46 protein-coding genes and 6 pseudogenes (1 of these 52 running past the window's edge) are annotated in these 57671 nt (G+C 55.0%); 26 read left to right on the top strand and 26 right to left on the bottom strand.

Annotation, left to right across the window (positions count from 1 at the left end):
* The first annotated feature begins 25 nt into the window (after positions 1-25).
* From KORM41_RS11355 to KORM41_RS11365, 3 genes and pseudogenes are all read left to right on the top strand, one after another.
* Entirely contained in the window at positions 26-235 is a 210-nt protein-coding gene (locus KORM41_RS11355) for a hypothetical protein (protein WP_068147979.1), read from the top strand.
* 59 nt (positions 236-294) lie between these two features.
* Positions 295-507: a hypothetical protein gene (locus KORM41_RS11360; protein WP_068147794.1), complete on the top strand. Its 213-nt coding sequence runs from the start codon at positions 295-297 to the stop codon at positions 505-507.
* Positions 508-810: 303 nt separating this feature from the next.
* Positions 811-1581, top strand: a pseudogene (locus KORM41_RS11365) (Fic family protein); the annotation flags it as partial.
* Between the two features lie 67 nt (positions 1582-1648).
* On the opposite strand, the gene KORM41_RS11370 reads toward KORM41_RS11365, so the two are convergent.
* The 12 genes from KORM41_RS11370 to ytfE form a co-directional block, all read right to left on the bottom strand.
* On the bottom strand, positions 1649-4630 hold the full coding sequence (locus tag KORM41_RS11370) for a Tn3 family transposase (protein ID WP_068147798.1): 2982 nt from the start codon (positions 4628-4630) through the stop codon (positions 1649-1651).
* Between the two features lie 210 nt (positions 4631-4840).
* Positions 4841-5173 carry a hypothetical protein gene (locus KORM41_RS11375; RefSeq protein WP_156431956.1) on the bottom strand — a complete coding sequence of 111 codons (333 nt, stop codon included), beginning with the start codon at positions 5171-5173 and terminating at the stop codon, positions 4841-4843.
* 38 nt (positions 5174-5211) lie between these two features.
* Positions 5212-5484, bottom strand: coding sequence for a hypothetical protein (locus KORM41_RS11380; protein ID WP_068147804.1), 273 nt, complete (start codon positions 5482-5484; stop codon positions 5212-5214).
* Entirely contained in the window at positions 5471-6646 is a 1176-nt protein-coding gene (locus tag KORM41_RS11385) for a tellurite resistance/C4-dicarboxylate transporter family protein (RefSeq protein ID WP_197421074.1), read from the bottom strand. The genes KORM41_RS11380 and KORM41_RS11385 overlap by 14 nt, the downstream gene beginning before the upstream one ends.
* A gap of 110 nt (positions 6647-6756) precedes the next feature.
* A complete protein-coding gene (locus KORM41_RS11390; protein WP_068147806.1) occupies positions 6757-7386 on the bottom strand; it encodes a response regulator in 630 nt (209 codons plus the stop codon).
* Between the two features lie 24 nt (positions 7387-7410).
* Complete coding sequence (locus tag KORM41_RS11395; protein WP_082719874.1) at positions 7411-8271, bottom strand: formate/nitrite transporter family protein; 861 nt, start codon at positions 8269-8271, stop codon at positions 7411-7413.
* A 175-nt stretch (positions 8272-8446) separates the two neighbouring features.
* Positions 8447-10237, bottom strand: a complete 1791-nt coding sequence (locus KORM41_RS11400; RefSeq protein WP_068147809.1) for an ATP-binding protein — start codon at positions 10235-10237, stop codon at positions 8447-8449.
* A 241-nt stretch (positions 10238-10478) separates the two neighbouring features.
* The gene (locus tag KORM41_RS11405; RefSeq protein WP_068147812.1) at positions 10479-11315 is read right to left on the bottom strand and encodes an MBL fold metallo-hydrolase; all 837 of its coding nucleotides are present in this window, start codon (positions 11313-11315) and stop codon (positions 10479-10481) included.
* On the bottom strand, positions 11312-12730 hold the full coding sequence (locus KORM41_RS11410; protein WP_068147815.1) for a B12-binding domain-containing radical SAM protein: 1419 nt from the start codon (positions 12728-12730) through the stop codon (positions 11312-11314). The genes KORM41_RS11405 and KORM41_RS11410 overlap by 4 nt, the downstream gene beginning before the upstream one ends.
* On the bottom strand, positions 12727-13755 hold the full coding sequence (locus KORM41_RS11415) for an NAD-dependent epimerase/dehydratase family protein (protein WP_068147817.1): 1029 nt from the start codon (positions 13753-13755) through the stop codon (positions 12727-12729). Before KORM41_RS11415 ends, KORM41_RS11410 begins: the two co-directional genes overlap by 4 nt.
* Before the next feature lie 177 nt (positions 13756-13932).
* Positions 13933-16320 carry a nitric-oxide reductase large subunit gene (locus KORM41_RS11420; protein WP_082719875.1) on the bottom strand — a complete coding sequence of 796 codons (2388 nt, stop codon included), beginning with the start codon at positions 16318-16320 and terminating at the stop codon, positions 13933-13935.
* On the bottom strand, positions 16313-16987 hold the full coding sequence (gene ytfE, locus KORM41_RS11425; RefSeq protein WP_068147820.1) for an iron-sulfur cluster repair protein YtfE: 675 nt from the start codon (positions 16985-16987) through the stop codon (positions 16313-16315). Before ytfE ends, KORM41_RS11420 begins: the two co-directional genes overlap by 8 nt.
* Before the next feature lie 244 nt (positions 16988-17231).
* On the opposite strand from ytfE, the gene KORM41_RS11430 reads away from it, so the two are divergent.
* Positions 17232-17681, top strand: a complete 450-nt coding sequence (locus KORM41_RS11430) for an Rrf2 family transcriptional regulator (RefSeq protein ID WP_068147822.1) — start codon at positions 17232-17234, stop codon at positions 17679-17681.
* Between the two features lie 277 nt (positions 17682-17958).
* Here KORM41_RS11430 and KORM41_RS11435 read toward each other — a convergent pair whose 3' ends face one another.
* Positions 17959-19704 (bottom strand): calcium-binding protein, encoded by a 1746-nt coding sequence (locus KORM41_RS11435; RefSeq protein WP_231727245.1) that lies wholly within the window; start codon positions 19702-19704, stop codon positions 17959-17961.
* Between the two features lie 404 nt (positions 19705-20108).
* Here KORM41_RS11435 and KORM41_RS22500 point away from each other — a divergent pair.
* A pseudogene (locus KORM41_RS22500) lies at positions 20109-20273 on the top strand (recombinase family protein); the annotation flags it as partial.
* A pseudogene (locus tag KORM41_RS22505) lies at positions 20269-20379 on the top strand (hypothetical protein); the annotation flags it as partial. The pseudogenes KORM41_RS22500 and KORM41_RS22505, both read left to right, overlap by 5 nt.
* A gap of 248 nt (positions 20380-20627) precedes the next feature.
* On the opposite strand, the gene KORM41_RS11440 reads toward KORM41_RS22505, so the two are convergent.
* A complete protein-coding gene (locus KORM41_RS11440; RefSeq protein ID WP_068147827.1) occupies positions 20628-21182 on the bottom strand; it encodes a recombinase family protein in 555 nt (184 codons plus the stop codon).
* A gap of 176 nt (positions 21183-21358) precedes the next feature.
* Between KORM41_RS11440 and KORM41_RS11445 the strand changes: the two genes are divergently transcribed.
* The 3 genes and pseudogenes from KORM41_RS11445 to KORM41_RS11455 all read left to right on the top strand — a co-directional run.
* Entirely contained in the window at positions 21359-21619 is a 261-nt protein-coding gene (locus KORM41_RS11445; protein WP_068147830.1) for a type II toxin-antitoxin system Phd/YefM family antitoxin, read from the top strand.
* The gene (locus tag KORM41_RS11450; protein ID WP_156431961.1) at positions 21619-21927 is read left to right on the top strand and encodes a type II toxin-antitoxin system RelE/ParE family toxin; all 309 of its coding nucleotides are present in this window, start codon (positions 21619-21621) and stop codon (positions 21925-21927) included. The genes KORM41_RS11445 and KORM41_RS11450 overlap by 1 nt, the downstream gene beginning before the upstream one ends.
* A 63-nt stretch (positions 21928-21990) precedes the next feature.
* Positions 21991-22389: pseudogene (locus tag KORM41_RS11455) on the top strand (Fic family protein); the annotation flags it as partial.
* Positions 22390-22403: 14 nt separating this feature from the next.
* Here KORM41_RS11455 and KORM41_RS11460 read toward each other — a convergent pair.
* Together KORM41_RS11460 and istB are read right to left on the bottom strand one after the other, a co-directional pair.
* A complete protein-coding gene (locus KORM41_RS11460) occupies positions 22404-27719 on the bottom strand; it encodes a tyrosine-type recombinase/integrase (protein ID WP_068147840.1) in 5316 nt (1771 codons plus the stop codon).
* A 984-nt stretch (positions 27720-28703) separates the two neighbouring features.
* A pseudogene (gene istB / locus KORM41_RS11470) lies at positions 28704-29321 on the bottom strand (IS21-like element helper ATPase IstB); the annotation flags it as partial.
* Between the two features lie 76 nt (positions 29322-29397).
* On the opposite strand from istB, the gene KORM41_RS11475 reads away from it, so the two are divergent.
* The 12 genes and pseudogenes from KORM41_RS11475 (at position 29398) to KORM41_RS11530 (ending at position 44638) form a co-directional block, all read left to right on the top strand.
* Positions 29398-30411: an IS110 family RNA-guided transposase gene (locus KORM41_RS11475; protein WP_068147846.1), complete on the top strand. Its 1014-nt coding sequence runs from the start codon at positions 29398-29400 to the stop codon at positions 30409-30411.
* 336 nt (positions 30412-30747) lie between these two features.
* Positions 30748-31026: pseudogene (locus KORM41_RS11480) on the top strand (transposase); the annotation flags it as partial.
* A 333-nt stretch (positions 31027-31359) separates the two neighbouring features.
* Positions 31360-32010 (top strand): hypothetical protein, encoded by a 651-nt coding sequence (locus KORM41_RS11485; RefSeq protein WP_068147848.1) that lies wholly within the window; start codon positions 31360-31362, stop codon positions 32008-32010.
* Positions 32011-32346: 336 nt separating this feature from the next.
* Entirely contained in the window at positions 32347-33423 is a 1077-nt protein-coding gene (locus tag KORM41_RS11490; protein WP_068147851.1) for an NAD(P)-dependent alcohol dehydrogenase, read from the top strand.
* Positions 33424-33516: 93 nt separating this feature from the next.
* Positions 33517-34458 carry a universal stress protein gene (locus tag KORM41_RS11495; protein ID WP_068147854.1) on the top strand — a complete coding sequence of 314 codons (942 nt, stop codon included), beginning with the start codon at positions 33517-33519 and terminating at the stop codon, positions 34456-34458.
* 15 nt (positions 34459-34473) lie between these two features.
* Positions 34474-37206 carry a cation-transporting P-type ATPase gene (locus tag KORM41_RS11500; protein ID WP_068147857.1) on the top strand — a complete coding sequence of 911 codons (2733 nt, stop codon included), beginning with the start codon at positions 34474-34476 and terminating at the stop codon, positions 37204-37206.
* Complete coding sequence (locus KORM41_RS11505; RefSeq protein WP_068147963.1) at positions 37193-38899, top strand: cation:proton antiporter; 1707 nt, start codon at positions 37193-37195, stop codon at positions 38897-38899. The genes KORM41_RS11500 and KORM41_RS11505 overlap by 14 nt, the downstream gene beginning before the upstream one ends.
* A 531-nt stretch (positions 38900-39430) precedes the next feature.
* Entirely contained in the window at positions 39431-41215 is a 1785-nt protein-coding gene (gene acsA / locus KORM41_RS11510; RefSeq protein ID WP_082719877.1) for an acetate--CoA ligase, read from the top strand.
* Positions 41212-42207 carry a pyruvate dehydrogenase (acetyl-transferring) E1 component subunit alpha gene (gene pdhA / locus KORM41_RS11515; protein ID WP_068147859.1) on the top strand — a complete coding sequence of 332 codons (996 nt, stop codon included), beginning with the start codon at positions 41212-41214 and terminating at the stop codon, positions 42205-42207. Before acsA ends, pdhA begins: the two co-directional genes overlap by 4 nt.
* On the top strand, positions 42204-43181 hold the full coding sequence (locus KORM41_RS11520) for an alpha-ketoacid dehydrogenase subunit beta (RefSeq protein ID WP_068147862.1): 978 nt from the start codon (positions 42204-42206) through the stop codon (positions 43179-43181). The genes pdhA and KORM41_RS11520 overlap by 4 nt, the downstream gene beginning before the upstream one ends.
* A 9-nt stretch (positions 43182-43190) precedes the next feature.
* Positions 43191-44387, top strand: coding sequence for a dihydrolipoamide acetyltransferase family protein (locus tag KORM41_RS11525; protein WP_068147866.1), 1197 nt, complete (start codon positions 43191-43193; stop codon positions 44385-44387).
* Positions 44384-44638, top strand: a complete 255-nt coding sequence (locus KORM41_RS11530) for an acyl carrier protein (protein WP_197421082.1) — start codon at positions 44384-44386, stop codon at positions 44636-44638. Before KORM41_RS11525 ends, KORM41_RS11530 begins: the two co-directional genes overlap by 4 nt.
* 39 nt (positions 44639-44677) lie before the next feature.
* Here the strand turns inward: KORM41_RS11530 and KORM41_RS11535 are convergent, their stop codons facing one another.
* On the bottom strand, positions 44678-45028 hold the full coding sequence (locus KORM41_RS11535; RefSeq protein WP_068147869.1) for a hypothetical protein: 351 nt from the start codon (positions 45026-45028) through the stop codon (positions 44678-44680).
* Positions 45029-45226: 198 nt separating this feature from the next.
* On the opposite strand from KORM41_RS11535, the gene KORM41_RS11540 reads away from it, so the two are divergent.
* The 3 genes from KORM41_RS11540 (at position 45227) to KORM41_RS11550 (ending at position 46871) form a co-directional block, all read left to right on the top strand.
* Complete coding sequence (locus KORM41_RS11540; protein ID WP_068147872.1) at positions 45227-45694, top strand: YbhB/YbcL family Raf kinase inhibitor-like protein; 468 nt, start codon at positions 45227-45229, stop codon at positions 45692-45694.
* Between the two features lie 390 nt (positions 45695-46084).
* Positions 46085-46381, top strand: a complete 297-nt coding sequence (locus KORM41_RS11545) for a hypothetical protein (protein WP_068147875.1) — start codon at positions 46085-46087, stop codon at positions 46379-46381.
* A gap of 46 nt (positions 46382-46427) precedes the next feature.
* Positions 46428-46871, top strand: a complete 444-nt coding sequence (locus tag KORM41_RS11550; RefSeq protein ID WP_082719878.1) for a c-type cytochrome — start codon at positions 46428-46430, stop codon at positions 46869-46871.
* Positions 46872-46995: 124 nt separating this feature from the next.
* On the opposite strand, the gene KORM41_RS11555 is transcribed toward KORM41_RS11550, so the two are convergent.
* The 9 genes from KORM41_RS11555 to KORM41_RS11595 all read right to left on the bottom strand — a co-directional run bounded on the left by KORM41_RS11555 (position 46996) and on the right by KORM41_RS11595 (position 56166).
* A complete protein-coding gene (locus tag KORM41_RS11555) occupies positions 46996-47982 on the bottom strand; it encodes a zinc-dependent alcohol dehydrogenase family protein (RefSeq protein ID WP_068147974.1) in 987 nt (328 codons plus the stop codon).
* 86 nt (positions 47983-48068) lie between these two features.
* Entirely contained in the window at positions 48069-50615 is a 2547-nt protein-coding gene (gene glgP, locus KORM41_RS11560) for an alpha-glucan family phosphorylase (protein WP_068147877.1), read from the bottom strand.
* 5 nt (positions 50616-50620) lie between these two features.
* On the bottom strand, positions 50621-50866 hold the full coding sequence (locus tag KORM41_RS11565; protein WP_068147881.1) for a DUF2934 domain-containing protein: 246 nt from the start codon (positions 50864-50866) through the stop codon (positions 50621-50623).
* Positions 50867-50887: 21 nt separating this feature from the next.
* A complete protein-coding gene (gene glgC, locus KORM41_RS11570) occupies positions 50888-52291 on the bottom strand; it encodes a glucose-1-phosphate adenylyltransferase (RefSeq protein WP_082719879.1) in 1404 nt (467 codons plus the stop codon).
* Between the two features lie 132 nt (positions 52292-52423).
* A complete protein-coding gene (locus KORM41_RS11575; RefSeq protein ID WP_068147886.1) occupies positions 52424-52963 on the bottom strand; it encodes a CBS domain-containing protein in 540 nt (179 codons plus the stop codon).
* On the bottom strand, positions 52938-54278 hold the full coding sequence (locus tag KORM41_RS11580) for an erythromycin esterase family protein (protein ID WP_068147889.1): 1341 nt from the start codon (positions 54276-54278) through the stop codon (positions 52938-52940). The genes KORM41_RS11575 and KORM41_RS11580 overlap by 26 nt, the downstream gene beginning before the upstream one ends.
* A 3-nt stretch (positions 54279-54281) precedes the next feature.
* Positions 54282-54938 carry a phosphoribosyltransferase gene (locus KORM41_RS11585; RefSeq protein ID WP_068147892.1) on the bottom strand — a complete coding sequence of 219 codons (657 nt, stop codon included), beginning with the start codon at positions 54936-54938 and terminating at the stop codon, positions 54282-54284.
* Positions 54925-55620, bottom strand: coding sequence for a dienelactone hydrolase family protein (locus tag KORM41_RS11590; protein ID WP_068147895.1), 696 nt, complete (start codon positions 55618-55620; stop codon positions 54925-54927). The genes KORM41_RS11585 and KORM41_RS11590 overlap by 14 nt, the downstream gene beginning before the upstream one ends.
* 36 nt (positions 55621-55656) lie before the next feature.
* On the bottom strand, positions 55657-56166 hold the full coding sequence (locus tag KORM41_RS11595; protein ID WP_068147899.1) for a host attachment protein: 510 nt from the start codon (positions 56164-56166) through the stop codon (positions 55657-55659).
* Positions 56167-56305: 139 nt separating this feature from the next.
* On the opposite strand from KORM41_RS11595, the gene KORM41_RS11600 reads away from it, so the two are divergent.
* Complete coding sequence (locus KORM41_RS11600; RefSeq protein WP_068147903.1) at positions 56306-57055, top strand: response regulator; 750 nt, start codon at positions 56306-56308, stop codon at positions 57053-57055.
* A 107-nt stretch (positions 57056-57162) separates the two neighbouring features.
* On the top strand, positions 57163-57671 hold the beginning of the coding sequence (locus KORM41_RS11605; protein ID WP_156431958.1) for a PAS domain S-box protein. The gene runs 1066 nt beyond the window's last position; only the first 509 of its 1575 coding nucleotides appear in the window; the start codon lies at positions 57163-57165; its stop codon lies beyond the right edge, outside the window.

A 57671-nucleotide genomic window follows, 5' to 3' on the forward strand; every position in this document is an offset into this window, starting at 1 on the left:
CCCAAAGGATAATAGGAGGCCTGACATGGTACGCATTGATATGAAGTTTAACGGTAAACGCATTACAAGCTCGCAGCAGCTTGAACGCGAAATGAAACGATCGTTTGAAAAAACGATTGAGCAGGGAATCCGTAGGGCTGCGGGTCCGGGCGTTAGAATGAAGAAAACCCGGAATGGCTTTGACGCTGAAGGCTCTCCCGAACAGATCGAACGGATGAAACGGCGCTTGCGTTAGGTCGGGCGTGTGATCAATTCACTTAACTGATAGAAAGCCAAATAGCAGGAGAAGTCAAAATGACAAAAATTGTTGGCAAAAATGACGGCCCTGGAGGTCGTAATGAACACTATGATATTGGTGCACGAAAAGATGTACCGCGCAGGAATGTTGTCGCTGAAATCAAACGCGGCGAACATCCAGATGCACATGTTGTCAAAATCAACGGCCGTGAGTATGCGCGCGACAATCCGGATCGTTCCACCAAGGATAATGTAAACAGGCGGCGTTAAACCGCCTGTTTACTAAATCGCTCTTTTTGATGTGGGTGTTCTTGTCAACCATCCTCACCGGCTGTCTGTTTTCATGGCATAATGTAGCTAGGGATCTCTCGTCCTTTGGGCGATGCTAAAAGCATAGAGCTGTCTTATAATTCATAGGCCAATAAAGTGGCCAATTTTTCTGACATAAACGCCTATCTAAAAATATAACATAATGATATATATGTACTTATTGCTCATTTGAAACCGGACAGATAAGCGGCCAAAAATATGGACAAGGAAAATCCAGCAGATCGAGGTGAAGCTGTTACAAGCATGGAGCCGATGCTTGTGCCTGAAAGCTCCAAACACAGAGGGGAATTGGCTGATCTCGCTTTGGAACTGACCGCTAAATCGACAGGCCTGCGGCGGAGCCTACCCGACGGCGTGGTTACCGCCTTGTCCGATCTCGTACGCGCGATGAACTGCTATTACAGCAATCTGATTGAGGGACATGATACGCACCCGATCGATATCGAACGCGCAATGAACAAAGATTATAGCGCCGACCCTCAACAGCGTGATTTGCAGCTTGAGGCGGAAGCCCACATTGCTGTGCAGAAATGGATTGATGAAGGTGGCCTTAAGGGCAAGGCGACTTCAGCTGCAGGCATTTTGGAAATCCATCGTCGCTTCTGTGAATTGCTCCCGAAGGAACTGTTGTGGGTGGAAGACCCAGTCACTAAAGGTAAGATTGAGGTCGTGCCGGGGCAAATTCGTGATCGAGATGTAGAGGTCGGACGGCATATCCCAATCAGCCCAGGGGCCCTGCCTCGTTTCATGAAGCGTTTTGAGGCTTCATACGAAAAACTGGGTAGGTTGGATTCCATCATTGCCGCTGCTGCCGCACACCATCGGCTTGCTTGGCTTCACCCGTTCTTGGATGGTAACGGACGTGTATCACGTTTGATGTCCTATGCCATGCTGCGTGATGCGCTCGATACAGGCGGCATCTGGTCAATTGCGCGCGGACTTGCCCGCAACGTAGAAACCTACAAGGCGCATCTGGCAGCTTGCGATCAACCCCGACGCAATGACCTAGATGGGGCCACGACAAGAATAGTGCCAATCTGTACGCTAAATTGGACAAATCGTGAACATTGGGATTTATAGATCACGCAGCCCAGTTTATTCCTGACGTTGCTTTCCTTAATTCCCGGAACAGGCCTGGTTCCGGATAGTCATCCCGCCATGTATATATACCCGTCAGGTTGATATGTTCCCAGGATATCGGCGATACGTGCTTCAGGAGTTCGTCGGGAATATCTACACCATCCATCCTGAGCTGTGTCACGCACCGCGCCAGATAGACTGTGTTCCAATACACGATGGCGCTCACCACAAGATTCAGGCCAGACGCCCTGAAGGCCTGGCTGTCGAATGAGCGGTCCCGGATTTCTCCGCGTTCATGGAAGAAGACGGCCCGTTTAAGTTTATGAGCCGCTTCTCCCTTGTTCAATCCACCCTGGCACCGGCGCCGCAGCGCGGGGTCACTGTACCATTCGATCATGAACAGGGTGCGTTCCAATCTCCCCAGGTCTCTGAGCGCTCGCGCCAGTTGGCTTGCCCTCGGAGATGCCGACAGCTTTTTGAGGATACTGGACGGTGCGACGACCCTCTCGTTCAACGACGCCGCCAGATGCAGGAGATCGCTCCAGTTGTCCCTGATCAGCGGGATATTGACCCTGTGTCCGATATGGTGCCTGAGGTACGGATAGCCGCCCGCATCTTCGATAGTGTGAAACTTCCTGCCCTTCAAATCTCTCAAACGTGGTGCAAACCGCTTGTCCGGCAGCAGGCAGAACAGACCAAAAACATGGTCGCTGGCGCCGCCCGTATCCGTATAATGCTCACCGATCTGCAAATTGGTTTCATGATCCAACAGGCCATCCAGCACATAGGGCGCTTCGCTTTCGGCGGGGCTGATTGGCAGGATGCTATAGTAGCCATACTGATCGGATAAATGGCTGTAGAATTTTCCTCCAGGTTCCCTGCCATAATGCATATTCACATCGCTGCGCAGGCGGGCCCGATCTCCCGCCCGGTAAAACTGACCGTCCGAAGAGGAGGTCGTACCGGTACCCCATACGCGGCTGTGAGGGTGGGCCGCATGCGCATTGGTGATAACGGCTTGTGCGCTCCGGTAGGTTTCCGGTCGCATATGAAACAGTCTGGCCCATGCAATCTGGCGCTCGGTGACGTTGGAGGACGCGCCGGCCATGCGAAGCATGCCCATGTTGGTGGCGTCTGCCAGCACGGCGGCCTGTATCGCGGGCGTTTGCCTGACGGGTTGTTGCGTCCGCAGATGGGTAAAAGCATCTGAAAACCGCACCCAGCCATTAACTTCGGCAAGCAAGTCTGTGATATGGATACGAGGCAGCATCTGGTTGAGCCGCCATTTGAGTTCATCTGCCGCCGCCGGTACATCGCTGGTAAGCGGGGAGACAATCAGTTCACCGCCCGCCAAGCGCACACCTTCCAATTTATTGCTACGCGCCCTGTAGGCGAGGCGTTTCAGCCGGAAATCCAGCACCCGCCTGGTTTCGCCATACCATGCTTCAAAATCTGTTGGCACACCGAGCTGTAAACTACCCGTTTCTTTTTTCGTGTCAAACTCGGGCTTGGGTATGAAATCATCCCCAACGGGCCGAAACTGTGTGCTGCCATTGACCCATATATCGCCGGAACGCAAGCGATCCCGGAGGGCCGAAAGCGTAGCGATTTCATACAGGTGCCTATCCCGCTTGTCAGTTGCCATGATCAGCGCGCGTTCTTTCCTACCGAGATGATTCAGGGGAAAAAACTCAGGCAAGTATCTGCGGCCCTTTCGGTTTAACTGCTTCAGGAGGTTAATGGCGCTCAAGAGCGGGTCGCGGGAACGGCCGGATCGGAAGGTGAAGGTCTCCAGAAACTGGGGCCCATACTTCCTCATGGTATAATATCGCTCTGCGGCGATGACGAGGGCAGGCTGTTCCGCTTCCGTCACCATGGCATCCAGACTTGGCTTGGCGCTGACCAGCCGTTGCCAGCCCACTGTTTCTTCCAGAACTGTAAAAGCATCGAGTTTGTGTTCGCTCGCTGCAATGAGGGCATTCAACGTATCCCGGAAAAGCAGGAGGGTCTGGTTCGTTTCCTTGCGCTTGTCGATATGACGCTGCCGGCCTTTGGCGACCGCACGAGAGAATAATCGTCCGATCAGTTTGGTAAACATGCTGACGGCTTCGTCGGTGAGCGTTTCAGAAAGAGAGATGATTTGTGCTGCTATTGTGGCTCGTCTCCGGTTGGCATTAAAATCCGCCGCGAGCCAACTGGGGGTCACCTTGCCTTCGAGCACGATCTGTTTCCAGCGATCTGGATGGATGCGCGCCTTGCATGACATATCGATCTCAAGCGACCGCACAAAATCAAGCCGCTCCAGGAGCGCGACAAGATTGTCGGCTCCCGATGCTTCCGGGTGGGACCTGAGCCAGCCGAACCGTGTCTGCCGGATTTGCGGATCGTAATCCAAAAGCCTGTCGACCCTGAGTAATTGGGCTTCATTCAACCCTTCCAACACGGCCGCATTGGTACGAGCCCTCGCAATAGCACGGGCTGCACGGCCCAGGCGATCGAGCTTTCGAAAGCTTGGCAGCAAAACCGACTGTTCCCGGAGAGCCTGAACCATTGCTTGAGCAATTGCCGAACCATTGTCCGATTTCTCCGCGGCGGCAAGTCCGGCCACAAGGGCAATGCGTTGATTGGTGCGGGTTGCCGGAGACAGTTTAAGGTATTCCTGAATCTGTACGGCGTGCTCTCTGCGTGTTTCATCACGGCGGGCATAGTTCGCGAATGCTGCTGGATCGATACCAAGCTGGCTTGCGATGAACGCGACGGTTTCTCTTGGGGGTTTCTCACCCGATTGCAAAGCCCTGCCAGGAAAACGCATCAGACATAGCTGCACAGCAAAACCAAGCTGGTTTTCTGGCCGACGTTTTGAATTGATGCGCTCAATATCCACCATGTCGAGCAGATAATGCTGGATCAGGCTTTCCTCGTCTACCGGCACCCCCATCAACTGATGCCATTCGTCTTCTTTTAACAAAGGTCGATGCGCCATGTTCCTTCCTCCCGCAGAATGCCGCCCTAGCCAACGTCAAACGGCCAACTGTCTGTCCATGGCCTCCTGACTTAAACCAATTCTTCGTTAGCGGGTTACTTTCCTCAAGGGGCCTTATCTGGTCTATCAGCAAGCTTCGATAAATATTGGCATCTGCGAACATTTAGCTGTGGCTTGAAGCCCACTCACCCTGAGATTGGTTAGCCAGCTTCACAAAATATTGTGGTCATCGGCTGCATTTGATTCGATAGCCCCGTTCAGGTATTTAACGACGCCGATCAGCCATACGACGACACCTATACCGACAACACCAAGGCTTTCCTTGATGAATACTGGCTCTATCTGGGCGGCCTCGGCCGAAAACCCAGCCATGCTATAAAGTATCAGTCCGATAACGGCGATGCCGAATCCTGCGAACACCAGCCTTTGTCCGGTGCGCATGCGAATATTGTCCAGAGGCATTTCATTGCTCCTTTCCTGACCTGTCGTATCCGACAGTGTCCCTGTTGTTGGCGTTAGGGGTTTGGGTGTTGGTTTGCTCATATCTATCCCCTCACGGTTTGCCTGCATGACGTTGTGTTTCAGAGAGAATCATCGGTGTATCCAGCCTCGATTGCAGCCTTCAGATACTGTGCGGCACCCAGCCCGAACACTAGGCATCCCAAACTGCCAGCGATCAGCCCTTCCGCCAAAAAGCCGGTACTCTCGCCACCTGGCTCTACCATTCCGAAAGTGATTGTGGTCGAGCAGAAGAGGATGCCCACAATGAGCGCCAGTGTGCCGATGATCATATCCAGAATACCCTGTCTGATCCGGTCATCTGCCCTTAAAGGCCTGTCTTTAACTTTGCGCATTTTCTCTGTCTCCTTCGTTTAATTGAGTATCAGGAAAAATGGTGGTATCCCGCGATCTTGTTCTCACCATGAGCAACACCGCGTAAAGCGGCCTTTTGATCATGCTCAGAAACGTCAGGAGCCATGCGATCAGGGCCACCACAATGAAGACCCGCGCCACCAGCAAAAACATGGGGAGGTTGAAAACGACACCCAGCTTCAACGTGCACACCGCATACATGCCAAGCGGGAACACCAGCCCCCAATAAAGCGGGTCGTAGGTCAGCTTGAAGCGGCGTATGCCGTGGCGCCAGACACCGAGCACCAGCAACATGGGTATCCACCAAGTCGCCGTCGCCCAGTACATGGTCGTCATCCCCTTGATGAAAGGCAGCATGCTGTGGATCGCGGGCGTGCTCTCGAAAGCCCGGATCAGTTCGGCACCGGTCAAGGTGGTGATGGCGACGGCCCCCATGTTGATCCAATAAGGCGGGATCAGGTCCGACGGCTCGAACCGGAAAAACATATAGCGGTAGAAGATGAGCGAGATGAGCCAGATATAAAGCATCCCACCGAACAGCCAGAAGGAAAGCAACAGAACCGCGGAAAAATCGCCGCTCCCGAGAATGCTGGGTTTGACCAGCGCACCGAGCACGCTGACCGACTGGGTCGCAACCACGGCGATCAGCCAGCCGCCGTTGATTCCCTCTTCGATCGGCGGCTTTTGCTTTTGCACCGCCAAAAGGACAAAAATACTGTAAGTGCACAAGAGCCACAGGATAAAGCCTGCCCACCAGAATATCTCCGCGGCTGCCACATTGTCTTGCAGGAGGAAAAACTGCGAGCCGAGCACATTGGTGGCGGCCACGACGGTGAAGAAGCCGAAGCCGCGTTTGTGCGACAACCAGTCCGCCATGAACCGGGACGGAAACAGCCAGGCGCGGGCGCCATAAACCAGCCACAGGATGGCATAGGCGGGCACGTTGACCCAGAAGAGCAAGGTCGCCACCTCTTCCAGCCCCATCGCCTTGCAACCGATCGACACGATTCCCGTCGCCATCACCAGGGCAAAATACGCAGGATGGAGTGCCGCGAGGCTTTGCTTCATATAGGCGAGGGAAAGGATACGACCGTCTGCTGCGGGTATCGCGCTCAGATCAGTTTCTCGGGTTATGCGGGACATCGTGCTCATACCCTTGAATATGCCTGGCGCGACCAGGCACGGGTATCGGGCGGACCCCCTCTATTCTATAGGAGAAGCGCTGTTTTTTATGTCGGGGTTTGTCCGACAGGCTATGTCACCAGTCCGTGCTGCATAGCATAGCGCATCAGTTCGGCATTGGATCCCACATCCATTTTTTCAAGAATGCGGGTACGATAGGTGCTGATCGTCTTCACACTCAGGCACAACTCTTTTGCAATATCCGAGACGGATTGTCCGGCTGCGATCCTCAGAAAGACCTCATGCTCCCGGGCGGAAAGGGTCTGATGGGGGAACTCCGAACTGCCGACGGCAAGATAGTCTGCCAGATGGGCGGCAACGGACGCGCTGACATACCGGCGGCCACCGAGGATGGTGCGGATGGCGCGGATCAGCTCCTCCGGGGCATGCTCCTTGGTCAAATACCCCGAGACGCCAGCGCGCAAGGCCTGCACGATAAACTGCTTGTCGTCATACATGCTGAGCAGCAGCACCGGCAAATCAGGACAGGCATCCCTGATGGCCGGCAGAATATGCAGGCTGTTCTCCTTGCCCATGGCGATGTCGAGAATAAGCAAATCCATCCTTTGCCGGGCCACTTGCGCCAGCGTTTCATCGCAGGACGCGGCCTCTGCGATGATGGCATCGGGAAAGTCGTCTTCCAGGATGCGGCGCAGGCCGGACCGGAACATATGATGATCGTCGGCAAGCAGAATTCGCATATATACAGCCTTTATGCCGGTTCATTATCCCTTCGCGGCCTTTTCATGGCTTTTGTACCACAAAATACCGTTGAAGATAACGGCGCCGATAATATTGCCCGTCGTGACCGGAATCTGGTTCCAGAACCACCAGTCATGAAAATTCACTTCCGCACCGCAGAGCAGGGCCACGGGGAACACGAACATATTGACGACCGCGTGCTCGAAGCCGACCGAAAAGAAGGTGGCCAGCGGGAGCCATATCAGGATTATCTTCCCGGCCGCACTGCGCGCGCCTTTCGACAGGATGGGCGCGAGGCTGACGAGCCAGTTGCAGAGGATTCCCATGCCAACGGCGGCGCACCAGCCGGAGGCGCCGAAATGGCGATAGGCGATCTTCTTTTCGGCAATATGCGCGATCACGCTTAGGAGGCCGCTTGCCTCCTGGTTCCCTCCCTTGGTGAGTGAAAACCAGAGCAGAAAAGCGAAAAAAACACCGCCGGCCAAGTTTCCCATATAGGTCAATATCCAGTTTCGGACCAACGCCCAAAGGCGGACGGTTCGGGCGCAAACGCCGATTGCCATAATGGAAAAACTGCCGGTCACCATCTCGAAACCAAGCACCCACAGCATGATATAGCCGACAGGAAAAAAGAGCCCCGCCGAGCCGCTTGGCATGCCCTGGTCGGTTAAATGCGCCGTCAGTGCAACGGCAAATCCCAGGAAGGGCGTGCACAGGAATGAGCGCAGGAAAAGCGGGGCCGTTCCGAACCCGGTTTTCTTGAATGCGTCCGCGGCAGCGTCCTGCCCCATTTGCGCAGGCAGCACGCAATCGCCCAAGGGGACATCGGGACCGGCCCCGAAATGGGGTGCCGCTTTGCCAGGTCTCAGAAGTGTGTCTGCCATCAGGGATTTCCTCGTTCGCACCGCAGCCCACACGTCCGCCCAAGCCGCGGTTACATATTCCGACCGGTATCGAGGAGCAGATTATGGCGGGTCCGGGCAGTCCGGTATCGGGCGAAAACTGAAAATCATGCCGGTTGCAAGGGAACCGCATGTCGGCGTTTGTCCTACGCCGCCATCAGGCGGAAACAGAATAGGCGTCGTCCAAGCTTGGGACCACAGGTACCGAGACGCTTATCTTCGTCCCCCTTCCGGGTTCGCTTTCGATGGCAAACGCCCCGCCGACCAGACGGGCGCGTTCGCGCATCCCTGCAAGGCCCAAAGTTCCTCCCTTTTGCGTGCTGACATCAAACCCACTGCCGTTATCCTGTACGGAGAGATGAAGAGTGCCATCAGTTCTTTGCAGCCCGACGGACACTTCCGAGGCATGTGCGTGCCGCAGGATATTGGTCAGTGATTCCTGCACGATCCGGTAAAGGGTTGTTGAGACCAGCCAGTCCAGCGGTTCAGGTATGTCACAAGTGTCTACATCGACAACCAGACCCGCGTCTGTTTCCAATCCACGCGCCAAGAGGTCAATCGCCGACGACAATCCCATGCGGTCCAGCACCGGCGGACGCAGATCGGATGCCAAACGACGAATGAAGGCAACAGTCTTGTCGATCTTCTCCCGTATGGCGCCGATGCTCTCACTGATCACACTATCAGTTCCCGGGGAAGCTCTATGAGCGCATTTGTTTTGAAAATGGACGAGGTCCATTTTTATGCTGGTCAGAACTTGCCCCACCTCATCATGAAGGTCACGGGATATACGCTGTGCTTCCGTTTCACGGGCCACCTGGAGGTGCCGGGTCAGACGCTCTAACTGATGATGGGCTTCCATGACTTCCTGATGGCGACGCATGAGTGTTGCCGCCATCGTATTGAATGCGACCGCCATATCCTGCAATTCACCATAGCCGCGAGGAATGTCGATGCGCACCGTATAATCGCCGTCGCCAAATCTCTGCGTCGCTTGGGACAAGGCGCGAATGACCCTGAGCAGCGCAACTTCCTCGACGATCAGAACTGAAACCACCGTGAACAGTGTCAGCAGGCCGAGCAGACCGAGAGTTCGATAGAAGATATCATTCGCCTTGCGGGTAAACTGCGCCTGCGGCAATGCATTTGCCACAAGGATACCCGGCATATCCAGCATGGAGGCTGTAACAAAATAGAAGGATTGCCCACCCATTTGGGCGGAAACGGTTTTGCCGTCCTGTTGGGCCGCCAGCCCAGCCAATTCTGAAACCTTTGTGCCGATGGAGAAGTCAACTGCGCCGGACGTTGCTGATCCGGTTAGTATTCGTCCTTCCCGGTCTGTCACCAACAGGATATGATCTGTTGGCAATTCGACGGTTTTCGTCAACTGCTCCAGCCATTTCAGGTCTATGGCAACAAATACTACCCAACGCACCCGGCTGCGGGGATCCCTTATGGCATAAGCCAGATGCAGCAGGGGGCGTTTCACAATGGGACCGATGACATAGGTCCCTGTCTCGATCTCCTGCGAATGAAGTGCCCGCTGGACGGCATCGTACTCATGCATATTGACCGAACTCTCCAGGGGATAGGCGCTGTTGATGACTTCACCGTCCGGCGCCAGGATCGCGATGTTGCCGAGTTGCGGATGTCCCGCCAGCAGCGCTGCAAGAAAGTGCGGATCTGATATCAACGTTTCGCTGTCTTGCCTCGCCAACCTGCCTGATAGCCACCTCAAGAGGCTTTTCGCACCGGTCATCTGGTTCAGGTGTTCACGCGTCATCAGGCTAATCACATGGTGCCCGTCCTGTTCCATGCGCAGCAGCGCCGAGGTGCGCTCGGTGTGGGCTAGGTAAAAAGCGAACAGAATTGCCGGAAGCGTCGCCAGACATATCAGAAAAACCAGCCTGCCCCGAAGCGTCAGAAATGTTGACAAAAACTTGGGCATATTTCTTTAGGGCTCCCTTCTATGCAGGGCACACATCCTTTGGCAGCCTTCAATGGCATATGCAGGATGGATAACACTTCACTTTTCTTTTCGCAGATTATCACATTTTCACCTAAATTGATTAGGCCATGCGGGTAAGTAACTTGGCTCCACGGAGACCATGTAAGCGCAAAGATCCTACCAAACCCCACTTTTTCCTATCATCCCGGTGTGCAGCTTCTCGAAGCAGAAGAGGAGACCATTATAACAACTCGGTCACGTTTTCCCTTGTACTATCTTCTGTATTTCCTGCGATCTCAGCTGACAGCCCGAAGAATTCCAGGGCCGCCTTTAAACGAGGGAGGTCCGCTTGAGGCAGACCGAAGGCTGTGCGCCAACCCTTGTGCGGAGCATAGAGGACGACATGTCCGATCCCCGCATAGCGCAGGAGGCGGGGCATCATGTCTTCGTCCTCGGGTTCAACCGCAGCCAGAAGCGAAGCTTGTCGCGCACCCGCACAGTGCCAAGCAACCGCTTCTGGTTCGCAGCGCCGGTGCAGACCTTCGCCATAAGCGACAGCAACCGCTGTGCCCTTATACTCAATCTTATACCCCAGCATGGGGCCCGCCCATTTGGGGCCCTGCATCATCATGCGCGCGATATGCCACGCGGTCGGCGCCTTTCTGATCAGCCTCCACAGGTGGCATGCCGCCGCAGCCAGGCCTGGCGGCAAGAGGGGCATATGGGTCCAGCCGAAGACCGAGAGCGTGATATTACCGGATAGGGATATCTGTTCCCCGTTGGTTGCCGGGCGCAGCGTCAGGTCGGCCCCAGGGTAGTGGCGCCCGAAATACCGACACAGCCATACCGAGGCGACAAGCGTTACATTGCCACGACCGCGGGACCGGTTCAGGAAATCTATGGTCCCGCCGAGATGCTCGGGGTGGCCATGGGTGAGAAGAATGATGATGTCGCCGCTGTCCGGGAACTGGGTGCCTTTTGGCGGGTCGATGAATATGGACGGCAACCCAGGGCCGTGTAGGTGGAAACCGGACCAGCCCAGATATTCGATGGCATATGGGCGCGGCTTGCCGGTCATCCTACGTCTTCCAGTTCCGGTTTGGGTTCAGGCTGTGGTATATGCAGATGCGCTTCTTTCAAGGCCTTGTAGTTGCGCATCAAACCGACAAACATGCGGATATAATGCCAGGACCAGTTGCCCGGACGCCACAGGCCGAGTTTTAGCGCGGCCCGCCGGATCACACGCGCATAGGCCTGGCGCATCAGCTGGTAAAGCTGTTTTGGCGGTGTTTCCGTGGGCAGGAGAAAATGCTGCAAGTCATATAGCTGTCGGTCGGTTGAAACAAGATCCGGCTCCACCTTCCGGTACAGCGGTGTGCCAGGCAGCGGGGTCAGCGGCGTGAATTCGGTCAGCAGGATGGCGGGGTGCCGCTTCACATAGTCGTCAATGGCCAGGAAGTCTTTTTCTTCGAAATGCGGCTCGACGAGGAAGCCGGCGCTCATGCCGATGCCAAGGTCGTCTAGGATCGCGAGAGCTTCTTCATCCCGACCCTTTTCCACCCGCTTGCCGGTTCGTTTCAGAGCCTCATAGTCCAGACTCTCAAGACCCGACATCACCAGTTGCAGGCCCGCCCGTGCCCACAGAGCAAAGAGCTCCCGGTTTTCCACGATTGAATCCACCCTTGCATAGGTGAAATAGCGTTTCTTGATCCCGGCAGACAGCAGCATCTCACCAAGCTTCCACATCCGCTCGGGATCGTGGAAGGCATGGTCGTCGCACAGATAGACAAACTCTTCCTCAAGGCCAGCGATTTCCTCGAGCAACAATTCTGGCGACCGCGGGATGAACCCACCGTGGGAATAAACCCTGCAGGAACAGAAGATGCAGGGGAAGCTGCACCCCACCGAACTGCGTACCGCGGCGATCCGGCGTTCCCAGAGATAGAAATATTTGTGCCGATACCGGGCTGTCAACGACCTGTCAGGCATCGGCTGGTGATCGAGCGTCCTTGGCAGCGGTCGGGGCTTTGTCGGCGTCAACGCGTCACCCTCGCGGATCATCAACCCGTCGATATGGTGAAAGGTTCGGCCACCGTCAGCAACAGTATCGCATATGTCCCGAAAGGCCTCCGTGCCCTCCCCGCGCACCACCAGGTCAATGACAGGGTCCAGAAAATCCTGCGGCCACACTGTGGGATGGTGCCCGCCAACAACAGTAACGCAGCGCGGCGCCGCCAGACGCGCCCGCGCAAGCGCCCGTTTGGCGGTTTCCACATGCACAACTTCAGAGGTGACCCCGACGATATCGGGGATAAACTCTCGCAGCATGCTATCCAGATCCCGGGGCGCCACTTCCATATCCACCAGGCGGACCTCATGGCGGTCGCCGACCATTGCCCCGAGAAGCTCCAGATTGAGGGGTTCGATCTTGGCGATATTCTTGAGCCCGATGGTATGGTCGCCGCAGGGCGGGTTGATCAGAAGGATTTTCATGATAGCTCCTGTCGAGGAAAAGGGGCGGAGAGGTGCTGTGCCCGCACCCCGGCGAGCGTGTCCTTGAGGGTCATATCCAGGGGGCGCGTATCCAGCCCGAGGTCCCGGCGCGCGCTGTCGGCTTTAAAATACCAGTAATAGCGGGACAGCCGCACCCCGGCTGTTGTCAGGGTGCTGTGTGGGGCGATGGTCTCTGCAAGTGCCGCAGCGGCCAGCGCCAACTGATAGGGCATCTTAAGCCACGGCAGTCGGGCACCGGACAAGCGGGCGATCCGGCCCACCAGAGCTGCCAACGTGATATTGTCCCGCCCGGCAAGGATGTAATGATCTTCGGGAGACACACAGGTCAGTGCGGCTACAGTGGCGGCAGCGACATCGCGGACATCGATGGGGTTTACGCCGCCGCCGGGCCACACAGGAAGCCGATTGCGGCTGACGAGGTCGACAAGAGCAGTGCCATTTCTCAGGCCATCACCGGGGCCCAGCACGAACGTGGGGCTCAGCGTGATAACGGGGTCGCCGTCTCTCCGGGCCCCAATAGCCATCTCATGGCCAGCCCGTTTTGTCGTTACATAAGGGATACCAGCTTTCGCCAGATTAAATGGGGCGTCTTCATCAAGTGCATCCGCAGGTCGGTGCGCCGGAAGCGCCCCGACAGCGGATGTGCTGGACATGACAAGCAACCGCGCCAGGCCAACCCGGCGGGATGCCGCCAGCATGTTCCGCATGCCTTCGACATTGACCTGCTTTAGCGCAACCTTGTCCGCCGCCTGCACCGAAACAACCCCGGCTACATGAACCGCGGCAGCAACATCGGACAGGCTGTTGGCAAGGGAGCAGGGGTCAAGAATGTCGGCATATCTCACCTCCGTGCCAGACGGCAGTATCCGAGCAGCAACATCCGGTGACCGGGCAAGCGTCACAGGCCGGTACCCGGCAAGTGCCAGCGCCTCTGATACATATCGGCCAATAAAGCCTGTCGCTCCCGTTACCGCAACTCGGCTGCCCTTAGAAATACCAAGCATGATGCACCCTACCTGTCCGCGTCAGGCCGGAACATTAGCCCCGAGGGCACCGTCCGCGCTTGATCTGGATCAACCAGTCTCGGGAACAGCGCTCTGCTGCTTGACTGGAGGGTGGCTCTTGGCCGTGAGTATTGCCTGAGCCGGCACGAACCGGCTCAGGGTATTTGGTTTTGTTGATCAGTGGCCCTGGCCGCCACACGAACCACAGCAGATACTGTCTTCCTGCTCGCTGTTCATAGACATCGAGGCGTTTCCGCCATCAAGGACCGGCACGGCAGAAGCCCCAGTACCGGTGGCAACAGTTGCCACCGGCTGATGTGACCTGGTGTCACCGATATTGAAAAGGCCTTTCACAACCTGCCAACTTACAGCCAGCGCACCAACAATAAAGACAACATCGCCAATGGTACGCACCCACCTCAGGGTTTGCAGGAGGTCACTTTGCATGAAGCTTTCGCTTCTTGCATACCAAAGCCCTTCAGACGCACTGGCGACAAACTGAATGATGCCCACGGGCAGCAAGCTGGTGAACAGCATCAGAACAAGGCCGCCATTCAGGCAATGGAAACCCCATTTCATCAGCTTTTCATCAAAGACCATCTGGGGCCTGATATAGCGCAGAACCAGAATGGTGAAGCCGAGGGCAAGGAAGCCATACACGCCGAACAGGGCTGCATGCGCGTGTGTTGCTGTGGTGTTCAACCCCTGGATATAATAAAGCGCGATCGGCGGGTTGATGGAGAAGCCAAGAACACCAGCTCCAAGCATGTTCCAGAAAGCAACAGCTACAAAGAAATAGAGCGGCCATTTCATCTGATCCATCCAAGGGGCCCGATGTTGCAACTTCCAATGTTCCCAGGCTTCATGACCAAGGACGATCAAAGGCACAACCTCAAGCGCGCTGAAGGTGGCCCCTACAGCCATCACGGGTGTTGTGGTGCCGGAGAAGTACAGATGGTGGAATGTGCCAGGTACACCGCCCAGCATAAAGAGCGAAGCAGACGCCAGCGCAGCAATGGTTGCCATCCGCTTTGATACCAACCCCATGCTGGAGAAAATAAAGGCCAGTGCCGCGGTTGCAAATACTTCGAAAAAGCCTTCCACCCACAGGTGTACGATCCACCAACGCCAGTATTCCATGACGGAGATATGCGTCTTTTCGCCATAGAAAAATCCGGCACCATAAAAGAGCCCGATGGCAACAACGGATGCTGTAAACAGAGCCAGAAGGTGCTTGTCGCCTGGCTGCATCAAAGCGGGCACGATACCGCGCATCATCAATCCCAGCCACAGGACGATCCCTGTGAACTTGCCAATCTGCCACAAACGGCCAAGGTCAACATATTCATAGCCCTGGTGACCCAACCAGAAGTTCCACTCTTGCGGCATGATTTGGGCAATCGCCAGATAGTTCCCAACGAAAGACCCGACAACAACAACGATCAGCGCCCAGAACAGTACATCAACGCCAAGCTTTTGATACTTTGGGTCTTTTCCGCCGTTGATGATAGGGGCTAGGAACAGGCCTGCGGCAAGGAACCCGGTTGCTATCCAGAATAATGCTGACTGGATATGCCACGTCCTGACGAGGGTATAGGGAAACCATTTGGAGGTCTCGATCCCGTAGAAGCTTTGGCCCTCCACGGTATAGTGCGCCGTGAAACCGCCCAGGAACACCTGGAAGGTAAAGAGGGCAACAACAAGGAACAGATACTTGCCGAGCGCCTTCTGAGACGGTGTCAGTTTAAAGCGGGTCAAAGGATCGTGGGCTGGTGCTTCCGCTTCCTTTTCATCTTCCCCGCGCATGAAGGACCAGGCCCAAACCAGACCGCCCACACCAGCAATCAGAAGAACAACACTGACAATGGACCAGACAACATTCTCGGCCGTTGGTACATTGCTGATCAGCGGTTCATGGGGCCAGTTATTGGTATAGGTTGCCGCAGTTTCTGGCCGTTCGGTTGCTGCGGCCCAGGCAGTCCAGAAAAAGAATTCCGTCAATCGCTCCCGGCGCTCGGCGCTTGGCAGCACCAATTCTTTCATCGCATAGCTGTCGCGTGTCTGGCGAAGCTCAGGCGCCCCACCAAAAAGGCGCGCATAATAGTCAGCCGTCTGATCAATGGCCTCAAGCCTGCGTGGTGATATCACCAGTGTGTCGGTCGCTGCATCATAGCTGTTGGTGCGGTAGGCTTGTGTCAATTCATACCGGAGACTGTTCTGCTCAGCACCTGATAATTGTCCATAGGGCCGCCCATAAGCATCCTGAGACGCCAATTCGAGCCAGGCCACCAGCTCACGGTGCAACCAGTCTGCGGTCCAGTCCGGCGCCTGATAGGCACCATGTCCCCAAATAGAGCCCAGCTGCATACCGCCAACCGACTGCCAAGCGGTCTGGCCATCCAGGATACTGTCTCGGGTCATGATGACAGTACCATCCTCAGAAATCACAGTCCCGGGTATTGGTGGCGCTTCACGATAGACCTCACTGCCGAAATACCCAAGCAACCCGAACGTAACAGCAAGTGTTGCAATCAACGTCCACCAAAGTCGGTAATATCTAGCCATGGAACGCCCCCTTCAGGTTGCGTGCAAAAAGGATGTCATTTTCAAGATGAATGTGGGCTGCCAGATCTGCCACAAAGGCCTTCAGGCCCAGATATAGGGCACGCCACGTATTGCAGGCACCTTCCGGTGGGACACAGCCGCCCGTGAGCTCGTCCAATCGGGCCAATTCCTGAACATGTCCCTCATGTTCGGCCATCATTACGCGCATCGGCCCGCCTGCCATGCCTCCTTCGCCCTGTATCAGCATCGGAAAGAGGATGGCCTCTTCTTTCTGCATATGCTGTTCCAGTTCAAGCGCCAGATGATGAAGGAACTCTGTCAAGCCATGCGGACAGGCAGGGTTGTCGCCATGCACGCTTTCAACCCGGTGCGCTAATCGCTTCAGTTCTGTCAATTGTTCACGATGCACCTTGTGAAAACGGTTCAGGATAAATTCAATCAGGTCAGCATCACTCAATGTATCCACACCTTTAGCGCCTTTAGCGACACCTGGAAGAGCGCTCAGGGCGTCCGCAATCTCTTTCACGTCCACCCCGCGCTTGGTGGCAGCCTCACGCAATGTGTGCTCGCCGCCGCAGCAAAAGCTCAGCCTATATTGGTGGAAAATTGCGGTTGCCCCTGGCAACTCCTGTGCTAACTGGGCCAATGTCCTATCCAGCATACTCATGATCTTCTCCATAAAACAGCGGTTCACCTGACAGCAGGTGCTGGATCCCGGTTGGTCAGCCGGGAATTAATAAATGTATTTTACATACATCTTTAAAAGATGCAATATACATTCATGTTTAAAGTTGCCGATTGGCCACTGAATGGCTAAATAAACTGTATAGAGGCTAAGCGGGTCGTTGGAGTTGCGGAGCTTTATTGCCGCTCCGGCGCGCAGTGTCATTCCAGTCCACATTGGAGAACAGATGCATATCACACGTTACACAGATTATTCGCTACGCGTTCTTCTATATTTGGCCGTAAACGACAAGCACCTTGCAACCATCAAGGTGATCGCGGACAGCTATGGCATTTCCAAAAATCATCTGATGAAAATTGTGCAACACCTTAGCGCCAAAGGATATGTTGAAGCCGTGAGGGGGAAAAACGGCGGCCTCAGGTTGGCCGCCAAGCCAGAGCGGATCAATATCGGCAAACTGGTACGCGATATGGAACAGGGCTCGCCGCTGGTGGAATGCTTTGGTGCAGATAATGAATGCGTGATTACGCCAGCCTGCCAGTTAAAGCATATTCTGGCGGAAGCCATGGAGAGTTTCTTCCAAACACTCGACCAATACAGTTTGGCTGACATGCTGCTCCCCAAGAATATGAAAGGTCTGGCACGTATCCTCGATGCGTCACAAAGCAAACCCTGACAGCCCCGGAAAAGCCGAAACGCTCATACAGGAAGACTTCTTTTCAAGCGAGAAAACGATCGCTCGAACTTTGTTTCTGAATCGTCACCAATTGGCGAAGAGTCGATATAGAAGCTCGCAATCATAAATCCGTGCTCACAATATCTGCAACGTCACAAGCGACCCAACAATGGCCAAGATGCAAGCCATTGGAATGTCTGCTATGACAATCGGCTACAGATCTTTTCGGAGCATCGGCTTTTCGTCTCAGGATGACCCATTGCGGTCACCAGTACAACTAAACAGTCAGGTCTAGGCTGGTCAGGTCGGTGAGGGTGAGGTCCTCTATGAAAACACTGTTCCCACCACCAAGATCGATCAATACGCCTGCGGTGCCATCCACACTGGTCAGCGAGGCTGCGGCCTGCACGTCGGCAAGGCTGGTAAAGTCCACGGCCGCAAAGCGCAGATCGAGGGTATCGTCCGTCACCGAGAAGTCGGTGATGGTATCGTCACCGCTCAGCGCGCCGAAGACGAAGTTGTCGGCCCCCGCTCCGCCCGTGAGCGTGTCATTGCCCGCCCCGCCCCACAGGGTATCATTCCCGCTGCCCCCATCGATGGCATCATTGCCTAAGCCGTTGAAAATCAGGTCATTACCGCCAGACCCGATGAGTATATCGGCATCTTCTCCGCCATATAGGGTATCATCACCTGCCCCGCCGTTGAGCGTATCATCACCTGTACCACCACCGACTTTGTCACCACCCCCATCGCCACTGGCGCTATCGTTGCCCGCTCCAGCCCAAACTTCATCATTGCCGCTACCACCCGACAAGGTATCCTCGCCATCGGCTCCGCTAAGGGTATCCCTGCCAGCCTCTCCCGAGATCATGTCATCACCGGCGCCACCGGCAATAGTATCGTCGGCATCATTACCCGACAGCGTGTCGTTACCGTTGCTGCCGGCCAGGTTGACAGGCTTGGGGTCTGAAGGAATGATGGGTTCGGCGACATCTGTCACATTGATTGTGAGAGTATAGCTGCTGGAGGATACACCGCCTTCATTATCCCGGACAGTAAAGTGAAAACTAGAGCGAGCGTTACCATTCGCATCGGCTTGTGGGATATAAACCAGATAGCCATCAGACAGATCCGACGGGAAAATGTTGTAGTTGTCGGTAACATCAACATCATTTTCCCCGGACTCTCGGTAAACCAGTTTGTCGCCAGAGGCTAAGCTGATGTTGCTGAGCGTAATCCGGTTGAGAGTTGCACCGGCATCTGCGTCAGCAAATGTGAAGTCCGCCTCTTTAAATACATATTCTTGGTCTTCTGTCGCCGTAACGGCGGTGTTTTCGCTGGTGGGTAAGCTGTTCGGAATGACGATATCAATATCGAAAAAGCCAAAAGCAATATCTGCTCCGCCACCTAGACCACTATTACCGCCATCATTGGCGCTTACGGTGATACGGGCAGCATCTGTGCCACTGACACCTGCGGGTCCTGTATAAAGGAACCAATCGCCATCTGCTGTTGCATCAAAATATTTATCGATGTCCGCAATCGTTCCTGCAATCGTGACGGTATCAGTGCCGGACCCTCCAACCGTAACGCTGTAATCAGCAGCACTGTCCATGGTTGCGGTAATCGTGCCGATAGAGGCAACAAAGGTGAATGTAACTGTAGCAGAACCGGAATCTGGATCGTTTACCCGCATGTTCGAGAAATCTATCCTGGAGGCTTCGGCCATATTCGCTGACGCGGTGAATGGCAGATCCCCGGCATTGTTCGGTGGGTCGTTGACAGATGTTACCTCGATTGTGCGTGTATCAACACTTGAAGCGCCCGCACTATCGGTTGCTGTCACGGTGATTGTACGCGGATCAGTGCCTGGATTGTAGGAGGCCGGAGAATACCGCATGCTTTGCAGTGTTTCCTGCACAATTGCGTTCGTAGCCTGGTCGTTGAATGTCAGCGTAAAAGCATCGCCGCCATTTGTCCCAAAGCTATTAACAGAAGCCACAACCACGCTGTTTGCTGACAAGGTATCGGCATCAAGGTCGAGGGAAATGCCATCACCATCACTATCCAGAAAGCTCAGTCTGTCTGTGGATTCCGCATTGCCAGCTTGACTGACCTATTTCACACACCCTGCGACTAACTATACCGTCATGTGCGCCTTGAAACATTTAATCCGTTCGTGGCGAGAGGCTGCCGTAATTGGCGTCCGGGCGCCGCTTCCGATGTCAGGTCAGAAAGCAGACGATGTAGAATTCAGCTATTACACAGCGGTCCGAAAAAACGACCGTTATTCCGTACTTGCCTGACTTTGCCTTCTGATGGCGACATTCTTTGTATTTCCGGTTCATTTTTGCGGTTTTGCAAAGCAAAGTCTGTTATTTTTTCGCTCCATGAGTTTCTCGAACCCAAACGGTCGAAATCATGTCCATGAAGATTGGGTATGCCCGGGTCAGCACCAGGGACCAGAACCTCAGCTTGCAGCTTGATGCCCTGGAAAAGGCAGGCTGAGCCAAAATCTTCCGAGAGGTTATCAGCGGGGCCAAAGCAGATCGGCCGGCACTCGATGATATGCTAAAGCATCTCCGCACAGGTGCCTGCAGCTGTGCGCTTTCAGGCCAGGCATAGCAACGACTGCTGGCAATTCGACATCAGCACATCCGATCTCAAGAAGATCGATAAACCCGCCTGGATTGATCCAGCGGTGTGCCAATGTGAGCGTCAATGAGCAAACTTGATTGCAGATAATGTGAGCCCGGTTACCCGGATAGTTGCAATCAATCTGATCTGAGCTCAAAAGTGTCGATGATTGCGATCACAGGCATGTATGATTGCGAGCTTCTATAGGTAGACCTTCAGAGACATCGCCGCTTATGACGGCTTTCTTTACCCATTGCCGCCCGGCGCCGACGACTCCTTTGTCGTTTTCTTTTCTGAAAGGGGGCCAGACTACCTGGCCGCCTTCAGCGCCCGATAGATAGTTGCCTCTCCCAGGCTAAACTCCTTGGCCAATTGACCAATAGTCGCGCCTGCAAGCCGTCTTGAGTAAATTTCCTGTTTTTTGGTATCCGTCAATTTTGGAGGCCTGCCAAACTTGACGCCATTTTCTTTGGCCTTGGCGATCCCTTCGGCCTGTCGCTCTGTGCGAAGGTCGTTTTCAAACTCGGCAATCGACGCCAGCATATTGAACATCAGCCGACCGGTGGAGGTGCTTGTATCGATATTCTGGTCCAGGACCAATAGGTCGATACCTTCTTGTTCAAAACGTTTGGCGAGCTGCGCTAGATGGACAACCGACCGTGCCAGCCGGTCGAGCCGTGTGATGATCAAGGTATCGCCGTCACGAAGATAATTCATGCACGCCTTGAACTCAAGTCGGTCAGCCGTTCGACCACTGCGCTTTTCCCGATAAATCCGGTCACATGCTGCCTCATTCAATTTTTCCAGTTGAACTTCCAGACTTTGACCAATTGAGCTGACTCTGGCATAGCCAATTCGTGACATAATCTATCATATTCCTTTTAAGGTTTTGACTGTGTATTTATGATAGTAGTTTTGATAGCAATTTTCCAGGACTATCATATAGTATACTTTTCGATACAATAAAATTTTGACATATTTCATGCGTTTCGATTATATTGAACAAATCAGATGAATCGAACGATATTTAGGATCGCATCATGGACGCCCTTACTGCCAATGAAGCCAAAACGCAATTTGGCGACATGCTTTTAAAAGCTCAGCGTGCACCTGTGCAAATCAGCAAGAATGGCAAGCCCGTGGCCGTTGTCATCTCTATGGACGAGTATGAGGGCATAGAGGCCCTCAAACTTCGCCTGCTGCAATCCAGGGCAGCTCAGGCCAAATTGGACATAGAAGCAAGCAACACTGCTGACGGCGAGACTTTTTTTGATGACGTCGAAGCAGGCAAGTTTGATTGATGCTTGCATATCATTTAACGCCGGAGGCGCAGAAGGACATTCTGGAAATTCGCCGTTACACCACTGAGCAGTGGGGAAAGCCTCAATCTCAAAAATATCTGTCGGAACTGCGGCAGACCATCCGCTTGCTGGCTGAGAATCCCAATTTAGGCAAACAACGCTCTGATGTCAGTTCAGGCGTGTCGAGCTTTCCACATGCGAGCCATGTCATTTACTATATCGTGCACAGACAGCAATTGATTGTCTTTGGTGTGCTGCACAAACGCATGGTACCGGACCAACATCTAGCCGACAGGCCAATAATCTAAATCATCTATGTTCTTGTTTTGTCCAGGTTAGCGTACAAATTGGCACTGTTCTTGTCGTGACCCCTAGATGGCCGCGGCAACCTGAGCGAAGAGTCGCTCGCGGAGTTTGCCAAGTTCTTTCTGAAGGCCTGCATTGATCAGGTTAGCTTCATGGAGGAGCTGGTTCGGCCAGACCGGTTGCGGGATCGTATGTTGATTTGGGTGGAAGAAGAAATCCGTGGAGACCGCCTGCCGACCAAATCCGGAAGTGTCATGGAGGCTGTTCTGTTTCGGGGTGACCTACCACGCGGTGATGTCGCCCCACTCTTGAACGCCAGTGAACGTACTGCGCGGCGCATTACGTCGGCCCTGCTTGATCGTGGGGTACTCACAAGTGCAAGCACCCGGGCGCCACTGCGGCTTACATTCCCAGCTACATTGGCAGGCAGATGGATGCCAGGCCTTTTCCCGGACAAAACATGATATAGGCGGCGGTGCTACGCGGCGTCAGCCGTCTCGACCAGGGCAGTTAAATCATCAATGTCGCAATAGGCAATTGCAGCCAGATAGGCCACGATCTTGGGAAGACTGGAATAGCGATCCCCGATTGGATTGACTAGATGCATAAATGCGATTCCATCGGGAAACTGGGGTTTGATGATGGCGTCCTTCACATTGAAACGGTATGCAGCTTGTCTGGGAATAGTCTTTCTCCACGTTGATTCCGTCGTCTCACGGTCTATTCCGTCCGGAATGCCAATGATGAACTGCCACCGGCTCTTTGGGATCATGGGTGCAAAGAAATCGACAATATCACTAATCTGCTCAGGTTGGTGCAGTCGGTAAGAGCGTGCACTGGGTGATGAAGCTCTCAACACCATGAGGGTAAACTCTGCGATCTCTTGCCCCGTCATGGAACGGAGATAATCCGGAATGGTTTCGAGCACATTTGCTAATTCCAGTCGCACGGACTTGTCGTTTGGGGCCTTCACCGTGAGAATAGAGCTGTCATTGTGGGGCTGCAGCCGTTTATTTCCGCGGCGGGTAGTGAGCTGCTGCAATACGCGGGCCTTCTGAATCCACTCTTCTACCTGTCTACGTTCGATCCCGAACTGATCTGCCACGTCGCGGCTTCTGGACCCTTCCTCGACGAGGCGCAAAATTGTGTTTGTCAGAGCAAGGTCGGGATCTGCGCTTTCAAATGGCAATCCATCATCTGACCCTAGAGAAAAGGGCGGATTGGTTAGTGGCTTGTATTGATGCTCTATGACACTGGCGATTGGCTGAGTGGCCAGATATTCGTGCCGTTCTTGGGCCCCGAGACCAGACAATCTCTTGCCCTGTACCCCAGCGATTTGGGCCAATTTATCAGTGCTGACGACCAATGACTGTCTTTGTAGCTTTTGGAAGAGGATAAGGTCAGTTAGGTGGAGGTAGCTTGTCATGGTCTCACGCGGATCAGCATGGCCGGCGAAAGCCGCCAAGGTATAATAAAGGCCCATGCGGTTAGACGCATGTCCCATCAAGTGCGTACGGATATTTCTGAGTTGTTCGATGGAAAGCCCGGTGAAACCTTGGGAGGCTTCATACACCTCTTCAAGCGTTGCATGGAGGCAGGAAAAACAACTGTGTCGCAGATTGTGAAACACGATGTCATCTTCATTGGTCAATGCCTTCATGGCCATCGAGAACATTTTGGAGATTGCGCTGGGTTTATAGGGAATGCCAGTATCGTTCTTGTCGAAAAGTGGCTTAAGAAGATGCTTTTTGGATGCCGTTTTGTGGTTCATCAGAAGACGAAACTCTTTGAGCTCATCGTCATCGAGAAATGAGCTTAGATGTATTCGTCTGTGTCCTGCTTTTGATTTGTTATCACCATATGGGTTATTCTTGATGGTAACGACGAAGTCGTCTGATTTCTCAACTTCGCAGACCCGTAATTTTGCCAATTCGCCCAGACGCATCCCGGTCCGGAAGGCAAGCGTGACGTAAAGGGCAATCTTGCGCCTCTCTAACATGTTCGGCTCGTTCTCGAGCATAACGTCAATCGCTTTGCGCACCTGCTCTATGGATAGAATTCTGGTTCTTACGCGCGTATGTCGTTGGCGATTGTGCCATGGCAAGGTCTCTAGTTCGGGCAATCGATAGCGGCGATCCTTCATGGCGAAGCTATGGAAATCTGCCAGCCGCCCCATCAGATAGTCAGTCTCCCCTTGGGTCGTGTGGAAGGTCTGCATATTGGTGTATAGTTCTTGAAGGTATACTTCGTCCTGCAGGTCCGGCACTTCCCCGTTGGTTTCATAGATGAGGGGTAGGACAAGGTTTGAACAATAGCGCTGGAGTGTGGCCGGGCTATTGTCTTTTCTCAAAGCAACCTCGATCAGCCAGTCAATAGCAAGGCGCAAGTGCACCGGCAGATTGTCCCGGTCTCGAAGGAATTTCAGGTTGGCTACGGCTTGGCCAGTGGTGATCTTGCCGTTTTCAAATGAAGGTGGTGTGATGGCGGGCAACAATTCCCGGTCATAAAATGTCCCCCATTCGTTGGGGTCCTTTTTCAAAATATTACCTCGAGCGGCGCGTTCATCGCGGGGAAGCCGCGCAGACACCTGATTTACTTCGTTGAGTGGGCTAAACAAGGATCTCCATGCCTTTGGGCTAACGGAAAAGGTCCTGAAATGGTTTGAAGCGAGTGACTGGAGGGCTTCACTGATTTCAATACCCTGACGGCTTTCCAAAGACCAGAACCCTGCGGCAGTAAGTTGATCAAGCTTAGTGATAGAAGTTTTATTGGGTATTCCAGCGAAAACAGCTTTCTGGATGAGTACAAAAACGGCCTTGGTTTGTAAGCCTACTTTCAGGGTTTTTTGTTCAGGTGCCTCTTTCTTCCTTCTACAGAGGCGCCTTATAAGCGCTAGGCTGATTACATCCGGGAACCAGTGCCTGTGTCGATAGCATCTCTCGTCTTCGAGCTTCATGCTGTAGCGGCTACGCCGGCCGGCCGCTTCGGCGCGCAGCTCGAGCCAGGCATATGGGCCCATTCGCTGAAGCGTGGGTTCTGGTTTTGAAAGGGTGCCTGCCAGTTTCTTCACCATCTCAAGGTCTGTCAAACCACCATGTACAATTGCAGAATAGAGGATCAGGCCAATCAGTGTTTTTTCGTCTTCATTGGACGAACGAGTGATCGAGTTTAGCCTGTCTTTAAACAGTCGTTCCCATACATGAATGTAACGAGCGCTCGAAAACCATTGTTCGTTTCGAAAAGAACCCTCAAAGGTCAATCTTGTTGGCACTTGAGGCAAACTCACATGCAGCTTGTTTGTCCGGACGATCTTTTGTGCCGTCCGTAACAGTTTCCCTTTGATATAAACAAGTGCTTCTGCCGTTAAGTTTAGGCTCTCAATCTTGGCTTCAATATCCTTGAGTGCGTGTTCATATTGCTCGGCTGAAGTAATGTTGGCGCTGTTAAAATTGAGGTCAATTTCAAGCTGGTCATATTTTCGGATCGCGATTTGTCGGGACGTTTCCCTGTTCTTTGCCCTTTTACGTCGCCCGATTGCTCCTTCTTGCTTCTTTGGGGGATGATAGGCCCCAATGCGATTGGGGTGTGGAGAGGCGCCAATCGGAATAATGCCTCTTTCATCCAGCATCGATTGTACCTGATGGCCTATGGTCTTGAGGTTAGCAAAGTTATATCCACTCGTGCAGCTCATGGGGCCAACGCCAAGCAAGGCGTGGCCCATGAAAGCATTGATGCTTTCGTCCCAGGCGTTTCCGGTAAGGGTGCTACGCAACTGGTGGCGCTGCCAATTCTGAGGCAGCGGACTGATAAATCTGTCTTTGTGCTTCAGGACCTGTGGGGAAAGCGATTGAGGACCAGTATTTGTGAACAGAAAAAAAAGTGGCTGGCGGCTGGCAAGGACGTCTCCTATGAAATGGGCCAGTGCGATGTTGCTGGGCATTAGCTTCTTTTGGAGGTTCTTCAGATGATTGAGATAACGAAGCATTTGCTCAAGTGCAGTTTCGCAAAGTGGGACGACCCGGGACGAGTGGTTAGTGCGAACCACTTTGTCACAGATCCAGACGAAGCCAGCTTCCAAGTCAAAGTCGCGGAGGTATTCAAACGGTTCTGTGACCGGGCGATGCCCTGTTGCTAAGCAGAGCAACATGTAGGTATACAGCGTTAGCAGATTGTGGTGATTGAATACGTCTGCTGGCTTGTTCGCATCCAGTTTTTGGATCTCAGCGCGCATTTCCTGAAAATGACTGAAGATGCGCTTGGAGTGGGGCACTAAAAGGCTGCCCTGCACGCCATCGACTGGGGCACCCGATTCAGTCTCAAATCCGAGTGATTCCACATAGTCGTTAAAGCAGGAAATCACGGTATATGGTGACACCTGAGCGTAAAACAGAGCGGGCGTTTCATCGGCGCCCGTCCCGCAAATATGTCCCTGTATGACACTATCAACACCCGCGTGCCGAAGTGATAGCGAGAGTTGGGCGGCAATTTTGGAAAGTGTAACTTGACGGTGCTTTAGGCTCGAAAACCCACGCAGGGTTTGGCCTTCATTCTCGGGCAAATGCCAAGCATCTTCTCCGGTGCCAGAAAGATACTCATCTAGGTAGCCTTCAAGCTCCCGCGGCACAGGCAAAAGACACCCCAGGGATTCTTTATGGGCAAATAGCTCGTTGGTGACATTGTCCTCTATATGATCGGGAAGGTGTTCGCGTGGGATTTGAATCTTGTCATAGAGGTACCATTTTTCCTCAATCTTCACCCAACACACTTCTTTGGGTTTTCGGTTCGGGCCAATAGGCCGGTGTTTTAAGCCTTTGATCAGCCGAACCGGTCTCCCAAACACTAGGGACAGCAGTATAAAAAGGCTGTTTTTCCAGCTAGACGTACCTATTTTCCCTGGGTTCTTAAGCTGTTTGAGGCATTCTGACTTGATCGTCGCGACAATGTATGGGCTGAGGGATTTTGGATGGGTGGCGGACAATAGTTGCCCCATAACGAGGCTCTGATTAATCCGCTTGTTAACTTTGTGCTGTAGATTTGAGCATCTGGCATCCGGTTGAGACGCTCGCGTGCGGGTGTGTTCGACATATGTTGTTGAGGATGTGAAATAGCTGTTTTCACGTGCTGGCGTATGACTGTTGGCACTGTCGTCATTGTATCTCGTCTGCAACACGCGTGGCGGTCTATTTGATATATCGCTTGAGCTACTGAAGGCCAGTGAAATGGTCGAGGATAGACTGTCTTTGCTATGGGCCCGTTTTCCTTTTTTCCGCGCACATGCATATTGCAGCAGTCTCCGCCAGGGAGTGATCACGTTATTGATTAGAGACTTTGGTTTAGAATTGTCTGTCTCCAGTTGTTCGAGGTGGGCCAGGAACTGTTTCAGGTCATTCGTGGTATCGGCAAAGAGATCGAGGATGCCCCGGTTGTTTTTCCTGGCGGACCTAAGTGCAGCACCTGCGCTTCCAATCGATGTTGGTACCGTACCGTGCCGATCAAACCAATCGGCTGCGAGCAGACTTGCTGCCACGATGTTGATATAAAGCTTTTCTAATCTAGCTTTGTGTGTGGGATCGGAGGGGGGACTTGTATTGATGAGCCCCAACAACGGAAGCTCGCCCAAAACTATTCGCGCGGACATTTTCTCTGATTGGGGGAAGCGCTCTGGGGCCTGACGATAAGCCTCAAGTTCGTTGGCCCAACGTATGCATTCTTGCTGAACGTTGGGCTGGTTATCGAACGCATCGTGGACTTGTTGAAGCCGCCGTTTCAGGTTCGGGATGGCGTGGAGTGGCACCCCATCAATGTGTTGATCGAATATTATCCCTCTCCCTTACTCAAACTATTTCCAAAAGCGTCCGGTTCTGGAAGGACTTTGGGCGAGGGTGGCTGGCCTTGATACAATGCCTTAATGTCTGTGATAGAAGCTTTGTGAAAAGTGGATAGGCACAATAGCTCGCTACCGGCGATTGTGCGAATGCGATCCGGCGAAATACCAGGATAGTTGGCAATTGGAACTTTTAGTTTGTCCTTTAGGCCTACGGGGAGGGCTTCTAATTCTCGTAGGATAGCGACAGCGGCAAACCCGCCAAAATATTCGAAGACCGTAGGTTTCGATGGAGACCGAAGTTTGCCGACTGAAATGCAGATTCTCTGCTCAAGCATGTGCGCTTGCAGTCGCGCAATATCCTTGACTATCCATGAGGGTACCTTGGGCTCGAACGGAATGTGTCCGAGGTGGTTTTGGATTTCAGGATGGAGGGTGAACCTAAAATTTTTGGCCAGCCGTAAGGAGAGTCTGGGTTTATTTGGACGGGACAGAACCGACTTCATAACGTAAGCACCGATACTCTGACAGCGAATTCAAAAAATGTTGAACTGAGAGCTTAACCAGCGTCGCCAAGAATGGTCAAAAATTCATATAAATTTTAATAAAAATGCGCCCTTCAGCGGACTTGCCGAAGCTATCCGCCATAGGATGCATAGATACCCCGATTTTCTTTCCAATCTACGCTAGTAGTGCCGCCTCTTCGAAGTTGGATTTTCCGTTGGCTCGATGTTCGTGGACAGAAAATTTTTCTCTGGATCCTGCTTCTTGTCAACGCCGGAGTAAAATTCCCTCAGCCGCCGGAGTAAAAATACATCACGCTGGCTTTGGTTGTCGTCGCGGTGCTGACCCGGGATCCAGCTTGAGCAAGAACTGTTGATGAAGAAGGCAAGAAGGGGCCCAATTGGGCCCCTTCTTGCCTTCGGCGTTACTATTCCCGCTTCGCAAGCAACGTCAGCCTACAGGTTTTGATCGGCTCTGTTTGAGGCGGTAGCTTTCGCCGTTCATCTCGAGGATGTGGACATGATGGGTCAGCCGATCGAGCAGCGCGCCGGTGAGGCGTTCGGAGCCGAAAGTGCTGGTCCATTCATCGAACGGCAGATTTGATGTCACGATGGTGCTGCCGCGCTCATAGCGCCCGGAGAAGACCTCGAACAGCAGTTCGGCGCCGGTTGGGGACAAGGGAACATAGCCCAACTCGTCGATGATCAGCAGTCTGTATTTGGCGAGTTGTTTCTGCAGGCGCAAGAGGCGTTTGTCGTCGCGGGCTTCCAGCAGTTCATGGACGAGCGCTGAGGCTGTAATGAAGCCAACCGCCAGGCCCTTTTGACAAGCCGCCAATCCAAGGCCGGGGGCGATGTGGGTTTTGCCGGTACCACTGTTGCCAACGGCGATAATGTTCTCGTTGCGGGTGATATAATCGCAGCGAGCCAATTCCATGATGAGCAGCTTGTTGAGCGATGGCATGGCCTTGAACTCATAGCTGTCGAGGCTTTTTGTAGTGGGAAAGCGGGCTTGTTTGATCCGCCGCTCCACCATGCGGCGTTCGCGGTCAATCAATTCTGAACTGATGGGGTGGATGCCCCTTTCGAGCGACATTGTATGATGTCACAACGCCGCTGCGGCGGCATCATCGAAGGAGAGCATCATGACGAACATTTACATTTTGGCAATCGATCTGGCGAAACGGAGCTTTCAGGTCTGCGCAACTGATCGGGATGGGGCGGTTCTATATAACCGCATGATCTCGCGAACAAAGCTGGAGAAGCTTCTGGAAGCGCAAACATCTTGCATCGTGGCCATGGAAGCCTGTGCCACCAGCCACCACTGGGGGAGAGTTGCTGAAGGGTTTGGGCATGAGGTCCGCCTGATTCCGCCGATCTATGTGAAACCCTTCGTCAAGCGGCAGAAGAATGATGCGGCTGATGCTTCCGCGATTGCTGAAGCAGCGAAGCGCCCGAACATACACTGGGTGGCCGTTAAAAGTGCCGAGCATCAGGCACGAGCTGTGGCATTTCGTACCCATCAATGTCTTGTGGGGCAGCGCACGCAGCTGATCAATGCATTACGTGGCCACCTTGCCGAGTTCGGAGTTGTCGTTGCTCAGGGTCGCGCCAATATCAAAACCATCACCAGTATGCTGAAGGATCAAGCGATAGATCTTCCTGCGGGAGTAGAAGACATTGTGCGCCTCTATCTGGATCAGGTCGAACTGCTCAGCACCAGAATCGATGAATTGACTTGTAGGCTTCGAGAGGCTGTGAAGGTTAATGACGATATGCGACGGCTTTGTACAGTACCAGGTGTTGGTCCGGTGACGGCGGGCGCGATCATGGCCTTCGCGCCTGATCTGCATAGCTTCTCCAGCGGAAGGAACTTCGCTGCCAGGCTGGGGCTTGTACCGAGACAACGGTCTACTGGAGGCAAGACGCGTCTTGGCGGGGTCAGCAAGATGGGGCAGAGTGACGTTCGGAGGCTGCTGATCGTCGGTGCGATGAGCCGCATCAGGTGGATCGTGCGCAAAGGCGAATTGCCTGACAATTGGCTTGGTCGCATTCTGGGACGAAAGCCTCGTATGGTTGCGGCTGTAGCATTGGCCAACAAAATGGCGCGAAACATATGGGCAATGATGACAAGGAATGAGGATTATCGTTTGGCGTGATCCGCTGCTACCAATTGACAGCAAGACGGAAAGCGCTCAGGGCCCGGCCCTGACAAGGAGATCGACTGACCAATATGCGGCAAGGAGTTCAATGTTCAGGACGAGGTAAACCAGTCCCGGGGCTCGAGCGTCAAAGCTCTTTGAACCGATGTGGACCTTCGTTCTTCGAACTGCATACCGGCCCCGTGGCACCTTCAGGCCACGATCGGAGGCCTGACACACGACCGATAGAAGCGCCAAGTCGAAAAAGTCAGAAAATCACCTTGCAAAACAGGGGGCATCCACACACGCCCCGGGATTGCCGGAGGCTCCAACTTCTGAGTAAAAGGAGCCATTATGAGCAAGACCACGAACAAATTTTCACCTGAAGTCCGCGACCGTGCGGTCCGCATGGTATTTTCCCATGAGGGCGATTATCCGTCCCGTTGGGCAGCGATTGTATCCATCTCCAGCAAGATTGGCTGTGTCCCTCAGACCCTGAACGAATGGGTCAAGAAAGCAGAGGTGGACAGCGGCCAGCGGGCTGGTATGCCGACCGAGGTTGCCGACAAGCTGAAGGCCCTTGAACGGGAGAACCGGGAACTGAGGCAGGCCAACGAGATCTTGCGCAAGGCAATATGTACGGGCCGCAAATCGTGGATCAGAGACATCGGGTTGTATCAAAAGCAATCATGGCACTCATTCGCTCTGACATACCGAGATCTCGGCGACATACAAGTAGACGAAGAACCTGAGGGCTGCCCAGCGTATTCTGGGTCATTCTAAGATGGTCAGCCCGGATCGATAACGGGGCATTGATGTGGATGTTGCCTTGGAGGTTGCTGGAAGCAGATTTAACCTTAAACGCGCTGGCCAAGTTATATCTATGTCAGTCGACAATAGACACGCTGGTCTGCTATATATTGCCGACTATTGCACAATAACTGTACCTAATGGGAGGACTGTTTCATGGAGCACCATTTTCACACTTTTCTGCACATCACACTGTTTGGTGTTTGGCTGGGTTCGATTGTTGCTCTATTGGTTTTGCTGTTGTGTCGGTATCGAGAGATGCTTTCCGAGCCTGAAGGTCAACTGCACCTTCAAAATCTTGCCTATGTACAACGTCTTCCAAAGGCAGCGCTTATCCTGATGTTGCCCATGGGGTTACAATTATCGAATAACCTCGCACTGATCACGCTTGGTGATGGCTCTATGGTCGGCATTTGGGTTTTTGCGCTTCTTTGGTTGGTGATTGACTGGGTCGGAGCACCAAGTGGGGCCTCAGTGGCCTCCAAAGCCATGCGGGTCGTAGAGCGTGTATTGCAAGCTGGTTTTGTGCTTGTTCTTTTGGGGGCTGGCATTCTGTCCCACTTGTCGGGAGCGCCTGTCGAGGCACCCTGGCTGGCAACCAAGCTGATACTTTTTGCGGTAGCACTCGTTATCATGAGCGGTGTCGATGCCCTGCTTGTTCCACTATATCAAGCCGAAGAAAGCAAGGGTGGAAGCAATGGTCCTAGTCGAAAACAGTCAATTCTGATGGCGGCAGGGTTGCTTGCTTTGCTGGTTGCCTTATTGCTCACAGCTGCTTGGACAGGCTACACCAACTGGCGCGGCTAAGAACTGGGCTATCAGTTCTGAAAGTTGGCTTGAAACTCCAGCCAGTGACTTCTTCGGATAGGGGTGGCTGGGGTGCAATGCTTGTTCGTCTAAGGGGCTGTCGGGGAAGTGCCCGCTCTGATTGGCAACCTAATGTGTGAATGCAGTCGGTAGTTGCTCCCTTACCAGAGAAGCCTTGTTTGATTATGATCAATGTGCATGCGTCCGCATGGCCCTAGTTTACAATTAGGGATTTACAGTCGCTTTTACAGTCGCTGGTGAATGATTGGACTTCTCTGCTCGTACTGAGTTCACAGTGAATTCTGGTCCTACGTGGCGTCTGGAGGAGGAACAGCCATGGCTAAAACAATGAAAGCTGCAGTATTTGTCGAACCAAACAGAATTGTACTTGATGAGAAGCCTATACCGGATGTGGGGCCTCTTGACGCTCTGATCCGCATTACGACGACCACCATCTGTGGCACCGACATCCACATTCTGAAAGGGGAATATCCGGTCGCAAAGGGCCTTACCATCGGTCACGAACCCGTGGGCATCATTGAAAAGCTTGGCTCGGCCGTGACCGGATATGAAGAAGGTCAGCGGGTAATTGCTGGAGCTATTACCCCAAGCGGGCACAGTGCAGCGTGCCTTTGCGGCCATCATTCCCAGGATGGAGCGGGAACGAAGCATGGCTTCAAGCCACTCGGCGGATGGCGTTTTGGCAATACCATTGATGGTGCCCAGGCAGAGTATTTGCTGGTTCCGGATGCAATGACAAACCTTGCTTTAATACCGGACGGACTGACGGATGAGCAAGTGCTTATGTGCCCGGATATCATGTCAACCGGCTTTTCCGGTGTGGAATCCGGCCAGGTGCGCATAGGTGATACCGTGGCGATATTTGCGCAAGGTCCCATCGGGCTCTGTGCAACCGCAGGCGCGCGCCTGATGGGAGCCACCATGATCATCGGCGTTGACGCGATACCTGAGCGCATGACTATCGCCCGCAGGATGGGAGCTGACTATGTTGTCGACTATACCAAGGTCAATCCGGTGGACGAAATCATGCGACTGACGGATGGACGGGGCGTGGACGTTGCGGTAGAGGCGCTTGGTCGTCAGGAAACCTTCGAAGTGGCTCTCCGTGTGTTGCGGCCAGGGGGAACCTTGTCTTCGTTGGGTGTGTATTCCGGCGATCTGAAAATTCCCCTAGATGCGTTTCAGGCTGGTCTCGGTGACCATCGGATTATCACTACGCTGTGTCCTGGCGGCAAGGAGCGCATGCGCCGTTTGATGGAAGTCATTGATTCCGAACGCGTGGATACCAGCCCACTGGTAACACATCGCTTTGCGCTTGAGGACATTGAGGAGGCCTATGAACTGTTTGCGAACCAGCGAGATGGTGTCCTCAAGGTCGCGCTGACACCATAGCCTGTGGGTTGTACGTGCATCCAGCTTAAACATGATGCACGCAGGCCATGCACATTTTTGGGGTCGTGGACCTCGGAATCAAGGAGGCTAAATATGCGTCACTACCACAATCCGCTCTATGTTAGCTATGGTGTCGCTGACGAAACCGAGGGACTAAAGCAGGCACTGAGTCTGGCACGGAATAACGGCGCTCCATTGGGGGTTCTGGTTGTGTGCCCGGAATTTCCAGAAGAATTTCCTGACTACCGGAAGAAGTACGAAGAGGCGCTTGTTGCTCAGGCTGAAGCGTCGATACGTTCGACCAAAAAAGCTATCAAGCAAAAAGAAGGCATTGTCGATATTACGATTGAACTCGTTAGCGACAATACTCCGTCCATAAAGATCATTCAGTATGTGCTCCGGCACGGGCACGACCTGTTGATAAAGGAGGCTGAGCTTCTCAAAGGCAGTGACAGCGGCTTTAAGGCTATCGATATGGAGTTGCTGCGCCAATGTCCTTGTGCAATGTGGCTATGCCGCCCGATTGCACATTCAAGACAGCATATTCAGGTCGCCGTGGCCATTGACCCGGAGAGCATGGAACAAGCGGCGAAGGCTCTATCAAAGCGCATGTTGGAATTGTCGCGCTCGCTGGCAGATAGCTGCAGCGGCGAGTTGCATATCGTTTCCTGCTGGGATTACGAGTTCGAATCCTTCCTGCGCGACAGCATCTGGATAAAAGCCACGGATGCGCAAATTGCAGAAGCTGTTCAGGGCACCCAACACAAACACCGCACGGCACTTGAGGGGCTGATCAAGGCATCCGGCATTTCCGGCAACTGCCGGGTGCACCATCTGCGCGGCAAGGCCGAGGAATGTATCCCGTCTTTCGTGACGGACAAGAAGATCGACATTCTGGTGATGGGTACGGTTGCCCGTACCGGCATCCCTGGCTTCATCATCGGTAATACGGCGGAGAATATCGTGCAGAATCTCTCCTGTTCATTGATGGCACTTAAACCACAGGGGTTTGTCTCACCAGTGAAAGCGTACTGAAGGTATAGGGTGATAATGGAAAAGGCGGGCGCGGACGAGAGCCAGAAATCATGGCACACGTTATCTACTGAAAATTCGTTGGAGCTTCTTAAAGCTCCGGCGGGCGGGCTTTCGCATGTTGAAGCAACAAAGCGGCTCGCGGAATACGGCCCCAACCGACTGCCGGAAGCCGCCCGTCGCAGCGGCTTCAAGCGTTTTCTGCAGCAATTCCATCATATCCTGATCTATGTGCTGATCGGCTCCGCTGCGATTACAGCTGCGCTCGACCACTGGATCGATACGGGCGTGATCCTGGCCGTGGTTGTCGCCAATGCCCTTATCGGGTTCATTCAGGAAGGCAAGGCGGAAAAGGCGATGGAGGCCATCCGCCATATGCTGGCGCCCCGCGCCAATGTGCTCCGCGATGGGGAAAGACACCGCATAGAAGGCGAAGCGCTCGTTCCCGGTGACATTGTCTTGCTTGAAGCGGGAGACAAAGTGCCCGCCGATCTGCGCCTTCTAACCGCGCATGGCATGTCGGTGCAGGAGGCTATTCTGACCGGCGAGTCATTGCCGGTCGAGAAACATACTAAACCAGTGGCCAGTGACGTCGCTCTCGGCGACCGGTCGTGCATGGCATTTTCCGGCACGTTGGTGACGGCTGGCCAAGCCAAAGGCGCTGTCGTAGGCACCGGCAGCCAGACCGAAATCGGACGCATCAGCGGGCTGATTTCAGAAGTTGAAACACTGACCACGCCGCTTGTGGCGCAGATGGGTATCTTCGCTAAATGGCTGACCATCCTCATTCTGCTGATTGCCGCGTTGTTGCTGGCTTACGGATATTTTGTCGGCCACCATGAATTCACAGAGATGTTCATGGCGGTGGTAGGGCTATCAGTTGCCGCGATCCCCGAGGGGTTGCCTGCTGTCCTGACCATTACGCTGGCGATCGGCGTACAGGCTATGGCGCGGCGCAATGCCATCGTACGGCGTTTGCCGGCAATTGAAACACTGGGATCGGTTTCCGTTATCTGCACCGACAAAACCGGCACGCTCACACGCAACGAGATGATGGTAGCCTCTGTGCTTACCTGTCAGCATCTTTTCGCCTTGGAAGGCGACGGATATGCGCCTGAAGGACTGCTCAAGCTAGAAGATGCACATGTCGCACCTTCCGAACATGCCGTGCTGGAAGAACTCGCGCGTGCGGCGGCACTCTGCAACGATGCATTCCTGCGCGAGCATGATGGCGTATGGACGGTAGAGGGCGACCCGATGGAGGGGGCGCTCCTAGCCTTTGCTGGAAAAATGGATGTGGATGTCCGCAAGACACAGGCGGCGTGGACACGCACGGACGCTATTCCGTTCGATGCCAAGCACCGCTTCATGGCGACACTGAATCACGACCATGAACGCCATGCGTTTGTGTTCGTCAAGGGCGCTCCGGAACAGATACTTGCCATGTGTCAGGATCAGCGCGCCATGAACGGTTATACGGAAGCACTGGATATTGCTTACTGGCACGGGAAAGCCGAGGCTATCGCCGCGCTTGGGGAGCGTGTGCTCGCCGTTGCGGTGAGACCGGTGAAGTCGGACCATACGGTGCTCGAACATGGGGATGTTGAAGGTACACTCACACTGCTGGGTATGACAGGGATGATCGACCCGCCGCGTGCAGAGGCGATTGCGGCAGTCAAGGAATGCCACGGCGCAGGCATCCGTGTGAAAATGATCACGGGCGACCATGCAAAAACGGCGGCTGCTATCGGCAAGCAAATCGGATTGCAAAACCCGGAAAAGGTTCTGACCGGACGCGATCTCGACGGTATGGACGACGCGGTACTGCGTCAGACCGTGCTGGCTTGTGACATCTTCGCCCGCACCAGCCCGGAACATAAACTGCGGTTGGTCATGGCGCTGCAATCGCATGGCATGACAGTTGCGATGACCGGGGATGGCGTGAATGACGCGCCCGCCCTGAAACGCGCCGATGCGGGTATCGCCATGGGCTTAAAAGGCAGTGAAGCGGCCAAGGAAGCGGCGGAACTTGTGCTGGCAGACGATAACTTTGCCTCCATAGCCGCCGCAGTATGGGAAGGCCGCACCGTCTACGACAACATCAAGAAAGTGATCAGTTGGACGCTTCCCACCAACGCAGGCGAAGCGATGACCATCATTGTCGCGTTGCTGGCTGGGATGACACTGCCGATAACACCCGTCCAGATTCTGTGGGTCAATCTCATTACCGCTGTAACACTGGGCATCGCGCTTGCTTTTGAACCGACGGAAGAAAGTACCATGCGCCGTCCGCCGCGCCCTCGTGATGAACCGCTGTTAACCGGCGGGCTGGTCTGGCATATCGTGCTGGTGTCGTTGCTGTTCCTTTGCGGCGTGTTCGGCATGTATCACTATGCAGTTGACCGGGGCTATTCGGTAGAACTCGCCCGCACCATCGCGCTCAACGCGCTGGTGGTGATGGAAATATTCCACCTGTTCTTTATCCGGAATATCTATGGCACTTCGCTGACATGGAAGGCGGTGCGCGGGACCAAGATGGTTTGGACGGTGGTCATCGTCATCACTGCCGCGCAATTCGCGATTACCTATCTGCCGCTCTTGCAGACGGTCTTTGCCACAGAGTCCATCCCATTCCTGGATGGCCTGCTGATTGTCGGTGTCGGCGTGGCCCTGTTCGCGATCATCGAAATCGAAAAACAGGTCCGCCTTCGGGCATCACAAAAAGTGACGAATGATCATGCCCGATCTTAGCTTCCTGCATGCCTCGCCGTTCTATGAACTGACGGCGCTCATTGCCCTGGCCGCTGTTATCGGTTCCGTAGGCTTGTTGCTGCGCCAGCCGATGATCGTCAGCTTCATTGCAGTCGGCGTACTGGCCGGCCCCTCAGCCCTCGGGATTGTGCAGTCGCACGAACATATCGAGTTGCTGGCAGAGCTCGGCATCGCCGTGCTGCTATTTCTGGTCGGCCTGAAACTGGATTTGAAGCTGATCCGTACCCTTGGCCCCGTAGCGCTAGCAACAGGGCTGGGGCAAGTGACGTTCACCTCGGTGATAGGTTTTCTCATCGGTCTTGCGCTGGGGCTGGATACGGTCACTTCTCTCTATGTTGCCGTGGCGCTGACCTTCTCCAGCACCATCATCATCGTCAAACTGCTCTCAGATAAACGCGAAGTCGATTCCCTACATGGCCGGATCGCCATTGGCTTTCTGATTGTGCAGGACCTTGTCGTCGTGTTGGCGATGATGGTTCTGTCCGCCTTCGGTGTGGGTGCCCAGGAGGGGAATGATGGTTCGGTGTTCGTACATATCAGCACTAACGTGTTCTACGGCATTCTGATGCTAGGTTTTATCCTGCTTTTTATTCGCCACCTCGCGACGCCGCTGGTTAGCCGCATCGCCCACTCACAAGAACTGCTGATTATTTTTGCCATTGCATGGGCTGCGCTTCTGGCCACCATTGGCAGCGAGCTTGGTTTCAGTAAAGAGTTGGGTGGCTTGCTCGCCGGGATATCGCTGGCCTCCACGCCATTCCGCGAAGCCATCGTGGCGGGCCTTTCCTCTCTGCGGGATTTCCTCCTGTTGTTTTTCTTCATTGCACTGGGCTCGCAGCTCGATCTCGGTTTGCTTGGCGCGCAAGTTGCTCCCGCACTGGCCTTTTCTGTCTTTGTGCTTATCGGTAACCCGCTGATCGTGATGATCATTATGGGTTTGATGGGGTATAGAAAACGCACCGGATTTCTGGCTGGACTGACCGTCGCCCAGATCAGCGAGTTTTCGCTCATCTTTATGGCGATGGGACTCACGCTGGGGCATGTCTCGGCGGAATCGTTGGGGCTAGTGACTCTGGTTGGGCTGATTACGATTTCCCTGTCGGTTTATATGATCACTTATTCCCACGGCCTTTATGGCAGGCTGGAGCCTTGGTTCGACCTATTCGAACGGAAGAAGCCCTACCGTGAGGAAAAACTCGAACAGCAGCTCCTGGCCAAAGGGGAATACGACGTTATCCTTTTTGGTATCGGTCGGTACGGAAAAGCCATTGCACACTATCTGTTACAGCAGGAATACAGCTTGCTGGTGGTAGATTTCAATCCGGATGAGGTTCGCCGCTGGCGGGCACAGGGGCATGCGGCCATTTATGGAGATGCGAGCGATCCGGCATTTATCGCCAGCCTGCCATTAAATGGCGTCAAGTGGATTGTCTCCGCCATGCCCCAGCATGATATCGGCGTCACTCATGAGGATCCTCGTCTCATCCTTCTGGAAGGGTTGAAACAGCAACACTGCAGCGCCGGAATCGCAATATCTACTCAGCGCTCCCACGATAGGGAAATCCTCAGAGAGAAAGGGGCGACACTGGTTCTCCTGCCGTTTTTTGACGCGGCGGAACAGGCTGTGTTGCGGATGAAGATCTTGCAAGAAAAATTAAGAGAAACTGAATAGCTCCAAACTGAGTGAGCCCTGATACTGATAGGGCCGCCGACGATGTCCTGTAAATATGGCTGACGGACACTTGTCGATGCAGACGACTATCGAAAGCCTTTCACAGGAAAGGCAAGCGTCCGGTGAGGAAGGGAGGTTCAGGAACATGTCTAAACTCAACTACTATACTCGTTGCACTAGACACAGCTTTTTAACGTCAAGACCTTTTTTGCAGGAAAGTGACGCGCAGGTCACGGATATTGGCCAATATCAAAGCTACGCCACGTCCCTTTCAGGTTGAATATGATTGTTTCCAGTTAGTGCTGAATTACCGTTGTGAGTCAGAAAGCACACTGGTAGATCAGCGAGCCTGTCAATTGGTGAAGCTGAAGGTCTCTATGCTGCCTGTGCTTCATGCATCTGACTGCGTGCCTCACGCGGGTAGACCAAACGGTTCATATTGATTTCTGTCAATGACGATTGATCGTCGCTCCTTATGCTTAATGGTGGCATTTACGCTTCGTGGATACTGCGAACAGGAGGGATTGTCAGATGCTGCCCACAGAGGACAAGTCATTCGTGTCACAATCTTCGCCGCTGGAGCAGCGGATCGGTCAAGCCCTGCTTTGGCATGGCAAGGACTATGAGGCCCTTTGTTCGACCTTTTCCTGGAAGGCAGCCGGACGCCAGTTGGACGGATTGCCGGAAGGCGGGCTCAATATTGCTTATGAGGCGGTTGACCGGCATGTGATGTGGAACGGCTGCGAGAAGACCGCCATCCGCTGGCTCGGGAAATCGGGTAACTGTCGCGATATCAGTTACGCCGACCTGGCGCGCGATACGGCCCGGTTCGCGTCGGTCCTTGATCATCTGGGCATTGAGCAGGGGGAGCGGGTTTTCGCGCTGATGGGACGAGAGCCCGCACTTTATGTCACCGCTTTGGGCACACTCAGGCGTGGTGCCGTGTTCTGTCCGCTTTTTTCAGCATTTGGGCCGGACCCCATCAAGGCACGCATCAGTATCGGCGAAGGTGCTGTGCTTGTGACCACGAAAGCATTCTATCAGAAAAAAATCGCCCACATCAGGGGCGAGTTGCCAACGCTCAAGCACGTCCTGATCGTGGGAGATGCGGATGACCTGCCGGATGATACGCTGTCGTTTGATACCCTGTTGGCAGCCGGTGATCCCGGCTTCCCTGTGGCACAAACGAGGCCGCATGACATGGCGCTTCTGCATTTCACCAGCGGTACGACCGGTAAGCCCAAGGGGGCGTTCCATGTGCATGAAGCGGTGCTGGCGCATCATGTGTCGGCGCAGTACGCTCTTGATCTCAGGAAAGACGATATCATCTGGTGCACCGCCGATCCCGGTTGGGTGACAGGCACCTCCTATGGCATTATTGCGCCGCTGACGACCGGTGCGACCATGATTGTTGACGAGGCAGAGTTCAACCCCGAGCGCTGGTACACCATACTGCAGGATCAAAAGGTAACGGTTTGGTATAGCGCGCCCACAGCCATCCGCATGTTGATGAAGGCGGGAGGCGACTTGGCGCGCGAATATGATCTGTCGGCGCTCAGGTTCCTGGCGTCGGTGGGGGAACCCCTGAACCCTGAAGCGGTGATCTGGAGCGCTGACGTTTTTGGTAAACCATTCCATGACAATTGGTGGCAGACGGAAACCGGCGCGATCATGATTGGCAATCTGGCCATAGGTGATATCAAACCGGGGTCGATGGGGCGCCCGCTGCCAGGTATTGACGCGGGCATCGTTGAACTGCGCGAGGATGGTAGCGTGCGGGAAATCACGTCTGCGGGTGAGGTGGGTGAGTTGGCTCTCAGGCCCGGCTGGCCCTCGATGTTCCGCGGATATCTGCACGAGACAGCGCGCTACGAGAAATGCTTCAAGGGCGGCTGGTACCTGAGCGGCGATCTGGCTATGCGCGACACGGACGGCTATTATTGGTTCGTCGGGCGTGCGGACGACATGATCAAATCGTCTGGTCATCTGATTGGCCCATTTGAGGTGGAAAGCGCGCTTGTGGCGCATGATGCCGTGGCGGAAGCCGCGGTGATCGGCGTGCCGGACGAACGCGCGGGCGAGGTGGTGAAGGCGTTCGTGACGCTCCATCACGGGATTGAACCCGACGAGACGACGAGACGCGATATCCTTGCCCACGTCCGGCGCAGCCTTGGCGCGGCTGTCGCGCCACGGGTGATCGAATTTGCCGATGAATTGCCGAAAACCCGGAGCGGAAAGATCATGCGGCGGCTCTTGAAGGCCCGTGAGCTCGGGCTACCGGAGGGCGACACGTCCACCCTGGAGACATTCAAATGAACAAGTATGCCCCAGGCGATGTCCGCCCGCACTTAACGCGCGACCATTGCCTGCACCTGATGAAGCAGATGACCCGTATCCGCCGGTTCGAAGAAAAGTGTGCAGAGCTCTACACCCAGGAGAAAATCCGGGGCTTCCTGCACCTGTATATCGGTGAAGAGGCTGTGGCGACCGGGGTGACAGAAGCCCTGGGCCCCGAGGATGCCGTGGTGGCCACTTACCGCGAACACGGGCATGCGCTTGTGCGCGGGGTGCCCGCGGATCGCATCATGGCGGAAATGTTCGGGAGGATTGACGGTGTCTGCCGGGGGCGCGGCGGATCGATGCATCTTTTCGATGTCGGGCGGCGCTTTTATGGCGGCAATGCCATCGTGGGCGGCGGCCTGCCGCTGGCGGTTGGCCTCGCGCTTGCCGACAAGATGCAGGGGCGCGACCGGGTGACAGTTTGCTTCTTCGGCGAAGGGGCTGTAGCAGAAGGCGAGTTCCACGAAAGTCTCAATCTCGCGGCGCTATGGAAATTGCCCGTCCTGTTCGTGTGCGAAAACAATGGCTATGCCATGGGCACAGCGCTCGACCGATCCGAGTCTGAGACCGATATCCATGCCAAGGCCGCCAGTTACCGGCTACCTGCTGAAGTGGTGGATGGCATGAATGTGGTGGAGGTGGAAGCCGCAGCCCGCCGTGCCACGGGTGCCATCCGTGCGGCTGAAGGGCCCTATTTCCTTGAGTGCCGCACCTACCGCTTCCGCGCCCATTCCATGTTCGACCCCCAGCTGTACCGCTCGAAAGACGAAGTGGCGGCGTGGGAGAAGAAGGGCCCGGTGGTTCGCTTCCGGGATTGGATGGTGGCGGCGGGCATGGCGCATGAGGCCGATCTCGCTCGGATCGAGGAAGAGGTGGCAGCGGAAGTGACAGCCGCAGTTGCCTTTGCCGAAGCAAGCGAATGGGAAAGCGTGAACACAATGCTTGAAGAAGTAGGGGCTTTGGGATGACCGAAGAGGTGACATACCGGGAGGCCGTTGGCCGGACCATACGCGACGCCATGAAGGCAGACGACCGGGTTTTCATCATGGGTGAAGATGTCGCCCGTTATGGCGGCACTTACGCTGTAACCAAAGGGCTTGCCGAAGAGTTCGGCGAAGACCGGGTGCGCGATACGCCGCTGTCGGAATCAGCCTTCACTGGCGCCGGCATCGGTGCAGCGATTGGTGGCATGCGACCGATTGTCGAGATTATGACGGTGAATTTCAGCTTGCTGGCGCTTGACCAGATTTTGAATACCGCCGCCACCTTCCGCCATATGTCCGGCGGGCAGGTGGGTGTGCCGTTGGTGATCCGCATTGCAACCGGTGCCGGGCGGCAACTGGCGGCCCAGCATTCTCACAGCCTTGAGAATTGGTATGCCCATATCCCGGGGCTGAGGGTGCTCGCGCCCGCGACCGTGCAGGATGCCTATGCCATGCTGGCTCCAGCGCTTCAGGACCCAGACCCGGTGATCATTTTCGAGCATGTCATGCTTTATGGACGAACGGAGCCGTTGGACACATCCTCAGTTGCGGACCTTCGCTCTGCCGCTGTGCGCCGTGCGGGCACCGACATTAGCCTGATCACCTATGGCGGGTCCCTGCCGAAAACGCTGGAGGCCGCAGAGGTGCTGACAGAGGAAGGGATCGGCGCCGAGGTGCTGGACCTTCGCGTGCTGCGCCCACTCGATAATGCCGCGATCCTTGAGACGGTATCGAAAACCCGGCGCGCGGTGGTTGTGGATGAAGGCTGGCTGACCGGCAGCCTAGCGGCCGAAATATCCGCCCGGATCATGGAAGGCGCCTTCTGGGAACTGGACGCGCCCGTGGGCCGGGTATGCTCGGCCGAAATCCCGATCCCGTACCCCAAGCATCTTGAAGACGCTGCCTTGCCGCAAGTGGACAGGATTGTCGCCGCGGCCATGGCCGCCATGGGCCGGTAGGGGGCGCATATGGGGCTTTTCAAAATGCCGTCGCTGGGGGCCGATATGGAGGCCGGTACGCTGGTGGAATGGATGATCGCGCCGGGTGACGTGGTTGCCAAGGGTGATACTGTGGCGGTTGTTGAAACCCAGAAAGGCGCGATTGAAATCGAGACGTTCGAGGCAGGCACTGTCGGCAAACTGCTGGTCGAAGTGGGTGAGACCGTGCCGGTGGGTACACCGCTCGCCGAAATCGGTGATGTTTCGGCGCCAGAGGCCGCGCCTGCACCTGCACCGGAGTCAGCGGTTGCGCTAGAGCCCACGCAGGAAGTTACAGCCGCGCCGGAAGCGCCACCACCGACACCTAAACCCACGGCGGCACCCACCCCCGCAAGCGCCGGGCGTCACCGGGCGTCGCCCGCTGCCCGCAAGCTTGCTGCGGAGACGGGCGTTGACCTGTCAGGCATCAAGGGCACCGGCCCCGGTGGTGCGGTCACGAGCTGCGACCTAGAGGGCGCGCCGAAAGCGACACCACGAGAGGCCGCTCGTGCATCAGGGATCGATTTCACCGAGATGCGCAAGGCCATTGGCCGGGCGATGGCCCGGTCGAAGCGGGAAATCCCGCACTATTACCTCAAGCACCAGATTGACCTGCAGGCCGCCAGCGCGTGGCTTGAGGATTATAATGGATCGCAAGAGCCGGCGGGCCGATTGCTAATGGGCGCGCTACTGGTGAAAGCCGTGGCCCTTGCGCTGAAGAATTTCCCGGACATGAACGGCTTTTATGAAGACGATGCCTTTACACCAAGCGTCGCCATCCATTGCGGTGTTGCTGTGGCTGTACGAGGTGGCGGCTTGATTGCTCCTGCGGTCCACGACACTGACAGCCTGTCGCTCAGTGACCTGATGGCCGCGATGCGCGATCTGGTTGCCCGGGTGCGGGCGGGTGGCCTGAAGGGATCGGAACTTGCGGACCCGACGATCACGATCACCAGCCTCGGCGATCGCGGCGTGGACGAAGTCTACGGCGTTATCCACCCGCCGCAGGTGGCGATTGTCGGCTTTGGCACAGTGGAAGAGCGCCCCCTGGTTGTGGATGGCTCACTTGTGGCTGCCCCCACGGTAATTAGCACGCTGGCCGCGGACCATAGGGTCGGCGACGGCAGGCGCGGTGCCCTGTTCCTGCGCGACATCGAAACGCTTCTACAGAAACCGGAGGCCCTATGACGTCCCACATGACCCATGATGCGCTTCGGCGCGCTTTTGAAGAAGAATTGTTGGCTATCGCACCTGACGCCAGCCTCGACGGTGTGGCCGAGGACGCGGACTTGCGCGATGCGCTTGATCTGGACTCGATGGATATCATGAATTTGGTGATCGCGCTTCATGACCGCCTTGGTGTGGATATTCCGGACAAGGACGCAGCCCAGTTGGTGACGATTAAAGGCGCACTCGATTACCTAAAAGGAAAAAGCTGAGGAACCGTTTTCGGAGGAAGAACGGAACCCCTTTGCCGCTTAGCAGCAATCGGATCGTGTTTGCGACCCGAATCCTTCCAGCCGCCAGTGCATTTGCCGGATATTGTGCACTGCCCCACTGAAGGCGTCGTCAAGCGCCTGTCTGACGCTATCCGTCAATCTGGGCAGGAAGCCGTGGCAGTTGATGCCAATACGCTGGCCGTGCCAATGCAGTACAACAGCTACTTTCACTGAGGGGCCATCGTCTGGTGACAGCACCTCAATGGTGACATGAATGGGATAAATGTCGCCGAAGCGTTCCTGGAGGCGCCGAACCCGGGTTGCAACATCCTGTTCCATTACCGGATTTGCTGCGACACCGCTGAATGTCACCGTTGCGAATTCCTGCATCCTCATATCTCCGCGACAGTCTGCCGGAAGGAAAGTGCGTGTTCAGGTTATCACGAAAAGGCCTGAATACCTATTGATGTGCCGCCAGAGGTTGGTGCGGATGTTGATCTGGCTCAATGACACGAGATGGAAGCGCGTTCATTCTGAGGTTCGTACCGGGCTGCTGGCGGGGACGCTTGCTCATTTAAGGAGGATGCCATGAGCCTCAGTTTGACCAGTTCCGCTTTCGAAGACAAAGGAAGAATACCGGTTAATTACACCTGTGAGGGTGATAACTGTTCGCCCGCGCTCAGGTGGCGGGGCGCACCAGAAGAGGCGGAGAGCTTTTTGCTAACCTGCGAAGACCCGGATGCGCCCAGTGGGGTCTTTCGTCATTGGGCAGCATACGACATACCGCCGACATGGGCGGGTTTGAAAACCGGCTATACGAATACCACCGATGAGCAGTCCTTTCGTCAGGCCATCAATGATTTTGGCCTGGCGGGCTATAGCGGACCCTGTCCGCCCTTGCGTAACGCACCCCACAGGTATCGGTTTCAGATTTCAGCGCTCGATGTTCATACATTACCGGTAAGGCATGGCGCGACCTGCGCCGAGGTGTTGGCTGCGGCCAAGCCCCATGTGATCGAAAGCGCCGAATTGATGGGATATTACGGCCGTGAATGACGCAACTGTGAAACAGAACCAAGCTATGTAGGGGCTGTTTTTTTGAGATGATCAATAAAAGATGGAAGGACAACGATGTTGGAAGGATTTAATCGGTGGTTTTGTTGTCTTGTGATTCTGTTGCTTGCGGGGTGCGCTTCCTCTGTTGACTGTAATGTCGTGTCCTTTCATTCCCTTGAAGAACCGCATGGTGAACGCGTGAGGCTTGTGCACAAAGATCCGGCAAAAACTGGCGGTCCGGAATTCAAACATTATGCAGCACAAATAGCACCGGTTTTGGCCAAGGTAGGATATCGGCCCTTAACGAGCCCGGACACAGACCTGGTATTTGAGATCGGTTACGGTGTCGGGCCAGGGCCTGAGGAAATAACACGACTACCCAGATGTTCCATGCGGTATCATTTTCGCCCACATGAGCCAGGAGGCCCGCTTTACTATGGCATGCAATGCTTTGACACCGGTGTCGAGATCAGGGAAAAATTCGTCCATTTTCTGGAGCTGAAAGTGCGGCGTGCGGGCGAAGGGCAGCCGGTCGTCTATGAAGGTATGGTGCATGGACTGGATGCATCGGCCAACCTGTCAGTCATGATGCCTTATCTGATTGCGGCGCTGTTTGACGAGTTTCCGGGCGTTAGCGGAGAAGTCCGCAGTGTCACAATTGATCGCTCTGCGAGGCCCGACAAATAGCGGGCAGGGCAAGTAGCCTGCACTTCATTCAATAAGGAGAATAACGATGTCAAAATGGAGAATAGCTTTGCTGACATGCGCTTGCCTGTCATTGGCAGCGTGTGGAGATAATCAATCCAAGGGCTTTACTCTTCCAAAAGGCGATGTGGCTTCTGGCCAGGCAGTGTTCCAGGCCCGCCAGTGTACCGCTTGCCACACGGTGAAAGGGGTGGCGTTCGACCTTGGGGATGTTGAACCAGAGATGTCGCTGCAGCTGGGTGGCAAGATGAGAAAAGTCTATACCTATGGCCAGTTGGTAACATCCGTCATCAATCCGTCCCACAAATTGTCGAAGCGCTTTCCTGGCAAGGACGTCGATGACTTCGGAATCTCGAAGATGCGCAATTACAATGCAGTGCTGACAGTCAAAGAATTGACCGACCTTGTCGCATTTCTTGAGGCGCACTACGAGTTGGAACCCTACCAGCCGACCAGCTATGGTCATATGTAACACCACCTGTGTAGGCATGCAGCTCGGGGAAAAGGGCGACGTACCCTGCAGGTTGGGTGCGGTCAGGATAAGGTGTTGGAATGCATCAATCCAGTCATATCATGGCCAGTCATATCATGGCCAGTCATATCATGGTCAGGACCGCGGCGCCGTCAAAGCGGCCATGGCGCAGATCGTCCAGAGCTTGATTGGCCTCCCGGAGCTGATAAAGGTGTACGGAGGTCTTGACCGGCACCTTTGGCGCCTCAGCAAGAAAAGCCTCGCCGTCCTCGCGTGTCAGGTTGGCAACGGACCGTAGCGTTCGCTCTTGCCAGAGATACTCATAGGGAAAGGACGGTATATCGCTCATGTGGATACCTGCGCAAACCACTGTGCCGCCGGGCGCAACCCGCCTAAGCGCGATGGGTACCAGATCTCCAACAGGGGCAAACAGAATTGCGGCATCCAATGGATGGGGTGGCGTCTCATCACTGTTACCCGCCCATGTAGCACCCAGGGAACTGGCGAAGGCCTGTGCTTTTTTGTCTCCTGGTTTCGTGAATGCATAAATCTTTCGCGCCTGATGCCGCGCTATCTGCGTCATGATATGGGCGGCCGCTCCGAAACCATACAGTCCGATATGCTGTGCACTTCCTGTCATTCGGTATGCCCTGAAGCCAATCAGTCCCGCACACATTAACGGGGCAGCATTCACGTCGCTGAATGTATCCGGAACGGGAAAACAATAGTGGTGGTTAGCCACCATATAGTCGGCAAAGCCGCCATCCAGTGTATAGCCCGTGAAAGCCGCATTCTCACACAGATTTTCACGCCCAGATTGACAGTATGGACATTCGCCGCACGTGCGACCCAGCCAGGGCACACCGACACGGTCCCCGATGCTGAAACCGGTGACCCGCGGCCCCAACTCTGCGATAGTGCCGATCACTTCATGGCCCGGAATGAGGGGCAGTTTGGGGTGTTTAAGGTCTCCGTCAGCGACATGCAGATCAGTTCGGCAGACCGCGCATGCATGGACACGGATCAATATCTGACCCTCGGATGGCGCAGGCCGGGGCACAGAGCGAAGCTCAAGGGGTTTTCCAGGGCGGGGCAGCACCATTGCATTCATCGTCTCTGTCATTGCTATGCCTCCTGGGCTGGCACAATAGCATGCCGTGTAGTCGCATGAATTACCGCCCCAATGCCACCGTTCTGTCAATGCTGCCAGCGGATCAATGGTAGCTCGGCTGGTAGAAACGCGTGTTCATTGTGGGCGATGACGCGCGGCGTATAGGCCGATGGTGGCCGGTCGATCGGGATGGTCAGTTGGTAGATGTAGCCGTGTTCCGCGCCGGGCAGGTTGTCTGCGCGGGTCATGATTTTCCGGAATGGTGATGAGCCAGTTCCTGCGCCATCGGCATAAAGTTCGACCCGTATTTCGTCGGGTGAAATTTCCCCGAGGTAGACCTGGACCGAAAACGCGACGCCCCGCACGCACGGCTCGCTCTCTAAAGTGCCAAAATGAATCTGGTTCCAGTGGCGGACCAAAAAGTTCTTCCAATCTTCAAGCGTTTGGCCAAGCTTCCCGCCTTCCTTCTGGCGTGTATGATAGGCCGCGGCGGCTGGGCAGTAATAGCTGTTATAGTATTCCCGTACCATTCGATTGGCACTGAAATGTGGTGCAAGATTGGCCATGCTGGTGCGTACCCTTGCGACCCAGGCGTCAGGCAGGGCACCGTCCGGTCGTTCGTAAAATTCAGGAACGATCTCATTTTCCAGAACCTGATACAAAGCCTCGGCATCGGCTGTGTCTCGGGAGTTTTTCTCTGCCTCACTCAGGACACCAGACACTCCGTTCGTCCAGGCACCTGTCCCGATGGCCCAGCCGGATTTGCCGTTATGGGCTTCGGCCCACCAGCCATCGGGTACTGACAGGTTGAGCCCGCCATTCACCAGGGTCTTCATGCCACTGGTGCCACAGGCTTCCATGGGCGGGCGCGGGGTGTTGATCCAGACGTCCACGCCCGCGACCAAGTCCTGCGCCAGCCGGATATCATAGTCTTCAAGAAATACCGCCCGATGGCTGACATCCGGTTGTTGGGTGAAAGCAACCCATTCCGCTACCAATTGTTTGCCCTGTGGGTCGTTTGAGTGTGCCTTGCCTGCCACCACAATCTGCACCGGGCGATTGGGGTTGTTGAGCAAGCGCTTCAGTCGGGCATGGTCAGACAACAACAGCCCCGCGCGCTTATAGTCGGTGAAGCGCCTTGCAAAGCCGAGGGTCAAGACATTGGGATCGAATAGCGTGTCTGGGTCGACGTGCGACCTTGTCCCCGCATGGGTTTTCTGCTGGGCTTCCAACCGGCGTCTCAACTTGACGATCAGATCAGACCGTTGTTGGGCTCGAAAGGTCCACAGCACCTGATCTGAGAGATTTTCTATGCCAACTGGCAGTTCCTCTGTTGTACCGCACCAGCGGCTTTTGCCGCAGGCGCAAGTCCAAAGGTCGTCCGCCCATTTCGAGTCCCAGGAAGGGGTATGCACGCCGTTGGTTACGTGACTAACGGGGACTTCCTCAGTTGGCCATCGGGGGTAAAGCGGTGCAAATAATTGCTGGCTGACATGGGCGTGCCGTTGGCTGACGCCATTGATCATGGCTGATCCGCGGACCGCGAGCCATGTCATATTGAACGGTTCGGAGGTGTCTGATGGATTTAGCCGCCCAAGTGCCAGAACCAAGTCTGCTTCGATGTCATAGCGTTTGAGGATATCACGGATATAATTTGTTGGAAGCGGTACTTCGACAGGTGAGTAACGGTCAAACCCTGCACTTACGGGCGTGTGAGTGGTGAAGATGGTACCGGCGCGGGCTATCCAGAAAGCCGGCCAGAAGGAGCGTCCCGTACGCGCCATTATGGAAAGCGTTCGTGCCAACACCACCATTGCGGTATGACCTTCATTGAGGTGGCAGACATCAATGGGCAGGTTCAGCGTTTCGATCAGGCGCCAACCGCCAATGCCCAGAACAAGTTCCTGCAGGAATCGAGTTTCCGGATCGTTTGTGTATAGTTTCGCGGTGATGCCACGATCGGTCGCGCTATTGAGGAGGTCGTTGCTGTCGAGCAGATATAGTTTGACGCGGCCCACCGTGGCCTGCCAGACCCTTATCGACAGAAGGCGCCCCGGTAGCTCAAGCTGGATGCGGAGGTGATTGCCATTCGGCGACGGTACCGGTTCAATCGGCAGGTAGGCCGGCTCGCTATAGGGAAATGCTTCCGCCTGTTGGCCAGCAGCGTCAATAAACTGTCGGCAATAGCCTTCCTGATACAGGAGACCGATGCCGACTGCAGGAACGCCCAAATCGCTGGCCGCTTTCAGATAGTCGCCCGCAAGCATGCCAAGGCCGCCCGCATATAAGGGCAGCGCCTCGCTGAGGCCGAATTCCATACTGAAGTAGGCAATGCTCCGGGGTGTGCGAAGGTCTTTGGGTAAATTATCTGTCCACAGCTGGCGGTCGCGGTAGCGCTGGCGTTCCTGGATGAGAGCGTTCACATCCTGCAGGAGGGCCGGGTCGGAAAGACATGCTTCCAACCGGTCTGCAGGCAGTTGTTGCAGGAGGAAACGGGGATTTTCCGTCCGGTCCCATACGGCCTGATCCAATTGGCGCCAGACAGCGTCTCCAGCGTGGCTCCAGCTCCAGAACAAATCCAGGGACAGCTGTTCCAGTTTCTGCCGCATCAATGCATTTGGTGGCGATGCCATCAGAATCAGGAAACGTCTGCCTGAGAGGCTTTCACCTTGCGTGGCGCTGCCGCTCTTTTCGCCTTAGCTGCTTTGGTTTTTGGGCGTTTTTCTGGGCTGCTGCCAGGCGCGCGCGGCGGTGGATTGAAAAGTGCCTTCAGCTCAGATTCGGCCTGAAGCCAGTGATCAATATCATAGCCGTGCGGGCAACCTTCCTCTTCCCAGATCAGGTAGCTTCGCTTCGCAATTTGTTCGTACGGGGGTATTGTCATGGTGTCCTCCGGTGGGTCCTATCAGGGTAGACTTGGTTGACTGAGGGAGAGTGGCGCGGGCAAATTGGCGTTGCCGGGCCTTGGTGCTATTTCTCTATCCATTTTCCGGTGAACCATCGCCGTGTTGGCAGGTCGACGCGGCGCGGATAGTTTTCGGCCAATCATCCGCTGCTGCAGCCCATGGGGTGTTACCAGCGTGACGCCATCAGCAGTTCGGGTAAACCAGCGCTTGTCTTCTTCCGCATCTAGGCCCACGGCCATGTTTTCCGGGATGGTGCAGCCTTCGCTGACGACGGTTTTATGCAAAATGGTGCCTTCCCCGACGGTTGATCCTGGCAGCAGCACGCTTTTCTTGATGCAGCAGTGCGGTGCGATATGCACATCGGCAGATACGATGCTGTGATCAAGATTTGTGTCCTCAATGATCGCGCCTGGCGCCAGAACCACGTTTCGGATTTGGCCAAACTGACTGTTTGGCGACAGAATGATCCGAGCTGCAGGTCTTTGCTCCGGTGCGGTTCTGATTGGCCAAGAGGTGTCATAGAGATCAAGTGGTGGATGAACATCGGTTAGGTCGAGGCACGCGCGCCAATAGGCATCCAGTGTGCCCACATCCCGCCAGTAAGGAAGGGCTGCAGATACCCCGGCCCGACAACTGTTGGTAAACTGGTGCGCATAGAGCTTTGATCGTCCGACAAGACGGGGCAGCAGGTCATGGCCGAAATCGTGGCTGGACGCGCTATTGTGATGGTCTTCATACAGAAGTTCGGCGAGGAAATCTGCTTTGAACAGATAAATGCCCATGCTGGCGAGGCAGGTGTCAGGGGAACCTGGGATCGTTGCCGGAGCCTTGGGTTTTTCAATAAACGTCTTGACGCTATTGGTCGCGTCGATAGCGACAATGCCAAAATCCTGAGCCTTTCCAGTTGGGACGCCAACACAAGAGATCGTGGCGTCTGCGTCATTCTGGATATGCTCCGCCAACATGCGGCGATAGTCCTGTTTGTAGACATGGTCTCCTGCCAAGACCAGGATATGCTCTGGCGTATCGCCACCAAGGTGCCTGAGGCTCTGGAACACAGCATCTGCGGTGCCTTTGTACCATCCGTTGCCGTCGCCAGCTTGTTCTGCAGGCCACGGTTCAATGAATTCATCCAGATCACGATGAAGAAAACTCCAGCCCTTGTTCAGGTGGCGGAGCAGGCTCTGTGCGCGATATTGGGTTGCCACGCCGATGCGCCGGATACCGCTGTTGATGCAATTCGACAAGGGAAAATCGATCAGCCTATGGCTGCCGCCAAACGGGACTGCGGGTTTGGCCTGCATAGCCCCCAAATCATGAAGTCTGGCCCCTTTTCCGCCCGCCAGGATCACCGCGGTCGTCTTGCGTAGCGCATAATCCAGATCTGGATTGCGATCAGGCATAATATCCCCCTCAGGTATGGAAGAATTGAAAAGGAAGGATACCATCAATCCGTGTCGGAAAATTGACAGGGATCAACGTTTTGGTGTTGTTGTGCCAATTTTCTCCGGTACTGTCAGCTGCGCCTGATGCTCCTACCGCAGGGATGCGACGGTTGGCGATTGCACGAGTGGTGTGGAAATGGCAGCGATCAACTCACCGGATAGCGCGTGTGGCAGGTGTGTGGCGATATCACCAACGGATAGAATGCCGACGGTACGGTTATTTGTGTTCACCACCGGCATCCGCCGTATCTTGTTTCTTTCCATGACGAGCACTGCTTTGTCGATATGATCGCTTTCCGTGCAATAGACTACATGGCGTGTCATGACATCGCGGACCACCAGCTCCGTGGCCTCGTAGCCGGGAACAAACCCCCTGCAGGCGATATCGCGATCCGTGACCATGCCACATAGATGTTCTTGGTCTTCCACGAGAAGAGCTCCAATGTCATGGTCGCGCATTTTTTGGGCTGCGGTCGCGAGGCTGTCATCTGGACTGACGGCTATTTTCCGTTTCGACATAATTTCCTTAACCAACATGACCATCTTCCTTTTCGGTTCCAGCGGAATGGAAATCCAGGCCGCGTCCGACCGTGGCCCCAGTGTTTTAGAGGCCTGTCGGATATGTTTCATCCAGTTCGCCCTGATGCCACCTCATGGGGACATGCAGCGGCCTCACGGCATCAGTCTCGTCAAAATGCAGCAGAAGGTCGAACTGTTCCGGCAAACAACTGCTGAAATAGTGGCTCTGGCGCTCTGTTTCGGGCCGATAGATCACGCCGATTGCGCGCATCAGGCGCGGCTCAAGCAAATAGTCAATCGCTTCGTTGTTGCTTCTCATGTCCAGCAGGAAATTGGGGTGCGACACCCTGTGAAACAGATATTCATAGCTGTCCGGCAGAGGTGCGCGGACATTTTTGCGTTCCGCCGGGCGGTCCCAGTCAGACGCGGCCGTGACTTCCCCGGTGGAGGTTGAGAAGCCGATGAGCAGGGCATTGTTGCCATGGCTCTCGCGGACCAATTGGCCAATGTTGAATTCTCCCCGCCTGTGCATTTCAGTGGCGGCGGCGTTACCGATATGGGAATTGTGTGCCCACACGATAACCTTGGCTTCGCGCCCAAGTTGTTCACTCAGGTGGTGCACAAGGTCGCCCAGCGTTTCAGCCATATGTTGGTCGCGCAGGTTCCAGGAATTAGGACGCCCCCTGAACAGGGCGCGATAATAGATTTCGGCATTCCTGACCAGCTTGGCGTTCTGCTCGGCGCAGAAATACTCGTCCCCGTCGACGATTCCTTTTTGGGTCAGATACCGGAAAGCCTTGTGGCGCAGGTCAACCAGCTGGGCTGTGATGTCGTGCTCACACGCCTTGGTCAGCCCCATCTCGGCAGCGTAACCATACTGCTGCGGCTTATGGATGAACTGATCGAGACAGCTATATCGCTTCCGCGCCCGGTTGGCTGCTTGGGGGTCAACGCGTTCCAGATAGTCAAGGACTGCTTTGGCAGATGTGCTCATGCTATAGAGGTCGAGCCCATAAAAGCCGGTCGGGCGACCGGATTTCTTGCTGTTGAAGGTATGCAGCCAGGTAATGAAGCGTGAGACTTCGGTATTGGCCCACATCCATGTCGGGAACCGTTCGAAGGCGTCAAGCGCCGCGCGGGGGCATACTTCCGGACCCGCACCCGTAACATAGCGATTGATTGCATAGGCATCGGGCCAATCGGCTTCCACGGCTACGGCATCGAAGTCGTACTCTTCGATCAATCGAGCGGTGATGTCAGCGCGCACCCGATAGAATTGCTGTGTACCGTGGGTGGCTTCCCCGAGGAGGACGAGCTTCTTGTCTTTTGCAGCCCTCAGAAGGGAGGCATGGTCCGATGCCCCCAAGTCAAGGGGAGTGACACACTTTTCCAGCGCGTGGATAGCTGCCTGATCCTGGACGGACATGGCTTAGGCACTCCTTTTATGTTTCATACAGCGTTCAGCCATCGCAGCTTGTACTTCTTCGTCACTGACCTGGGAGAAATCCCCATACCAGTGGCCTACGCCCCAGAAAGGATCTGGCTTGAACGGACAAACGAGCCGATCCACCTGCCGTGCCAGTTGAGCACATGAATCAACGGCGCCGACCGGCACTGCAGCAATGATTTCCCGGGCATGCATTTTCTTGCAGGCTGCGACGGCTACCTGCATGGTGGCGCCGGTGGCCAACCCATCATCGACGAGGATCACGGTCCTGTTGTCCAGCTTGGGTGCGGGCCGGCCACCACGATACGACTCATTCCGGCGCGCCAGCTCGGCCTGTTCCTTCGTCAACACCTGGTCGAAGACTTCCTCGCTCAGGTGCAGTTGCCCGATAATATGCTCGTTGAGGACACAAAGTCCGCCGACCGAGATGGCTCCCATCGCCAGCTCTTCCTGGCCGGGTACACCCAGTTTGCGCACCAACATGATATCAAACGCCAGCCCCAGTGTGTCTGCAACCTCACGGGCGATGGGAACGCCGCCACGGGGCAGTGCAAGGATAAGGACATCCTGCCGGTCCGTGTAATCGACCAGTGCGGCGGCAAGAGCCCGCCCAGCCTCAGTGCGGTCACGATATTTCATGGCGCGTTCCCGAATGATGTTTGATCCAGTCTGCGGCAAGGTGGGCAACTTTATCGAGAGCCCCATGTTCCTCAAACAGGTGACCGGCACCGGGGACGACGTGAATGTCAGACCGATCGTTGAGCCTCGCGAGAGCCTGTTCATTGAGGTCAAGAACCTGCCGGTCATCACCCCCGACGATCAATAGCGTAGGCGCTTTGACATGGGGCAGATATTCTCCTGCCAGGTCCGGGCGTCCGCCACGGGACACAATAGACGTAACGTTGTCTGGGCTTTCCGCCGCGGCGATCAGGGCGGCGGCTGCCCCAGTGCTGGAGCCGAAAAAGGCACGCTCTAGATGTTTGGTTCGGTCATTGGTTTTCACCCAGTGCCCAATCTGCACAAGCCGGTCGGCTAACAGGGTAATATCGAACCGCAGCTTGAAGGTCATCTGGTCTTCTCGGCCTTCCTTTTCCGTCAGCAGGTCGGTAAGCAAGGTGGCGATATGCTGCTGATGGAAGATTTCGGCTACATACCAATTCCGGGGGCTGAAACGGCTGCTGCCGCTGCCGTGTGCGAATATCGCGATCTGCCTAGCCTCTCCCGGGATAGTCAGCCGCCCTTCAAGGGCGACTGTGGCAAGTGGAATGTCAATGCGCAGGTCGTGAATCTGATCCTGCAGTTGATCGTGAAGGGTAGGCATTGTGGTCCCCTTTTCGATTGGTTAGCATCCCCTCTTTCAGCGGCCCTGCGCGTCGGGGTTGCTGGCTTGGGTGTCGTCTTTTTCCTGCAGTTTTTTCAGCCGGGCTGGCAAGGTTTGTTCAGGCACGCCGATCAGGTTCTTTGCATATTCCCCGGATATTTTGGCGAGCGTCGCTTTATTCAGGCCTGCCTTCAGCATCGCCATGGTTTTAGGCAGGGCAATTAGGATGAGGCTGTCGATTTCCTTATGGGCAACAGCGTCGTTGAGTTCTTGCGCCACAGCATCCAGAAAGGCCTCGCTTTCCTGCTCTGGGAAATTAGCGTGGTCTTCGTAAGCATAGGCATGGTGAGATGCAGAGCCATGGCCGTGTCCTGGTCGATCAGCGGCCAGATCGCCCTGTTGCTTGCGGGCAGCAGGGTGTTCCAGTTCCAGATAACGCAGCATGGCGCCATTCAAATGGCCGCGCGTATAAATCTCCGCATGGGCACGGTCGGCAAGCAAAACCCATTCATGATTGACGATAGTTGACATGGCTTTCTCCAGCATTGGAAGCGATGCCCAACTGTACCAACCGAGCATCAATTGTACATTGATCTGCATCAATGCCACTGGAACGCCAGCGGTATTGCTTTAGCGCAACCGGCAATTGTGCTAGTGTCGTCAGCCTGAGAGGACACAATCTGACATGGGCAGAATATTAGTTGTCGATGATGATCCCCGTGTGCGCCAGATGCTGCAACGGTATTTGTCGGGGGAAGGATTTCAGACGGTGCTCGCTGCAGATTTGCGGCAGGCAGGACAGTCGCTGAAAGAGCAACCAGTCAGCCTTGTCATCCTTGATATTAATCTTGGGAGTGATGACGGCCTGGATTTTGCTCGTGAGGTACGTGCCGCCGACGGTGGCCTGCCGATCATTATCCTGTCAGGAAAGGACGATGTTGTGGACCGCATCGTTGGGCTGGAAGTTGGTGCCGACGATTATGTGACCAAACCATTCCACCTGCGCGAATTGCTGGCGCGTATCAAGACGGTTCTGCGGCGCAGCGCCACCCGCAGGGATGGCACCAGGCGGGATATGACCGCGAATGACAGTGCCATTCGGTTCGGAGCCTGGTATTTGCTGCGGGGCAGCCGACGACTGCTGCGGGAAGATGGGGCCGAGCATGTCCTGACCACTGGCGAGTTCAAGCTTCTGGACGCCCTGACCCGGCACCCCCAACGCGTGCTCAGTCGCGACAGACTTCTTGATATGGTCGCGGGACGCAACTGGACCCCGTTTGACCGTAGTATCGATACACAGATCCGCCGCCTGCGCAGCAAGGTTGAGGAAAATCCGGCGGCCCCCAGCCTGATCAAAACCGTGCGCGGCGAGGGCTATATGCTGGCTGTGCGGGTGGAAAATGGTGTGCAGGTGCCCGGTGTTCTTCAAGGCTGACGGCAGCTTGCTATCTGACATTGACTGAAATCAATAAGTAGTATCATGGAGCTTGCTATATAATCAGACGGGAATTGCACCTATTCCTGAACGAGGAGAAGGCCATCGTGAACGACGCCTCCGTACCGCACGAGAAGGACGCACAGGGGGGAAGCCGTCAGGTCGACTTGCAGGCAAAATGGCATGCCGTCGTAGAATCTCTGGTGCATGCTCTTATCGTGATCGATGACCGCGGCATAATCCAGGAAGTGAATCCTGCAACCCTTGAGCTTTTTGGGTATGACGAAGGCGAAATGGTTGGCCAGAATGTATCTATGTTGATGCCTGAGCCCTATCGCCACGAGCACGACAGCTATCTGGCACGCTATAAGAAGACGGGCGAGAAACGCATTATAGGCATTGGGCGCGAAGTTCTGGCCATGCGCAAAGACGGCAAGACATTCCCTGTACTTCTTTCGGTAGGGGAGGCGCTTGATGGCGGCCCCCGGTCTTTTTTTTTCGGGGTCATCTATGACCTGACGGAAGCCAAACAGAATGAAGAACGATTGGTTGACGCGCAGAAGACAGAGGCGGTCACCCAGCTGACAGCCGGCATCGCGCATGATTTCAACAATAT

It is taken from the genome of Kordiimonas lipolytica, from assembly GCF_001550065.1.

Coding starts and splice junctions, on each gene's coding strand:
- glgP (WP_068147877.1), bottom strand. CDS start 50,615: ATGGCATCGCCACCAAATGCATTGATGCGGCAGAAACTGGAACAGCTG.
- KORM41_RS11390 (WP_068147806.1), bottom strand. CDS start 7,386: ATGCGAATTCTGCTTGCCGACGATCATCATATGTTCCGGTCCGGCCTG.
- KORM41_RS11485 (WP_068147848.1), top strand. CDS start 31,360: ATGGAGCACCATTTTCACACTTTTCTGCACATCACACTGTTTGGTGTT.
- KORM41_RS11535 (WP_068147869.1), bottom strand. CDS start 45,028: ATGCAGGAATTCGCAACGGTGACATTCAGCGGTGTCGCAGCAAATCCG.
- KORM41_RS11525 (WP_068147866.1), top strand. CDS start 43,191: ATGGGGCTTTTCAAAATGCCGTCGCTGGGGGCCGATATGGAGGCCGGT.
- KORM41_RS11360 (WP_068147794.1), top strand. CDS start 295: ATGACAAAAATTGTTGGCAAAAATGACGGCCCTGGAGGTCGTAATGAA.
- acsA (WP_082719877.1), top strand. CDS start 39,431: ATGCTGCCCACAGAGGACAAGTCATTCGTGTCACAATCTTCGCCGCTG.
- KORM41_RS11545 (WP_068147875.1), top strand. CDS start 46,085: ATGCGGTATCATTTTCGCCCACATGAGCCAGGAGGCCCGCTTTACTAT.
- KORM41_RS11505 (WP_068147963.1), top strand. CDS start 37,193: ATGCCCGATCTTAGCTTCCTGCATGCCTCGCCGTTCTATGAACTGACG.
- KORM41_RS11575 (WP_068147886.1), bottom strand. CDS start 52,963: ATGAAACATATCCGACAGGCCTCTAAAACACTGGGGCCACGGTCGGAC.
- KORM41_RS11500 (WP_068147857.1), top strand. CDS start 34,474: ATGGAAAAGGCGGGCGCGGACGAGAGCCAGAAATCATGGCACACGTTA.
- KORM41_RS11370 (WP_068147798.1), bottom strand. CDS start 4,630: ATGGCGCATCGACCTTTGTTAAAAGAAGACGAATGGCATCAGTTGATG.
- KORM41_RS11445 (WP_068147830.1), top strand. CDS start 21,359: ATGGACGCCCTTACTGCCAATGAAGCCAAAACGCAATTTGGCGACATG.
- KORM41_RS11415 (WP_068147817.1), bottom strand. CDS start 13,755: ATGCTTGGTATTTCTAAGGGCAGCCGAGTTGCGGTAACGGGAGCGACA.
- KORM41_RS11440 (WP_068147827.1), bottom strand. CDS start 21,182: ATGTCACGAATTGGCTATGCCAGAGTCAGCTCAATTGGTCAAAGTCTG.
- KORM41_RS11410 (WP_068147815.1), bottom strand. CDS start 12,730: ATGAAAATCCTTCTGATCAACCCGCCCTGCGGCGACCATACCATCGGG.
- KORM41_RS11520 (WP_068147862.1), top strand. CDS start 42,204: ATGACCGAAGAGGTGACATACCGGGAGGCCGTTGGCCGGACCATACGC.
- KORM41_RS11375 (WP_156431956.1), bottom strand. CDS start 5,173: ATGAGCAAACCAACACCCAAACCCCTAACGCCAACAACAGGGACACTG.
- KORM41_RS11595 (WP_068147899.1), bottom strand. CDS start 56,166: ATGCTGGAGAAAGCCATGTCAACTATCGTCAATCATGAATGGGTTTTG.
- KORM41_RS11530 (WP_197421082.1), top strand. CDS start 44,384: ATGACGTCCCACATGACCCATGATGCGCTTCGGCGCGCTTTTGAAGAA.
- KORM41_RS11475 (WP_068147846.1), top strand. CDS start 29,398: ATGACGAACATTTACATTTTGGCAATCGATCTGGCGAAACGGAGCTTT.
- KORM41_RS11495 (WP_068147854.1), top strand. CDS start 33,517: ATGCGTCACTACCACAATCCGCTCTATGTTAGCTATGGTGTCGCTGAC.
- KORM41_RS11420 (WP_082719875.1), bottom strand. CDS start 16,320: ATGGCTAGATATTACCGACTTTGGTGGACGTTGATTGCAACACTTGCT.
- KORM41_RS11580 (WP_068147889.1), bottom strand. CDS start 54,278: ATGTCCGTCCAGGATCAGGCAGCTATCCACGCGCTGGAAAAGTGTGTC.
- KORM41_RS11550 (WP_082719878.1), top strand. CDS start 46,428: ATGTCAAAATGGAGAATAGCTTTGCTGACATGCGCTTGCCTGTCATTG.
- pdhA (WP_068147859.1), top strand. CDS start 41,212: ATGAACAAGTATGCCCCAGGCGATGTCCGCCCGCACTTAACGCGCGAC.
- KORM41_RS11555 (WP_068147974.1), bottom strand. CDS start 47,982: ATGAATGCAATGGTGCTGCCCCGCCCTGGAAAACCCCTTGAGCTTCGC.
- KORM41_RS11405 (WP_068147812.1), bottom strand. CDS start 11,315: ATGACCGGCAAGCCGCGCCCATATGCCATCGAATATCTGGGCTGGTCC.
- KORM41_RS11490 (WP_068147851.1), top strand. CDS start 32,347: ATGGCTAAAACAATGAAAGCTGCAGTATTTGTCGAACCAAACAGAATT.
- ytfE (WP_068147820.1), bottom strand. CDS start 16,987: ATGAGTATGCTGGATAGGACATTGGCCCAGTTAGCACAGGAGTTGCCA.
- KORM41_RS11565 (WP_068147881.1), bottom strand. CDS start 50,866: ATGACAATACCCCCGTACGAACAAATTGCGAAGCGAAGCTACCTGATC.
- glgC (WP_082719879.1), bottom strand. CDS start 52,291: ATGCCTGATCGCAATCCAGATCTGGATTATGCGCTACGCAAGACGACC.
- KORM41_RS11395 (WP_082719874.1), bottom strand. CDS start 8,271: ATGGCAGACACACTTCTGAGACCTGGCAAAGCGGCACCCCATTTCGGG.
- KORM41_RS11355 (WP_068147979.1), top strand. CDS start 26: ATGGTACGCATTGATATGAAGTTTAACGGTAAACGCATTACAAGCTCG.
- KORM41_RS11540 (WP_068147872.1), top strand. CDS start 45,227: ATGAGCCTCAGTTTGACCAGTTCCGCTTTCGAAGACAAAGGAAGAATA.
- KORM41_RS11585 (WP_068147892.1), bottom strand. CDS start 54,938: ATGAAATATCGTGACCGCACTGAGGCTGGGCGGGCTCTTGCCGCCGCA.
- KORM41_RS11590 (WP_068147895.1), bottom strand. CDS start 55,620: ATGCCTACCCTTCACGATCAACTGCAGGATCAGATTCACGACCTGCGC.
- KORM41_RS11600 (WP_068147903.1), top strand. CDS start 56,306: ATGGGCAGAATATTAGTTGTCGATGATGATCCCCGTGTGCGCCAGATG.
- KORM41_RS11380 (WP_068147804.1), bottom strand. CDS start 5,484: ATGCGCAAAGTTAAAGACAGGCCTTTAAGGGCAGATGACCGGATCAGA.
- KORM41_RS11450 (WP_156431961.1), top strand. CDS start 21,619: ATGCTTGCATATCATTTAACGCCGGAGGCGCAGAAGGACATTCTGGAA.
- KORM41_RS11385 (WP_197421074.1), bottom strand. CDS start 6,646: ATGTCCCGCATAACCCGAGAAACTGATCTGAGCGCGATACCCGCAGCA.
- KORM41_RS11400 (WP_068147809.1), bottom strand. CDS start 10,237: ATGCCCAAGTTTTTGTCAACATTTCTGACGCTTCGGGGCAGGCTGGTT.
- KORM41_RS11430 (WP_068147822.1), top strand. CDS start 17,232: ATGCATATCACACGTTACACAGATTATTCGCTACGCGTTCTTCTATAT.